Genomic DNA, 57,022 nt, shown 5'->3' on the forward strand with positions numbered 1-57,022 from the left:
GGTGGGCGGGCACCACCTGGCCGTCACGGTGACCGTCGTCGATGGACGGGTGGTGGGGACTCCGCAGTTCTTCGGCGCCAACCCGGCCACCGTTCCCGACGGCTACCCGGGCGCCGGACGGCGGACGCTCGCGGCCGAGCAGGATCTCGCCCGGGCGCTGGTGACGTCGCTGCCGCCGGCGGAGCGGGCCGCCGCCGTCACGTCACCGGAGGCACCACGCGACATCCTGACCCGCGACGACCCCGTCGCCGACGCGGGCCGGATCGCGCCGGGGCTGGCCTACGGCGACATGCCCCCGGACGGGCGCGAGCTGCTGGAGCGGCTGGTCCGGCAGTACCTCGGCCGGGTGACGGCGGCCGCCGCGGAGCCGGCCTGGGCCGAGATCGCCGACGCCGGGCTGGAGCGCGTCACGTTCCGTTGGGCCGGCCCGGTCGAGCCCGGCCATGGCCACTACTACGCCGTCCTGGGCCCGACGTTCCTGCTCGAGTACGACAACACCCAGCACGACGCGAACCACGTCCACTCGGTCTGGCGCGACCTGCGCCACGACTGGGGCGACGACCTGCTGGCCGCCCACCACGCGGCCCACCACATCTGAGCGGCGCTAGCGCATCAGCACCCGCGCGACCAGGAAGTCGCGGACCACCTGCTGGAACCGCTCCGGTTCCTCCATCGGCGGCGAGTGGCCGGACTTCTCGAACACCACCAGCTCCGCGTCCCGGATCAGCGACGCGATCGTCTCGCTGCACTCCACCGGCGTGATCCAGTCGCTGCGGCCCACCGTCACCAGCGTCGGGCAGGCCACCGACGGCAGGCCCGGCTTGACGTCGTAGCTCAGCTGGTTCACCGAGAAGGCGTGGTTGTGCGTGGCGTAGTGGTAATCGACGGAGTCGACGCGCGCCGCGATGGACGCCGGGTCGTACTCGTGGTCGTAGAGCGGCAGGATCGACGCCCAGCAGTCGCGGAAGTCGTCGTTGTCGCGAATCCGGCCTTCCATGATGCGGGTGAGCTTGTCCTCGTCGACCTCGATGCGCGACGAGGCGCGGGCGTTCGCCATCGCGGCCTCCTCGTGCGAGTGGTCCGGCGCGGTGTCGCGCAGGACCAGGGCCAGCACGCGATCCGGGTGGGCGATCGCGTACTCCATCGCGAGGAAGCCGCCGTACGACCCGCCGGCCATGACCAGCGACTCCGCGCCGGCCCAGGCCCGCAGCGCGTCGATGTCGGCGACCCACTGCTCGTGCGTGAACGGCGGGACGTCGCCGCTCTTGCCGCTGCCACGCGCGTCGAAGACCAGCACCCGGAACAGGTCGGACAGGTGGCCGAACGCCGCCGTCGGCTCCTTCCGGGACCCGAGGCCGGGCGCGCCGTGGTGCGCGATGAGCAGCGGCTTGCCCGGGTCGTCGCCGCCGAGCAGCTCGACGTCGAGCGGGTTGCCGTTGATCTCCACGATCATGAAATGCGCTCCTGCCCTTCAGTCAGAGGTCGATGACGACGTCGTCGAGGTCGCGGGGGAAGGCGGTCAGCCGCTCCGGTCCCTGCTCGGTGACGAGCACGGTGTCCGAGATCCGGTAGCCGGCGTGGCCGGGCACGTAGATCCCGGGCTCGCTGGACACGACCATGCCGGGCGCCAGCTCCGTGTCGTCGCCGTCGGACAGCCACGGCGGCTCGTGGAAGTCCAGGCCGATCCCGTGTCCCTGCCGGTGCCGCAGGTAGCCGCCGTAGCCGGCCTCGCGGATGACGTCGAGGCAGGCCCGGTTGACGTCCTGGCAGCGCGCCCCTGCCCGCAGCGCCCGGGTGCCGACCCCCTGCGCCCGGTGGTCGGCGGCGAAGTAGGCCGCCTGCTCCTCGGTCGGCTCGCCGAGGAAGAAGGTCCGCTCGCTCTCGGCGTACCGCCCCCCGACGGCGCCGCCCAGCGACAGGATGAACGTGTCGCCGGGGCGCAGCCGGTACGACGACGGCAGCCCGTGCGGATACGCGGAGTTGGCGCCGCCGTACACGAGCCCGCCGGTGAGCATCGGCACCACGACGACGTCGGAGTGCGTCCCGTACATCCACCGGGACCCGGCGCGGACGACGTGATCGGCCAGCTCCGCCTCGGTGGGCAGTTCGCCACCGGCGGCGGCGGCCGCGATCAGCTCGACGCCGGCGGCCAGCATGACGTCGCCGAGCCGGCCGGCCTGCCGGTGCAGCTCGACCTCCGCCGGCTGCTTCACCAGCCGCAGCTCGTCGACCAGCGCCGACATCCGCCACGTCACGCCGCCGAACACCGTCTCCAGCTGGGCCAGCCGGCCCGTCGACAGCGCCGGCGAGTGCCCCCACTCGCCGCTCGACGGCACCGCCTTCGCCAGCGCGGCGAACGGGCTGTCGACACCGGGGAACTCCTCGAACGCCACCAGCTCGTCCACGACCGCGCCCTGATACTCCGGCAACTGGGACATGGAGAACTGGACCTCGGCGTGCTCGCGCTCCAGCTCGGGCACCAGCAGGACGACGCGGTCCGGGCCGATCCAGACCACGGCCGGCCGCTCGTTCGGGTGGTGGAAGAAGCCGGTCAGGTAAGCGACGTCGTGCCAGTCGTCGACGACGACGGCGTCGAGCCCGGCGGTCTCCATGCGCGCCCGCAGCCGGGCGTGGACGTCGCGGTAGAACGAAGCGGGCAGCCGCTGGGAGAAGGTCATCGGGTGCCGTCCTGTCGGGTTCGCGGGTTGCGGGCGTCGTTGTAGGCCAGCGCGACCAGGGTGGCCGCGACGACCAGCAGCAGGATGGCCAGGGACGGGAAGAACGCCGTCCACCACGAGGAGCTGAGCGCGCCGGAGCGCTGGGCGTTGTAGAGGATGGTCCCCCACGACCAGCTGGACGGGTCGCCCAGACCCAGGAACGCCAGGCCGGCCTCGCTGAGCACCGCGCGCGACGCCGTCACCACCACCGACACCGCGATCACCGGTGACACCGCCGGCAGCACGTGCCGCACCAGCACCCAGCGGTTCGGCGCCCCCATCACGTGCGCGGCGTCCACGTAGGACAGCGTCACGATCGGCAGCGCCTGCGAGCGGACCACCCGGGCCACCTCGGGCCAGGAGAACACCGCGATGACGACGACCAGGGTCGAGACGCTGGGCCCGGCCAGTGCCGCCACCAGAATCATCAGCGGCAGCACCGGCAGCGACAGCATCACGTCGACGAACAGCCCGAGCACGCCGTCCAGTCGCTTGAAGTACGCGCCGCCGACGCCGACCGCCACGCCGACCACGATGGCCAGCGCCGAGGCGCCGAGGCCCACCGCCATGCTCGTCCGCGTCCCCCAGACGACCTGGGCGAAGATGTCGCGGCCGAGGTGGTCGGTGCCGAACCAGTGCGCCGCCGACGGCCCGACGAGCACGTCCTCGCCGTACCCGCGCGGGTAGTCGGCGATCAGCGGGGCGGCCAGCGCGACCAGAACCAGCAGCACCAGCAGCCCGGCCGCGACCAGGCCGAGCGGATTGCGCCGGAACGCCCGCCACGTGCGGCTGGCCGGCGTCGGCTCTGCCGCGACCGCCGTCAGTTCCTCGCTGAGTCCGCTCATGCCGCACGCACCCGCGGGTCGAGGAGGCCGTAGGCGAGGTCGGTCAGCAGGTTCGCCACCACGACCGCGGCCGCCAGGAGCACGAACGCTCCCTGCAGGACCGGGAAGTCGAGCTGCCCGACGGACTCGTAGATCGCCCGCCCGACGCCAGGGTAGGCGAAGATCGTCTCGGTCAGGACCGCGCCGCCCACCAGGAAGCCGAGCTGCAGCCCGACCAACGTCGTGGTGGGCAGCAGCGCGTTGCGCAGCGCGTGCTTCCAGACCACCCGCCGCTCCGGTGCGCCCTTGGCCCGCGCCACCGTGCAGTACTCCTCGCCGAGCGCGTCGATGAGGTTCGTCCGCAGCGTGAGCACGTAGGCGCCGATCTGCAGCACGACCAAGCTCAGGCACGGCAGCACGAGGTGCCGCAGCATGCTCGCGTACGCCTCCAGCCCGTACACGTCGTCGTCGATGGCGCCGCCGATCGGGAACCAGCCGAGCCAGAGCCCGAACGTGTAGAGCAGCGCGATGCCCACCGTCGGGACGAACAGCGACTGCCCGACCACGCCGCCGACCTGGATGAAGCGGTCGAGGGCGCCGCCGCGGTGGGTCGCCGCCAGCACCCCCAGCGGCAGCCCGATGAGGAGCGTCACCACCAGCGCGCTGCCGGTGAGGATGAGCGTCCAGGGCAGCCGTTCCAGCAGCACGTCCGCGACCGGGATCGACTGCCGGAACGACACGCCGAGGTTGCCCTGCAGCAGCTCACCGAGGTAGGCCACGTACTGCACCGCGAGTGGCCGGTCGAGCCCGAAGTCGGCGAGGATCTGCTCGCGCTGGTCCTCGCCCATGGTCGGGCTCGCGATGGCCAGCGCCGGGTCGCCCGGCAGCAGCCGCACGAGGAAGAACGTGACGCTGACCGCGAACCAGAGCGTGAGCAGGCCGCGGAGCAGCCGCAGTGAAGCGAACCGGAGCAGGGCCATGAGCGCTCAGTCCGCCGCCCGCACCGACGCCAGGGACTGCGGGTTGACCACCGAGAGCAGCTCGCTGGGCTTGGGCTGGAAGCCGGTCCACTCGCTCGAGGCCGCGAAGGTGAACTGCTCGACGTACATCACGTTGTCGTAGACCTGGTCGGTGACGATGCGGGCCAGTTCCTGCAGTGGCCCGCGCGCGTCCTCGACGGTCAGCGCCGACGACGCCTCCGCCAGCAGCCGGTCGATCTCGGGGTCGTTCACGCCGGCGTAGTTGATGAAGCCGTCGGGCGAGAACAACAGGCCGAAGTTCGACTGCGGCTCGTCGATGATCGCCCAGGAGCCGGCGTAGATGTCGAAGTCGCGCTCGTTGGTGCGGGCCAGGTACGTGTTGCGCTCCAGCCCGGCCAGCGTGATGGTGATGCCGGCCTCGGCCGCCTGGTCGCGCACCAGCTCCGCCCACGAGGAGATGTTCGGGTCGCCGGCGTCGTAGATCATCTCCAGCTCGAGGTTCTCGACACCGGCCTGCGCCAGCAGGTCGCGGGAGAGCTCCGGGTCGTACTCGTACTCCTCGGCCGTCTCGTCCACCCACTGGCTGAACGTCGGCGTCAGGACGCTGGAGTTCGACGACACAGCGTTGCCGCCCAACACGACCTCGCGGATGGCCTCGTAGTCGACGGCGTGCGCGAGCGCCTGGCGGACCTCGACCCGGTCCAGCGGCGGGCGGCGCATGTTGTACTGCATGTGCGCCCAGCCCAGCGACGGGACGCTGAACGTCTGCAGCGAGTCGTCACCGGAGACGTCGCGGGCCACCGACGGCGGCAGCGCGTTCCCGATGAGGTCGATCTCGCCGGAGCGCAGCGCCAGCACCTCGGTGTTGACGTCGGGGTAGACGCGGAACACCACCCGGTCCAGCGCGGCCCGGCCGCCCTCAGCCAGGGGGTAGTCGTCCACCGCCTCCAGGACGTAGCGCTGGCCGCGTTCGACCTGGGTGAGCACGAACGGACCGGCCGACACCCAGTTGGAGTCGTTGGCGAAGTCGGCCACCGTCGGTGCCTGCCCGAACACGTGCGCCGGGACGATGGGCATCCAGAACCCGATGCTGCTGAGGAACGCGCCGTCCGGCCGGTTCAGGGTGAACTCGATCCGGGTGTCCGAGACGGCTGTCGCGGACTCGTACGCGCCGATCATGCCGGAGACGGTGCCCAGCTGCTCGGCCTTGACAGCGTCGATGGTGAAGACGACGTCCTCGGCGGTCAGCGGCTCGCCGTCGGACCACTCCATGTCGTCGCGGAGCTCGATCCACGCGCTCAGCCCGTCGTCGCCGTAGCCCCACTCCGTCGCCAGCGCCGGCACCTTCGCGCCCTCGTCGTCGATGGTCATCATCGCCGGGTATATCAGGTTCGTGACCCAGCTGTCGGTGCGGCTGTTGCCGACCAGCGGGTTGAAGTTCACGACGTCCGCGGTGGTGCCGATGGCCAGCTCGCCGCCGGCATCGCCTCCGCCGGAGGAGTCGCCGGACTCCTCGGACTCGCCGCCCGACGCACCGTCGGGCTCGGACGGGACACAGGCAACCAGAGTGAGGGCCACCGCCGCGCCCAGCGCGACGCGCCGGCCCAGACCGCGCGTAGTGCTCATCTCTCCCAGACCTCCTCGATGACACGCATGGCGTTGCCGCCGATGACGGCGCGGATCTCGTCGTCGGAGTAGTCGTGAGTGACCAGCCAGCCGACGATGTTCCAGAAGCACTCGGCCGGATTCTCCAGGCCGTCGACGTACTCGACCTCGTCGTACTCGACCGCTCCGTGGGCCTCGCCGAGCGAGAGGTGACCGGAGAAGAGGTGGTGGAGCCCGACGTGGTCGCCGAACAGCGTGTCCGGCCCGAACCCGACGTGCTCGATGCCGACCAGGTCGACGCAGTACACGAAGTGGTCCATCACCGACTCGAGGTTGTGCCGCGGGTGCTGCGGCGACAGCGTCGTGTGCGGTGCCGCCTCCAGGCCGATGACCCCGCCCCGCTCCGCGCACGCCCGGATGACCTCGTCCGGCTTCATCCGGTTGGTCGGCCATACGGCACGAGCGCCGGCATGCGTGATGATGATCGGCTTCGTCGAGTGCTCGATCACCTCCAGCGAGGTGATGTCGCCCGAGTGCGAGACGTCGACGACGATGCCCAGCTTGTTCATGCGCTCCACGGCCTTACGCCCGAACGCGGTGAGCCCGCCGTCGCGGCGCTCCTTCAACCCGCTGCCGAGGGTGTTGGCCTCGCTGTAGGCGATGCCGAGCTGGCGGATCCCGAAGCCGTAGAGGATGTCGATGCGGTCCAGCTCGTTCTCGATCGGGGTCGACGCCTCCAGCCCGGCGATGAGGGCGATGCGGCCCGTCTCGTGCGCCCGCCGGATGTCGGCCAGTGTCTCGGCCTTGATGACGAAGTCCTGGTGCGCGAGGTCGGAGAAGCGCATGCCGAGATCGGCGATGATGTCGGTCCACTTCCAGCCGGCGTGGCTGGTCACGCACGCCGTGCCGTCCATGAAGTTGTCGATGACCGCGGTGAGGCCGGACCGCGCCAGGCCCTCGTAGCCGGTGCGGTGCCGTCCGTGCCGGTTGTAGTCGATGGTCTCGGTGATGTCGTCGGGGAACATCGTCGGGTGCTCATGGGTGGACACGACGACGCTGTCCGCCAGCAGCCGGGTCACCCGCTCGCGCTGGGCGTCGGACAGGTCCAGCCCGCCGTATTCCGGCACCCGGCCCAGCTCGGGCGCCAGGTCGAACGCCTTGTAGTCGACGCCTTCACGCAAGTAGCTGTACGAGCGGTACCCGTCGTAGCGCTTCGCGGGTTCGAGCACGGCAGACCTCCCGGAATCCTTCATCAACGCCCTCGACGATGGCAGATATCGGCATCCAGAGCAAGTGTGACGACGGAGACCGGCGTAACATTCATGTTGCGCGCTGGATTTCGGCGCCACGTCCGATACGATGGCGGCCATGACGGACGTGACCGTGCTCGACGACCTCGACCGGCGCATCGTCGCCGCGCTGCAGACGCACGGCCGGGCGACATGGCAGCAGCTCGCGCGGGCCGTCGGCACGTCGGACACCACAGCCGCGCGGCGCGCGCAGCGGCTGTTCGGCTCCGGGCTCGTGCGCGTCGTCGCGTCCACGGACCCGCTGCGCAGCGTCGGCGGCTATCCGGTCCTCGTCCAGGTCACCTGCCGCGTCGGCCAGGCGCCGCGGGTCGCCGCCGAGCTGGCCGCCCGGCCGGACGTGCGGTTCGCTGCCCTCATCACCGGGACGTTCGACCTCATCGTCGAGCTGATCGTGCCCTCCCAGCGGGCGCTGGCCCGGGTGCTGTTCGAGGAGATCGAGCAGGTCGACGGCATCCTGTCGACCGTCACCGAGACCGTCATCGCCCAGCACAAGGTCGCCAACGTGTGGGCGCACGGGACGCTGTCTCCGGAGGCCATCGCGACGCTCGAGGCCGAGCGCGGGCCGATCGAGCAGCGCGACCCGAAACCGCTCGACGACCGCGACAGCGCCCTCGTCGGGCTGCTCGCCAAGGACGCCCGGCTCAGCTTCGCGGAACTGGCCGTCCGGCTCGACATGAGCGAGTCGATGGTCAAGCGCCGGCTCGACACGCTGACCCGCGACGGGCGCGTCCGCTACACGACGATCGTCCGGCCGGAGCTGCTCGGCTACGGCGTCGAGGTGTTCTACTGGCTCGCCGTCGACCTGCGCCACCTCGACGAGACCACCAAGGCGCTGGGCGGGCGCCCCGAGGTGCGCTACCTCTCCTCCACCGCCGGCTACAGCGACCTGACCTGCGAGGTCGTTCTCCGCCACCAGGACGACCTGCTGACCTTCAACACCCGCGTGCTCGGCGAGCTGCCCGGCATCCGCCGGGTCGAGATCGGCCTCGAGCTGATCACCGTCAAGCGCGCCTTCACCCTCGTCGAAGGGGGCGCCCTGTGACCACACCCGCTCTGGCGATCCACCGCCTCGGCGTCGAGTTCCGCACCGGCGACGGCACCACGACGGCCGCCCGCGACGTCAGCATCGAGGTCCGGCCCGGCGAGATCCTCGCGCTGGTCGGCGAGTCCGGCTCGGGCAAGAGCGTCAGCGCGCTCTCCGTGCTGGGGCTGCTGCCGCCGACCGCCGTCCGCACCGGGCGCATCGAGGTCGGCGGCCGCGACGTCACCACGCCGGACGGGCCGACCCTGCGGCGGCTGCGCGGCCAGGACGTCGCCATGGTGTTCCAAGACCCGATGACGGCGCTCAACCCGGTCTTCACCGTCGGCTCGCAGATCGTCGAGGCGCTCCGGCTGCACGCGGACCACCACCCGCTGCGCGCCGGTCCTGACGCCGCCGCACGCGCCTCTCTGAGCCGGCGGCAGGCCCGCGCCCGCGCCGTCGAGCTGCTCGGCTTGGTCGGACTGCCTGACCCGGAGCAGCGGTTCGGGTACTACCCGCACCAGCTCTCCGGCGGGCAACGGCAGCGAGCCATGATCGCGATGGCCATCTCGTGCGATCCGGCCGTCCTCATCGCCGACGAGCCCACGACCGCTCTCGACGTCACCGTCCAGGCGGAGATCCTCTCGCTGCTGCGCAGCCTGCGCGACCGGCTGGACTCGGCCATCCTCATCATCACGCACGACATGGGCGTGGTGGCCGACATCGCCGATCGCGTCGTCGTCATGCGGGCCGGTGAGATCGTCGAGGAGGCGCCGGTCGACCAGCTGTTCGCGCGGCCGGCCGAGTCGTACACCCGCGAGCTGCTGGCCGCCGTGCCACACCTGGGACGGCAGGAGGTCCGCCAGGTCGCCCCGCCGGCCTCGGCCGACGACGCTTCTCGTACCGCGCTCGAGCTGCACGACGTCGTCGTCGAGTATCCCGGCGGGATCGGGCGTGCGGCCTTCCGCGCCGTCGACGGGGTGTCGCTCACCATCCCGCGTGGGCAGGTCCTCGGCTTGGTCGGCGAGTCCGGATCGGGCAAGTCCACGATCGGCCGCTGCGTCGTCGGCCTGCTGCGGGCGACCGCCGGCCGGGTGGTCGTCGACGGCCAGGACGTGACGAAGGCGTCGCGCGGGCAGCTGCGCGCGCTGCGGCGCACGGTCGGCATGGTCTTCCAGGACCCCGCGTCGTCGCTGAACCCTCGCTACACCATCGGCGACAGCATCGGTGAGCCGCTGCGGCTGCACGGCCGGCCCAAGTCCGAGGTCGCGCGGCGGGTCGCCGAGCTCCTCGACAGCGTCGAACTGCCGGTGGCCTGGCGCAACCGCTACCCGCACGAGCTCTCCGGCGGCCAGCGGCAGCGGGTCGGCATCGCCCGGGCCGTGGCGCTCGACCCCGTCCTGCTGGTCGCCGACGAACCGACCAGCGCCCTGGACGTGTCCGTGCAGGCGCGCGTGCTCGAGCTGCTCATGGACCTGCAGGCGCGGCTCGGCTTCTCGTGCCTGTTCATCAGCCACGACCTCGCCGTGGTCGAGCTGCTGGCCGACAGCATCGCCGTCATGCACCAGGGCCGCATCGTCGAGCAGGGCAGCAGCGCGGACGTGCTGTCCGCTCCCCGCGACGACTACACCCGGCGGCTGCTGGCCGCCGCGCCCGTTCCGGACCCGGTGGAGCAGCGCCGGCGACGGGCCGAGCGCGAGCAGGGCGCGGCGCTCGCCTGATCGGTCAGGGGTAGTCGATGCCGGCGCGGTCGAGGATGTCGGTGAGGCCGACCCCGAGGGCGCGGGCGTAGCGGGTCAGCTCGATGACGTCGATGCGACGGTCGCCGGACTCGAACAGCGACACCTTGCGCTGCGTGAGACCGAGCCGCTCGCCGAGCTGAGTCTGCGTGAGATCGCGCTCTTCCCGCAGCTGCCGGAGCGTGGCGTACAGCCGCTGGTACTCAGGAGCCCGGCTGTCGACCACCTGCCCATCCGACCGTCGTTGATCGAATAGCCAAAGTTTAGCTGTCGATATATCGTTCGGCTGTGGCCCAGTCGAACACCCCCGCCCGGTACCGCGCGCGCTGCCCGGCCTGCCCATGGACGGGACGTGAGTTCACCCGGTACTCGCACGCCGAAGAAGCCGCCCGCGACCACGCCAAACGTCATTTCCACGACACCCACGTCATCGATCACTACGGTCTGCGGATCGCCGGATCGACCATCCGGCCGGCCGAGGCAGACTCCTGAGCGTTCCGTGTCGACCACTGCGGACCACGTCGCCACATGGCCGAGGTACGGGTGTAGCGTGTCCCCGGCAGGCGCGCGCCGCGCGAGCTCCCGGGGGGCTCCACCTGCGCATACGGTTCGCCAACGGAGGTGCCTATGCGGAGAGTGTTCTCGTCGCGCCGGAGGTGACGCTCGCGATCGGCGGCCACGGCCGCTCCCGAGATGGCGGCTGAGCGGGCACGTTCCCGCGTTCATCGGCATGAGCCGGGGTTCTCGATGCCATCGAGCGGCCACGATCACCACCGCTTCAGCGAGCCCAGCGCAAGCCGACTGCCGGCGCCCAGGACCACCTAGCGCAAGGAGCCGCCTATGACGTGACCCCTGACGCCGCGACCTCGGCGGCGAACCCACCCCGTTCCGTCCGCCGAAGTGAACCGTGCTTCTGCCCACAAGCGGAGGTTCGTCGCGGCACATGTTTCAGCCGGCCTGGCGGCAGATCGCCCGGGGGGTGGCTCGCGGTGAGCACGTCAGGCTCACCACCACTGGAGGTTTGGCATGCGAAGAGCATTCCTCCTTGTCCTCGCGGCGCTACTCGCGCTCGGAACGCTGTCCTTCCCCGCAAGCGCGTCGCACAACGCCGACCAGCACAAGAAGATGGATCTCCTGTTCACGTCCCCGAACTCCGCGATCAACTCCGATCTCGCGTTCTGGGGTGACCATGCGTTCATCGGCTACTACCGCAACGACCGCGCGGTCGGAGGCGTCCGGATCTTCGACATCTCCAACCCTGCCGGTCCGCGCCTGGTACGGGACTTCTCGTGTGACGGGCTGCAGAACGACCCCATCGTCTGGGACCGTGACGGGAACGGCGTCGCCGATCTGATGCTGTTGGCCGTGGACCGCACCATGGTGGCGCCCGAGTGCGGAGCCGCGCGGTCGGTGAACCACGGTGATCCGACGGGCTGGGAAGGCGTCCGGGTCTTCGAGATGAGCGACGACCCCGCGAACCCCTTCGCCGAGATCACACAGGTCAAGGCGGTGTACACCGACTGCGGCGCGCACACCATCACGTTGTGGCCCGGCGAGGTGGACGACACCGGCAATCTCCTCGTCTACGTCTCGTCCTACCCACTGCGAGCGGGGCCGACCTGCGGTGACACCGAGTTCCTGAACGCGGCGAACCCGTACGACGAGGACCCGGGAAGCCCGGCCAACCCGCTCCACGGCGTGATCCAGGTCATCGAGGTGCCGCTCGACGATCCGTCGGCGGCCAACGAGCTGCCGGTCCAGCCGGCGATCAGCTACCCCGGTGACCCGGACGGGATCAACGACTGGTGCGAGCGGTCGGTCACCGGCCCTGGCCAGCCGTGCCCCGGTCCGTTCGAGCCGGCCGCGGTGGCCTGCCACGACATCGTCGTTCATGTCGAGACTCGCCTGGCCGGAGGCGCTTGCGCCGAACAGGGCCAGGTGTGGGAGATCGACGACAACGGGATTCCCGACACGGCCAACCCGGTCCTCGTCAGCGACGACGAGCTCAGCTCGGGCGGCACTGGCAACATCCCCGGAGCGATCGACTTCTTCCACTCCGCCATGTTCGACAACGACGCGACGGTCGTGAACTGGGTCGACGAGTCCTTCGGCAGCGGCTGCCCGCCGATGACGACGTGGCAGGCGCGGCCGTGGCACCCGGCAGGAGAGCACAAGACCGGGAAGATGTTCTTCTCCGACGTCGCCACAGGTGCCTTCCTCAGCGAGTTCCAGGTCGGTGATCTGCGGCCCGACCCGGCACCGACCGCCTACTGCTCGGCCCACATGGGCATGTCCGTCAAGGGCATCCAGCGGGACCTGCTGGTCAACGCCTGGTACACCGGCGGGGTCGACGTGATCGACTTCAGCAAGCCGACAAGACTGAAGGAGATCGCGTACTACGACATCGCCGGCCCAGGCCCGCAGGGCTCGGACAACTGGTCGGCCTACCCCTACACCGGACCGCTGTTCGAGCGTGGGCCCGGGATCCCCGTCTACGCCTCGGACGGCGTGCACACGCCTGACTCCGCAAGGGGCATGGTGGTGTTCCGCACGATCATCGAGAAGCCCGGTCAGGCAGGCATCGTGGACCACTTGAACCCGCAGACGATGGACTAGCGGTGCACGGCGTACCGCAGACGCCCGGAGAGCCGGGGCACCTCGCGGTGCTCCGGCCCTCGTCCGTCCAGACCCGGTGACAACAGCTGGGCTGCAGCTTCACGGTCGGAGCCGCGCATCGACGTCGAGTATCGACCTATTTACGAGATTGAGGATGTTCACAGCGATTTCGTATGTGATATACCTCCTGCAGCAGTTTGCACCATTCCATAGTCCAATGCAGGAACTGCCCCCTCCAGATGCCGGGGGGTAGTATGTCCAACCGCCACCGTCCGCGGCGCGTACGCCGCGGACGTGACGTCCCACACTTCCGGCCCCGCCCCGCGGTGGCCATCCTCGCGAGTCACGCCTGTGCCGGATCCGGGACGGCCCGATGATCCGCCGTCGCGCCCTTCTGACGGCGGGCGTCGCCATCGCGGCGGGCGCGGCGTGGCCGTCGGAACCGGCGACCGCCCAAACGACACGGACCGTGGTCGCGGTGCCGCCGCCGACCGGTCGGCCGGTGATCTTCTACACTCCGCACCAGGACGACGAGACCCTCTTCATGGGTCAGATCATCGCCAGGCACGCACTCGCCGGGCGCGAGGTCCACGTCGTCCTCGTCACCGATGGCCGCGCGTCCACCGCCCGCAACGCGATCAACGGGCTGACGAGCAACGGCTGGTGGCAGGACCACCACCAGCCCGAGCGCGAGGGCTACGCGCCACTCACGCAGCAGCAGCTCTCCGAGGCGCGGAACCGTGAGTTCGTCTCCGCGTGCGGACAGCTCGGCGTCTGGCCGGCGAACATCCACCTCGAGGGCTTCAGGGACGGCACGCTCACTCTGACCCAGGCGACCGGCGTGTTGGAGAAGTACGACGCCCTCTTCCCGACGGCCGGCCACTACACCATGTCGTGGGACGATGCCACGTCCGACCACTCGATACTCGGTCAGGCACTGCGCACTCTCGCCCTCGCCGACCGGACCAAGTGGAACGACGTCCGCTGGACGATCAAGCCGGAGAACGCTCACCGAGTGCCCGGCGCCAAGGCGTACACGATGCCCCGCGATGTCCTCCCCCTGGCGCAGGAGCTGGCGCGGCGCGCTGCGCGACCGTACGCGGCGTGGTGTCCGGCGGCCGGCGCGTTCGCCGTGGGCTACCACTCGGTGGGGCCGACGTACTTCCCGCGGGTCGAGAAGGGTGAACTGAACTGGAGCCACGGGCTGTGAGCGGGGTCCACGACATCGCGAAGGGGTGGAGCCGCCTGTCGGAATCGAACCGACGACCTATTCATTACGAGTGAATCGCTCTACCGACTGAGCTAAGGCGGCGCGTGCCCGGCGAACCGGGCACGGTGCATGAGTATAGGGCGTGCAGTGCCCCGGAACCCAATCGGGCCGGAGGCGCCCGCAACGTCAGAGCGCGTCGGTGGTGATGGACGCGCCGAGGGCGGAGCCGGCCACGTACTGGTCCCAGCCGAGGTTCCAGTCGGCCATGCCGGGGTCGCCGCGCTGGATGAGGTCTTCGGGGCCGCGGGTGGAGTTGGCGACGGTGACGATGTCGCCGTACTGGGCCAGCTGGAAGAACGTGGCGCCGTTGGCCGCGCTGAGGTTGATGCACCCGTGCGACACGTTCTCCGAGCCCTGCGATCCCTCGGACCACGACGCCGAGTGGACGAACGTGCCGCTCCAGGTCAGGCGGACGGAGTTGGGCACCTCGAGGTCGTAGTAGTCGGGGCTGTTCGGGTCGCAGGTGATGTTCGCGTTGCACGACGTCATCTGCCGCGTCTCGAACTTCTCCAGCACGATGTAGGTGCCGTTGCGGGTGGCGAACTCGGGCGCGCCGAGACTGGTGTCCCACGTGGCCGCGGTGACGCCGTCGACGGTGTAGGTCACGGTGTGGCTGGCGGCGTCGACGGTGGCGATCTGCGCCTTGCCGACGGTGAAGTCGAGGTCGTAGGAGCGGCCGCCCCAGAGGTCGTCGCCGGCCTGGACGCCGTTGAGGTCGAGGTTCAGCCGCACCTGGGTGCCCGACGGCCAGTACTCCTTGGGCCGGAAGTGCACCTCCTGCGAGCTCACCCAGTGCCATGTCCCCTCGACCTGCGGGTTCGACGCGACGTGCATGGCCTGCTCGACGGTCTCGCGCTCGGTGACCTCCTGGTCGAACCGGACGGTGATCGGCGCGCCCACGCCGACGACGGCGCCATCGGTGGGCTGCATGCTCAGCGTGAGGCGGTTGCCCTCGGGCACGCCGCCGACGGCGAAGGAGTCGGTCAGCGTGTGCTCCATGCCGAGCCGGTCGGACGCGACGACGGTGACGGCGTAGGAGGCGCCGGGCTCGAGCGGCGCTGCGCTCTGCCAGCTGCTGCCGTCGTCGCCGACCTGGCCCTCGACCGGCTCGCCGCCCTCGGGCGCGACCTCGACGGAGTCGATCTGGCCGTGGGGGACGGTGAACTCCAGCGGTGTGCCGAACGCCACTTCGTCGGTGATGCCGTCGAGGCGCAACGGGACGCGCTGGGCCTTGGGGCCCTCCGCCTGCGCGGTGGGGCCGTCGGTGCCCCCGGACCCGGAGTCGTCGGAGCCGCTGCAGGAGGTCAGCAGCACCGCCGCGCTCAGGACGAGCGCGACCCGGTGGAGCGTCGGACGCAGGCGCATCGTTCCATTATCCGCATACTTCGCCCCGCTTCACGCCGCGCAGGTGCTGCCCTCGTCCGGCACCGTCCCGGCCAGCAGGTACGCGTCGACGGCGTCGTCGATGCAGCTGCTGCCCGCGAGGTAGGCCGTGTGCACCGTGGAGTCGTAGGTGAGCAGCACGCCGGACGACAGCTGCTCGCTCAGCGACTGCGCCCACTCGTACGGCGTGGCGGGGTCGCCCGTGGTGCCGACGACGAGGATCGGGTCGGCACCCGGCGCGGTGACCGGCGGGTGCGGCGCGGGGGGCGCGGTGGACGTGGCGGTGGGGTCGTCCCCGCCGACGTCGGCCTCGGCCAGGCCGTCGGCCAGCGCCGAGCAGCCGAACCCGCCCCAGGCGAGGAACGGCCCGAACACCTGGGACACCGCGGTGAACTCGGACAGCGCGGCCCGCGCCTCGTCGGCCGTGGCGGACTCCGGGTGGTCCATGCAGTTGACGAGGCTGATCACCTCGTTGGCGTTGCCGTTGTAGGTGCCGTCGCTGTTGCGTTCGAGGTAGAGGTCGGCGAACGTCATCAGCAGCGTGCCGTCGCCCTCGGTCAGCGCGAGGTCGAGCGCCTCGTTGAGCGGCTCGTAGCCCTCGTCGGCGGTGAGGTACAGCGGCAGGACGATGCCGTAGAACGCCAGCGACTCGGTGAGCGGCCGGTTCTCGTCGTCGGTGACCAGCGGCTGCTGGTCGGCCTGCTGCAGCAGCCCCGCGAGCGTGGCGCGGGCTTCGTCCTCCGACGAGCCGAGCGCGCAGTCGCCCTGGTCGAAGCACCAGGTCAGGAACGCCGACAGCGCCCGCTCGAAACCGCGCGCCTGGCCGAGGCCGAGGTCGTCGCCGGACAGCGTCGGATCGATGGCGCCGTCGAGGACCAGCCGGCCGACGCGGTCGGGGAACTGGTCGGCGTAGAGGGCGCCGATGAACGTCCCGTACGACTTGCCGAGGTAGTTGAGCTTCTCGTCGCCCAGCGCGGCGCGTAGCACGTCGAGGTCGCGGGCGACGTCGGCGGTGCCGATGTGCGGGACCAGCTCGCCGGAGTTCGTCGCGCAGCCGGCGGCGAGGTCGTGGATCGACTCCTCCATCTCGGTGATCTCGGCGTCGTCGTCAGGGGTGGCGTCGGCGGCGAGGTACTCGTCCAGCTCGGCGTCGTCGACGCAGTCGACCGGGGTGGACTCGGCGACGCCGCGCGGGTCGAAGCCGACGATGTCGTAGCGCTCACGCACCTGCTCGGTGACGACGGAGCCGGCCAGCTGGGCGTACTCGACGCCGGACGCGCCCGGCCCGCCCGGGTTGACCAGCAGCGAGCCGAGGCGCTGGTCGCCCGTCGCCGGCGCCCGCAGCAGCGCCAGCTCGAGAGTGTCGCCGCCCGGGTCGGCGTAGTCGACCGGGACGGTGGCCGTCGAGCACTGATACCCCTCGCCGCAGTCGCGCCACTCCAGCTCCTGCGTGTAGAACTGCGCGAGCTCGGGGTCGATCCCCTCGGTGGCGTCGGGCGCCGGCGTCGACCGGTCCGGCACGTCGGCCGGCTGGCCGTCGCGCGCCGGTTCGGCCGAGCAGCCCGCGGCGGCCACGACGGCGGCGACCGCCAGGCCGGCCAGGGCACGGAGTCTCACAGGTGCTCCCCGTCGTCCTCGTACACGTCGTCCTCGATGTCGGGCGTACGGCGGGCGCCCTGAGCGACCGCGCCCTCGTATGCCTGCCGGGACCCGCAGACGCTGGCCTTCGGGCAGGCGACCCGGCGGCCGGTATCGCGGTCGCGGATGTACACCGTCTCGGCCGGGACGTTGTAGGCGACGACGGTGCCCTCGACGCCGTCATCGGTGGTGACGTCGCAGCCGACGGTCGGCACGCTGCGCTTGAAGTCCTGGTAGAGCGGGTGCTCGTACTTCAGGCAGCACATCAGCCGCCCGCACGCCCCGGAGATCTTCAGCGGGTTGAGCGGGAGATCCTGGTCCTTCGCCATGCGCACGCTGACCGGCTCGAAGTCGGTGAGGAACGTCGAGCAGCAGGTGTCGCGGCCGCACGGCCCGATGCCGCCCTGCACGCGGGCTTCGTCGCGGGCGCCGAGCTGGCGCAGGTCGATGCGAGCCCGCAGGGTACGGGCGAGGTCGCGCACCAGCTCGCGGAAGTCGACCCGGTGTGGCGCACTGAAGTAGATGGTGACCAGCTGGTCGACGTCGGGACGGGTGTCGACGTAGTCGACGCCGACGATCTTCATCGGGAGGTCGTGGTGGCGGATTAGCCGGCGCGCGGCCACCCGGATCTCGGCCCGGCGGCGGCGGTTGCGCTCCTCGCGCTGCAGGTGCTTCTCGGTGGCCGGCCCCTCGCATACCGGCAGGCCACCGATGTCTTCGCTGACCCACTGCGGCGCCCAGACGCACTCGGCGACCTCGGGGCCGTCGTCTGTGGGGACGAGGACCTTGTCGCCGACGCGTGGACTGTGCTCACCCGGGTCGAGGTAGTAGAGCCTCCCGTACCGGGTGAAGGCCACTGCCATCACCATGCCCACGCGTCCACCCTAAGGTGTCGGGCCGCCGGGAACGGCATCGCCGCGACGCGGACGACGGTGTGAGGTCGCTGCGGGCCGACAGTGTGGACGATGGCGGGCGGTCCAATGGCGCCCTGGGCCGACTGATCCGCCCGTCATCAGGTCTATGACGCGGGTGTCCGGAAGGCGTCCGGACGGTGTACGGCGTCAGGCCGCGGCGAGCCGGCGCAGCGCCTCGGCCCGGACGCCGTCGACGGCGTGCGGCGCGGCCAGCGGCTCCAGCACGTCGCCGAGCGCCCGCGCCGCGGCGAGGACGGCGGCCGGCTCGGCGGCGGCCGGCAGCGTCGCGGCCAGCCCGGCCGGCTCGGGCAGGTCGGCGTTCTGCACGCTGACCGCGCCGAACACCGGGTAGTCGACGCCCAGCTCGGCCGCATGCAGCCGCCAGACGAACGTCCGCACCTCGTGCAGCGACTCCAGCGCCCGCCAGACCCGGCCGCGCGCGGCGTGCTTGGCGACGTCGGCCAGGCCCCACCAGCCGAGGAACGCCCACTCGCGCCGCAGCTCGGCGGTGGCGTGCAGGGTGGAGGGCGCGAACGGCTCGGCCAGCCGGCCGGAGCGGTCGAACACCGGCCGCGACCCCGGCGCGAGTCCCGGCCGGCTGTCGGCCGTCATGACGACGAGGCTGAGCTGGCGGCCGTCGGCGTACTGCAGCACCAGATGATCGGCCGGCTTCTCCGGGCTGCCGAGATGCTGGATCAGCTCGTCGGCGACGACGGCGTACCCGCGCGCGGCGGCCAGCGTGGCGTCGCGGCGCTCGTCGTACGTGGCGCCGTCGAGCACGACGCCCAGGCCGGCGTCGACGTCGGAGACGCGGTCACCGGCGCCGCGTCCCAGCGACCCGGCCAGTTCGATCCAGTCACACCACGGCGTGCGCTCGGCCCACGCCGTCAGCGCGTCGACGATCTCCCAGGGATCTCCGGCGGCGTCCATCCGACGACCCTAGTTCCTTCTCGCTCGTGGGACTCGCCGCCATCAGCCCTCGCGCAGGGCCAGCGCCATGGACTCGAGCTGGAGCAGCGGCAGGGCGTTGGCCTGCAACGCCTCGCGCGCGGCGACCACGGCCTCCATGCGGCGCAACGTGGCCGCGGGAGTGCCGGAGCGGGCCAGCCGATCGATGGACGGGCGCATCTCCTCGTTGACCAGCTCGGTGCCCACGCCCAGCTGCAGCATCATGACGTCGCGGTAGAGCGCCAGGACGTCGACCAGCGCGCGGTCGATGGAGTCGCGCTGCACGCGGGTGCGGCGCAGCTTCTGCTCGCGCTCCAGTTCCTTCACCGCGGCCTCGATGTTGCGCGGCTTGCGGCCGGTGGTGCCGGCGCCGAGCGCCTTGCGCAGCTCCTCGACCTCGCGTTCGTCGAGGGCGTCGCAGTGTTTCTCGGCGTCGGCCCTGGCCGCCTCGACGAGGTTGGCGGCGGCGTCGAGGCACTGGCGGATATCGGCGAGGTCGAACGGCAGCCGCAGCACCTCGGCGCGGCGGGCACGGACCTCGGCGTCGGTGGCCAGCGCGCGGGCCCGGCCGACGTGGCCCTGCGACGCGCGGGCGGCGAACTCGCCCAGTTCCTGCTCGACGCCCTCGGTGGCGACGAGGTGCTGGGCGACGTCGGCGTACGGCGGGGTGCGCAGGTTGACGACGCGGCAGCGCGACCGGATGGTGGGCACGATGTCCTCGGCCGTGGGCGCGCACAGCATCCACACCGTCCGCTCCGGCGGCTCCTCGACCGACAGCAGCAGCGCGTCGGCGGCGTCCTCGCCGAGCCGGTCGGCGTCCTCGACGATGACGACCTGCCAGCGGCCGCGGGCCGGGCGCAGCGCCGCCCGCGGAACCAGCTCGCGGACCTGGCTGATGCGGATGTTCAAGCCCTGAGTGACCAGCGACGCGACGTCGGGATGGGTGCGGGCGCGCACGTCGGCGCACTGGGAGCACTGACCGCAGCCACGGTTGGGGCACTGCAGCGCGGCCGCGAACGCCCGGGCGACGACCGACCGGCCGGACCCGGGCGGCCCGGTGAACAGCCAGGCATGCGTCATGGCGCCGCGCGGCCCGCCGTCGAGATATGCGGCGGCGTCGGCGACGGTGCGCTGCAGGGCGGGCACGACGGTCTGCCCGACGACGGGGTCCCAGACGCTCATCCCTCGATCACCTTGTCCACGGCGACGGCGATGTCGGCGGCGATCTCCTCGGGCGTCCGGGCGGCGTCGACGACGAGATAGCGGTCGGGTGCGGCCGCGGCCAGCTCGAGGAACGCCTGCCGGACACGCTCGTGCAGGTGGTCGGGCTCGCGCTCGATGCGGTCGACGTAGCTCTGCCGGCGCACCCGCTCGGCCCGCGCCGCCTCGTCGAGGTCGAGTACGACCGTGAGGTGGGGCAGCAGGCCCTGCGTGGCGAACCGGGAGATGGCGGCGATCTGCTCGCGGCCCAGCCCGCGGCCCTCGCCCTGATACGTGACGGAGGAGTCGACGTAGCGGTCGACCAGCACCACGGCGCCGCGCTCGAGCGCCGGCCGGATGACGTGTGCGACGTGGTCGGCGCGGTCGGCGGCGAACAGCAGCGCCTCGGCGCGAGGGTCGAGCTCGCCGCCGTCGAGCACGATGGCGCGCACCTGCTGCCCGATGCGGGAGTCGCCCGGCTCGCGGGTGACGACGACGTCGCGGCCCCGGGCGCGCAGGCGTTCGGCCAGCAGCGCCTGCTGGGTGGTCTTGCCGACGCCGTCGCCGCCCTCGAAGGCGACGAACAGCCCTCGCGGTCCGGTCACGCCGTCAGCCTAGTGAATGACACCGACAACGTGGGCGTACGCCCTAAGACTGGGGTCTGCCCTACTACCGTCCCTGACTCCGTCCCTGAGAGATCCCTGAGTTCGGCTCCACACCATTGCCCCGGCACCGGTAGGAACCGAGTGTGGAGTCCATGGACCTGCTGTCGTTCGTGGCCGTGCCCGCGCTCGCCTACCTCGTCATCGCGGCGTTCGTGGCCATCGACGCGGTCGTGCCGGCGTTTCCCGGCGAGGTGCTCGTGGTGTCGTCCGGCGCTCTGGCGGCGGCCGGGCATCTCAACGTCGGCTGGTCGATCGCCGCGGCGACGCTCGGCGCGGTGACGGGCGACCTCGCGGTCCATGGGATGAGCCGGCGGGCGCTGCCCGGCGCGCTCGAACGCACCCGGCTCGGCCGGCGACTGAAGGCGAAGATCGCCCGCGCCCACGAACGCATGGGGTCCACCAGCGCGGCGGCCATCATCGCCGCACGGTTCGTCCCGCTCGGCCGGACGACGATCGCTGCGGCGGCGGGTGTGGCGGGCATCCCGCCGCGCCGGTTCGCGGTGTTCGCGTTCGCCGGCGGGCTGCTGTGGGCGAGCTGGACGGTCGGGCTCGGCTACGTCACGGGTACGGTCACCGACGCGCCGCTGTGGCTGCAGGTGGCGATCGGCGCGGCCGTCGGCGTCCTGGTGGGCGTCTGGGCCGGCGCCGCGCACACCGTCATCCGGACCCGGCGCCGGATGACCGACCGCGCCCGCGCCGCCGAAGCCGCGGCCACCGATTGCGACGAGCCGTCGCCGTCACGAACCCCCGAACTGGTCGCCTGAGCTCACTCGGCCGTGTGCCGCGGGAGGCGGTCGCGCATCACCCCGGGCTGCGGCCGTTCCCGCTGCGATGCCCCCGACCAGTCCTCCGGCGAGTCGACCCAGCCGGCGAAGAGCACCAGGCCGCTGTCGCGGTGCACGGCGAGGAAGCCGAACGGACGGTCGTAGCTGACGGCGACCGCGCGGGCGCGGTACACCGGCATCGACACCGCCCGCAGCCCGATGGCGGTGACGGCGGCCGCCTCGAAGCCGGTCGCGCTGAAGATCGCGACGGCGGCCTGCCGCGCCTGGTCGACGCGCAACGGCACCGGGCCGATGGCCGGGAAGTGGTCGCGATCACCCGTGCTGACCGCGCGCAGCCCGAACACGTCGGCCTGGCGGAGCAGGTCGTGCAGGGACCGGACGGTGAACCGGGCGGTCTTGAGCACCAGGCCGGGGCGCTGCGCGGACACCGTCGACACCCCAGGCCAGCGCGCGACGTCGCCACACTCCAGCAGCGCCGCCCCACCGGTCACCGCAGCGTCGTCGGCCACCAGCGGGACCGCCGCCGCGAGCACGTCGCCGGAGGCCCGGTCCTCCTCGCCGAGCACGAGGTGCACGTCGAGACCGTTGTCGCCGGCCACGCGGGTCAGCGTCAGCGGGCCGGTGGCGGAGTCGGCGACGCGCAGGTCGTCGGCGTCGGGCGTGGTGCGCTCGAGCCCGGCCAGCCGTCGTCCGGCCCAGGCGCCGCCGGAGACCGGCCACGGCTCGTCGGAGAACCTGCGCTGCCAGGTCGTGTGCAGGGCGAGCGCCGTCGCGAGGGTCAGCATCAGCTCCGGACCGGCATTGACGGGGAACCGCTCGATCAGCCCGTGGGTGCGCTCGCGCGCCCACTCGTCGAGGACCGGCTGGTCGACGGCGGCGTCGCCGGTGAGCTCGCCGAACGTGCCGGACGGCAGGGTGTCGCGCCACTCCGGGCGGACCTGCGCCGCCTGCTGCGCCCACAGCCCGAGGGCGGCGTCGACGCCGTCGAGGTCGGCCAGCGCCTTCAGCACGTCACGCGCGGCGTCCATGGACTCGTCGGCGGACAGCCCGACGGCGGCGGCCAGTTCGTCGCGCCCGGGCTCGTCGGCGGACGACGCCAGCACGGCCAGCAGCGGCCACAGGCCGGCGCCGGACAGGACGCCGGCGCCCTGCGTGCGCCGCAGCCACGCGGCGGTGAGCTGGTTGACCTCGGTGGCATGCAGGCTCATGGCACCGAGCCTAGGCGCTCGGCCGTCACCACACGACGAGCCAGGCGACACCGCCGGTGATGAGTACGGAGCCGAGCACCGTCACACCGGTCACCGCCTCTCGGATGCGCAACACGGTCAGCGCGCCGCCGACCACGACATTCGTCACCGACGAGACGAGGGAACCCGAGCCCCTGCTCCAAGCGGCGACTGACCGCGCGCACGACGAACGCGTTGGCACACGAACAGCAGGAGCGCGACGAGCGCCTGGGCCTCACCCATCCGAGCCATCGAGCACGACGAGGGTGACATCGTGGAACTGACCAAGCAGAAGATGAGTGCGGAGTTCGAGGACGAGCCGCACTCTGTCCTGACGATCAGGGACGGCGACCTCGACCCCGCCACCGACGGGGAGCTGATCGGCCCCTCGAGCCTGACAGCGTACGTCCGGCCGGAGCGCTGAGCCCCTGCGGCGACGATCAGCGGGCGCCGGCCGCCGCGGGGTCGTTCTCGGAGACCAGCTTCTGCAGCTCCTCGGACACATGCGACAGGTGGTCGCGCAGCCACGTCTTGCCGCCCTCGAGGTCGCCCTTCTCCAGGTGCGACAGCAGCCCGAGGTGGCCGCCGTGCTCCTCGGTGACCCGCAGCAGCAGGAGGTACCGGCCGACGGAGCCGCGCAGGTGCTTGGCCTCGGCGAGCGCGCGCGGCCGCTCGGCCAGCGCGTAGAGCTTCTCGTAGAAGCCCTTGCGGATCTCGAGGCCGTCGGCGAGGTCGTCGGCGGCCTCCATGGCCTCGGCGGACTTGCGCAGGTCGCGCAGAATCTCCTCGGTGAGGTGGGGCATCGCTCGCTCGAGCAGGTACGTCTCGAGCAGGATGCGCAGCTCGTAGATCTCCGCGATCTCGTCGGGCTGCAGGACGGAGACGGTGACGCCGCGATGCGCGTGGATGCGGACCAGGCCCTCACCCTCCAATTGGCGCAGGCTGGCCCGGACCGGCATGCGGCTGACACCGAGCGTCGCGGCGATGTTGTCGAGGTTCAGCCGCTGCCCAGGAGGGAAGTGTCCCTGCAGGATCGCCTCACGGATGAACGTCTGCGTCATGTCTTCGACGGTCTGGAAGGTGCCCCGCACGGACTGGGCGAGCTGGTCGAGAACCTCCTTCCCCGCCGCCGAATGACTGTTGTCCGCTGCGGCGCACTTCGCCTTCGCCATGATCGTTCCCCTGCCTCCGATATTTCTGGAAGATACATTAGTCAATCGCTGCTCATCAGGCGCCACACGCGCTCAGGAGTGAGTGGGAGACGGTCGGGCCACCGGCCGACGGCGCGCGCCACGGCCGCCGCGACCGCCCCGCCGATCGGGGTGAGCGTGCCCTCCCCAGCTCCTTTGGCGCCATACGGTCCCACACCGTCCCTGCGCTCGGCAATCACGAGGTCGATCTTGCGTGGCAGGTCGGACACGCGCGGTACGCGGTAGTCGACGACGTTCGCGTTGGCCAGCTGCGCGCCGTCGTAGACCAGCTCCTCGCGCAGCGCGCTGCCCAGGCCCTGCGTGGCCGCGCCGAGGTCCTGTCCCTCGACGGCGCGCGGGTTGATGGCGAAGCCGACGTCGGCGACGGTGACCAGCTGGTCGACGGCGACGACACCGGTCTCGGGGTCGATCTCCACCGGGACGCCGACCATGCCGACCACCCAGAACGGCGGCATCTTCTGGGTCGCACCGTCGCGGCGGAGCAGCCCGAGGCCGGTGACCTCGCCCGACGACCACCATCTCCAGATCGGCCGGGATGTCGGCGTCGATGCCGCGCTTGCCGGGCAGGATCTCCTCGCCCTTGCGCACGAGGTTGCGTCGGCGGATGTCCGCACCGTCGAGGCCCACCCGCTCGGCCGCCTGGTCGAGGTTGGTCTCACATACGCGGCACGCAGCCCGTGGCCCAGCGGGATCGGACGTCGACGAGCAGCTCGTCGGGTTCCTTCTCCGCGTACTACGGGCCCTGACGGCTCACCCGGGCGTTGCCGATGTGCTTCTCCATGCGGGCGTCGACCAGTGCGTCGGGCCGGTGCAGGCCGACCCGCATCGCAAGCAGAGCTCGGTGCCGCCGCAATACGGCACCACGTCCTCGGACAGCTCGCGCAGCGCCTCGTCGAGCGTGGTGGGTCGCAGCAGCGCGAACGACGGCAGCGTCATGCGGCGCCCAGCACCTTCCCGGCGTTGGAGAAGAACTCGGCGATGATCTTCTCCGCCTTCCTGTTGATGGTGCCGCCGCCCATGGCCGCGACCTTGCCGCTCACCTCGTACACGCCGGCGACACGCACCGTCGTCCAGCCGTCATCCGTCGGCTCGAGGTCGAGCGTCGCGTCGACGACGAGCCGGGAGCCGACCTGACGGTCCTCGCCCTCGGCGTGCACCGTCACGTGCTCCTCGATGCGCACGTCGCTCAGCGTGATGGCGAGGTCGGCGCGCAGCTTGAACGGGCCGAGCCGGTCCAGCAGCACCGCCGTGTACCGCTCCAGGTGCGCCAGTTCCTCGGCCTGTTCGAGCACGCTGATCCACGACACCAGCACCGGCACGTCGGTCAGCGTGGCCCACGCCCGCGCTGGCGGCGCGGACACCGTCAGTTCGCAGCCGAACTCGTTTCGAGGCATGCGGGTCGCCTTTCGTTTCAGCCCTTCAGCTTGGGCAGGACCTCGGTGCCGAGCAGCTCGATCTGGTCGAACCACTTGTCGAACTTGAAGCGGAAGTCGAAGACCAGGTGCTCGACGCCGGCTGCCTCGAACTTACGGCACTCCTCGACGGCGCCGTCGACGTCGCCGGCGATCAGCTGACCTTCCAGGTCCTCGACCGTCTCGAAGCTGCCCGACGGCGGCTTGACCGCCCACTTCGACTTGTTCGCCCAGGCCAGCAGGCCGGGGACGTTGACGTGCCGAACCCCCCGGTAGTCGAAGATCAGCACGCCGAACCTGATCGGACAAGACGCGCCAGGTGGCGATGGCGTCGAGGATCGGCTCCGGCTCGTCGCCGACCGCCTTGCGGTAGTTGTCGACCGAGAGCACCACAGCGCGGCGGCCGATGCCGTACGACCTGGTCGGCGGCGTCGGCCGCTCCGAGGTCCAGGGCGTCAAGTACCCGTGGGAGCAGGCGACTTCCTCTTCATCCCGACCATGCAGTGGCACACGCACGTGAACTCCGGCGACGAGCCGGTGCTCTACTTGGGGATCACGAACAAGCGCATGCTCGACCGGCTCGGCCCGGACCGCAAGATCGAGGCCGGCAAGCACGTCCCGATGGAGGAGGTCGAGCGGGAGATCGCGTCGGGGGACTTCTCGCCGTACTCCCAATACTCGATCGACCCGGAGACCGGGGTCCGCTTCGGCCCGCCCGGGTTCATCACCCGCGGCGACTGACGCCGCCGCGGGCGCCCGGCGTCAGCCGCGCGACCGGGCGCGCGTGGGCCGCTTGCGCGGCGCCGGGCCCTTGGACCGCTTCTCCGCGATCAGCTCGACCGCCCGCTCGTGCGTCAGCTGCTCGATGTCCGTCCCCCTGGGCACCGTCACGTTCGTCTCGCCGTCGGTGATGTACGGGCCGAACCGGCCGTCCTTGACGACCAGGGGCTTGCCCGACGCGGGGTCGGTACCCAGCTCGCGCAGCGGCGGGGTGGCCGCCCGGGCGCCGCGGCGGCCCTTCGGCTGCGCGAACAGCTTCTCGGCCTCCTCGACGGTGACCGTGAACAGCGACGCCTCGTCGGGCAGCGACCGGGTGTCGGAGCCCTTCTTCACGTACGGTCCGTAGCGGCCGTTGCTGGCGATGATCTCGGCGCCCTCGGCGTCGGTGCCGACCACGCGCGGCAGCGTCAGCAGCTCGAGCGCCTCGTCCAGCGTCACGGTGTCGACCGACATGCTGCTGAACAGCGACGCCGTGGGCGGCCGATCGCTCTTCGGGGCGTCGTCGGGGAGCACCTCGGTGACGTACGGGCCGTAGCGGCCGGACTTCGCGACGACGGTGCGCCCGGTGGCCGGGTTGACGCCGAGCTCGCGGTCGCCGTTGCCGCGGCTGACCAGCTCGCGCGCCTTCTCGACGTCGAGCTCGTCGGGTGGGAGGTCCTCGGGGATGCTGCCGCGGTTGCCCTCGGGGTCCTCGAGGTACGGCCCGTAGCGGCCGACCCGCACCGTGAAGCCGTCGCCGATGGGGAACGAGGAGATCTCTCGGGCGTCGATCTCGCCGAGGTTGTCGGCGAGCTTCTTCAGCCCTTCGACGCTGGAGTCGCCGTGCCAGAACTGCGCCAGCTCGGCGGCACGGTCGGCCCGGCCGGCGGCGATGTCGTCGAGGACGTCCTCCATCTTGGCAGTGAACTCGTAGTCGACCAGCCGGGTGAAGTGCTCCTCGAGCAGCCGGACCACGGCGAAGGCCAGCCAGGCCGGCACCAGCGCGGTGCCGCGCTTGAACACGTAGCCGCGGTCGAGGATGGTGCGGATGATCGACGCGTACGTGGACGGGCGGCCGATCTCGCGGTCTTCCAGCTCCTTGACCAGCGTGGCCTCGGTGTAGCGGGCCGGCGGCTTGGTGCTGTGGCCCTCGGGCTCGACGCCGGCCGCCGTCAGCCCCTGCCCCTCGGTGAGGTGCGGGAGCCGGCGCTCGCGGTCGTCGAGCTCGGCCTCGGGGTCGTCGGCGCCCTCGACGTAGGCCTTGAGGAAGCCGTGGAAGGTGATGGTGCGGCCGGACGCGGTGAGTTCGACGTCCTCACCGGTGGCGGCGGTGGCACCGACCCGGACGGTGAGCGTCTCGCCCTTGGCGTCGCGCATCTGCGAGGCGACGGTGCGCATCCAGATCAGCTCGTACAGCCGATACTCGTCGTCGCGCAGACCGGTCTCGGCCGGCGTGCGGAAGGTGTCACCGGCCGGGCGGATCGCCTCGTGCGCCTCCTGCGCGTTCTTCACCTTGCTGGTGTACTTGCGCGGCGCGTCGGGCAGGTACTCGGCGCCGTACAGCTCCGCCACCTGCGCCCGGGCCGCGTTCAGTGCGGAGTCCGACAGCGTGATGGAGTCGGTACGCATATAGGTGATGTAGCCGTTCTCGTACAGCCGCTGCGCCACCTGCATGGTGCGGGCCGCGCCGTAGCCCAGCTTGCGCGAGGCCTCCTGCTGCAGCGTGGTGGTGCGGAAGGGCGCGTACGGCTTGCGGGTGTACGGCTTGGCCTCGACCGAGCGGACGGTGTAGTCGACGTCGCCGAGCGCGGCGGCCAGGGCGCGGGCGCGCTGCTCGTCGAGCACCGCGACGTCGCGGCTCTTGACCTCGCCGCGGGCGTCGAAGTCGCGGCCGGTGGCGACCTTCGTGCCGTTCACCGTGGCCAGCCGGGCCTCGAACGCGTGCGGATCGTCGGACGTGCCGGTGTCGAGCGTCGCGGTGAGGTCCCAGTACTCCGCCGACCGGAACGCCATGCGCTCGCGCTCGCGGTCGACGACGAGGCGCGTGGCCACGCTCTGGACCCGACCAGCCGACAGGCCCTGCATGACCTTTCGCCACAGCACCGGGGAGACCTGGTAGCCGTAGAGGCGGTCGACGATGCGCCGCGTCTCCTGGGCGTCGACGAGGTCCTCGTCGATGTCGCGGGGGTTCTCGACGGCGGCCCGGATGGCGTCGCGGGTGATCTCGTGGAAGACCATGCGGCGCACCGGGACCTTCGGCTTCAGCTCCTCGCGCAAGTGCCACGCGATGGCCTCGCCCTCGCGGTCCTCATCGGTCGCGAGCAGCAGCTCGTCGGCCTCCTTGAGCATGGTCTTGAGCTTCTTCACCTGGTCCTTGGCCCGGCCCGGCGGCACGATGTACAGCGGCTCGAACCCGCCCTCGACGTCGACGCCGACGGGGTTGCCGTACCGCTCGCGCTCGGCCGCGGGGACCTCCGTCTTCTTGGACGGCAGGTCGCGGATGTGGCCGAACGACGACTCGACCATGTAACCGTCACCAAGGTAGCCGGCGATGGTCTTGGCCTTCGCCGGCGACTCCACGACGACGAGACGGCGGCGGGCCGTGCCGTTCGTGGATCGGGCCATGAATGCTCCTCACTCCCCGGGCACGGTGAACCGACCCCTTCGGTTCACGAATACTCCCTGCGACAACGCACGGTATCCGACGTTGTTCCCGAGACGCGAAGAGGATAACCGGACGGCGATCGCGGCGCCCAATGATCAACACCGTCTGTCTGCTGCGATGTCAGGCCGGCTGCGGCCGCGGGCCGAACACCGCCGAGCCGACCCGGACCATCGTCGCGCCCTCGGCGACCGCGGCCTCGAGATCGCCGCTCATCCCCATCGAGAGCACCGGCAACGCGGCGGCGTCGGCCGCACGGTCGCGCAGCTCGCGCAGAGCGCGGTAGGACGCCCGCACCGCGGCCTCGTCCGGCGACTGCAGCCCGACCGTCATCAGCCCGCGGACCCGCAGCCGGTCGCGTTCGGCCACCTCCCGGACGACGGCGACGGCCTCGTCCGGCGCGACCCCGGACTTGCTCGCCTCGCCGGAGGTGTTCACCTGCACCAGCACGTCGAGCGTGCGGTCCAGCGTCTCGAGCCGGCGCTGCAGCCGGTCGGCCAGCTCGACGCCGTCGACGGACTGCACGCAGCTCACGTAGCGGAGCACCTGGTTGACCTTGTTCGACTGGAGATGGCCGATGAAGTGCCGCTCGTACGGCAGCCCGTCCACCAGTGCCGTCAGCTCGGTGTCCTTCGCGGCCAGCTCCTGGACGCGGTTCTCCCCGATCAGCCGGGCGCCGGCGGCGACGGCCGCGGCGATGCGGCCGGCCGGCTGGGTCTTCGTGGCGAGCAGCACCTCGACCTCGTCAGAGGCCCGGCCGGCCGCCACGCACGCGGCGTGGACCCGTTCCCTCACCGCCGCCAGGTTGGCCCGGATGTCCGCGTCGGCCGGCATCGATCCCCTTCCAGGTCGGCCTTTAGAGTCCCTGTCGTGACGGTACTGGTCGGCTGGATCCTCGCGCTCGGGATGGTCGTCGTGGTGCCTCTCGGGCTGCGGCTGATCGACGATGACCGGCAACGGCTCGGGCCGGTCGGCCAGGTGTGGCCGTTCGCCGGGCTGCTCGGCGGTCTGTCGCTGCTGCTGGACCGCGGCGACGCGTTCGCCGTCATGCTGGCCTGCTGCTACGCCGCCGTGACGGCGTGGCTCGCGGTGCTGGCGCTGGTGCGGCTGCGGCGCCGCCGGTCGCTGGTCCCGGTCGAGATCGCCGTGCTGACCGCGATGGTCGCGCCGGCCATCGCGGCCAGCTCTCTGATCGCGGAGCGCGGCGGCTGGGAGCTGCTCGGCTTCGGCATGACGACGCAGTTGCTGACGGTGGCGCACTTCCACTACGCCGGCTTCGCGGCGGCGCTCGTCGCCGGGCTGACCGCGAGCCGCGCGCCGTCGCCGTCGTCGTCCATCGCGGCGCTGACCGTGCCGGGCGGCGTCGCGCTGGTGTTCCTCGGCTACTTCACCGGCGACGGCGTCGAGCTGGCCGGCGCCGTCGTGCTGACCGCCGGCATGTGGCTGCTGGGCTGGACCGTCTGGCGCGACGTCGCACCGTCGGCTCGCGGCCGGCTGACCCGGGCGCTGTTCGGCGTGAGCGCCGCGGTGCTGGCCGCGACCATGCTGCTGGCGCTGAGCTGGGCCGCGGGGCACGTCTGGGACGCCGTCCCGCACCTGTCCCTCACCTGGATGGCGGCGACCCACGGCCTGGCCAACGCGGTGGGCTTCGCGGTGTGCGGGCTGTTCGCCTGGCGCCGCCTTCAACGCACGCCGTCGCCCGTCCTCCCGGAAGGAGCCCTCGATGAGCACTGACGACCGGCCCGTGGCGGCCGAGCCCGCGGATCTCGAACGCCTCTTCGTCCAGCGCGTCAATGACCGTGACGTCGACGGCCTGGTCGCGCTGTTCGAGGACGATGCGGCGATAGCCGTCTCACCCGGGCAGACTGTCGCAGGCGGCGCCGCCATCCGCCGGTTCTTCGAGGAGTACGTGGCCTCCGGCGTCACCCTGACCCTCGGCGACCAGCAGCCCGTCCTGCGCACCGGCGACATCGCGCTGACGTCGACCCGGCTGGCCGACGGCGGCGTGACCGCCGAGGTGGCGCGCCGGCAGCCGGACGGCAGCTGGCGCTGGGCCCTCGATCAGTGGAACGTGCTGGCCTGAGCCGGCCGGGAGGATCCGCGGCGGAACCGGCGGCTCACGGAGCGGCGGTGCCGCCGTACTTCGCGATCTTGTAGTCGACGACGCCGAGGGCGACGCGCAATGCCTCCATGCGGACCCGGACGGCCTCGCGGTGCTTCACCAGCAGCGCCAGCCGGTCCGGCTCCGTCTGCGGACCGGCCGCGACCAGCTCGAAGTACCGCTGGATGTCGCGGATCGGCATGTCGAGCTGGCGCAGCCGCGTGATGAACACGACGCGGTCGACATCGTCAGGGGTGTAGTTCCGGCGCCCAGCGCTGTCGCGCGGGACGTCGAGCAGGCCGATGCGTTCGTAATAGCGCAGCGTGTGGGCCGTCACGCCGGTGCGCTCGGCCACCTCGGAGATGGTCTCGGTGGGCGGGGCCGCCGACTGGGTCGGCGGTCGGGTGATCGGGGTGTCGCGCAGATCGAGCGTCGTCACACCATTGACGGTAGGACTTCGAGCACACTCGAAGTCAAGTCATTCGTAGCCGAACATCTGTGTCCAGTACGGCCCGCCGTCGCTGTCCGCCGCGCCGACACCGATCGCCTGGAAGTCACAGTTCAGGATGTTCTCCCGGTGACCCTGACTGTCCATCCAGCCCTCGACGACGTCCTCGGCGCTCTGGTAGCCCCAGGCGATGTTCTCGCCGCCCCAGCTGTCGTAGCCGGCCCGCTCGGCCCGCTCTCCCGGTCCGACGCCCTCCGGCGTGACGTGGTCGAAGTAGTCGCGCTCGGCCATGTCCTCGCTGTGCAGGACGGCCGCCTCGTGCAGCCTGTCGTCTGCGTGCAGCGGGCCGCAGCCCTCGTCCGCCCGGATCTCGTTGGTGAGGTCGACGACCTCCTGCTCCCGCTCGGACACGCCCTCGGGATCCGGCTCGTCCGGCGGGTTCGGCGTGCCGACGTTGGTGGGCTCCGGCTCGGCCGGCTCCTCGGACTCGGGCGGCTCCTCCGTCGCGGTCGGCTCGGGCTCGGGCTCCTCCGTCGCGGTCGGCTCGTCGTCCGGCTCCGCGGTCTCCGTGGGCGTCGGCGACGCGGACGGCGTCGGGGTGGGGGTCGCGGTGGTGGCCGGGGTGGGCGGCGGCGAGGCCGACTCCAGCGGCACCAGCTCGACGCTCTCCGCCCGCGGGACGGCCACCGGGTCGTCGCCGCAGCCTGCCGTCGCGAGGACCGCGGCGACAGCCACGCAGGCAGCGGTACTCGCCCGCCTCGGCCGCATGCCGCCTCCTGTCCGCTCGACGGAGGGCATTCTTGCCCCGGCCCAGAGCGCACGAAACCTCCGGCTTCCGGATCAGAGCGTGCCGAGCCAGGCCCAGACGACGGCGCCGGCGCGGCCCAGCTGGGCCGGGTCGACGACCGCAGGCACGTCGCCCGGCGAGTGGTAGGCCTCGTACGGGATGCTGCCCAGCCGCGCCGACGGCAGGTCGCCCTTCTCGAACGACCAGTGGTCGCTGGACCGGTTCTCGCAGGTCCGCACCGGAACGGCGGCCGTCGCGGCGGCGGCCACGAGCGCGTCGCGCAGCGCCGTCGTGCCGCGGCCGCCGGTGCACACCGGCACGTGGTCGGCGGCGACGCCGACGCGGTCCAGCGACACCATGCCGGCCAGGGCCGCCGCCTGTGCCGCGGGCAGCTCGCGGACGTAGAACTGCGAGCCGAAGTGGTGCATGGAGTCGCCGTCACCGCGCGGCTCCTCGGAACCGAACGCGATGAACCGCACCGGCAGTCCCGGCGGTTGGGCGGCGGCCATCCGGGCCAGCTCGACCATGACCCCGATGCCGGACGCGTTGTCCTCGGCGCCGGGTGCCTGCGGGACGGTGTCGAGGTGCGCGCCGACGATGACGTGCGGCCGGGTGGGGTCGAACCCGGGCGGGTCGACGATGACGTTGCGCGAGGTACCCGCCTCGACGTCGACCCCCCAGGAGTTGCCGGCCGGCACCGGGAACGGCGTCGTGGTGACCTCGTACCCCAGCGCCGTCATGGTGTCGACGACGTACTGCGCGGCCTGCTGGAACCCCGGCGACGTCGCCTCGCGCGGCCCGATCGTCCCGGCCAGGTGCTCGACCACGGCGTACGCCGCGGCCGGGTCGAACGCCGGCGGCGGCATGGGAGTCGGGGTCGGGATGGTCGTCGGAGTCGCGGTGGGCGTCGGCGTCGGCGTCGGCGAGGTCGCGGTGGGTGCCGGTATCTGGCTCACCGACGGCGGCGGCGCCGACGCGGGCTCGTCAGCGCCACCGCTGCACGCCGTCGCCGTCAGGACGAGGGCAGCGGCCGCCGCGAGGCGGTGTCTGGCCACGCTGCATGGTACGTCGGCAGCTCGCGCCACTCGGCTGAGTCGGACTCTGTCGGTGGGGGTGGGTAAGATCGTTGGCATGTTCGAAGAAGCGCTGTTGACTGCTCCGCCGCCGGAGGTTGCTCCGCCGGTGGGGTGGGAGACGGAGCCGCCGTACGACGATCCGCGCGTGGACAGCATCGACGAAGACCTGTTGCGGGAGTTGTGCACCGGCGGTGAGGCCGCGCCGGCGGTCTGCGATATCGATCAGGCGCCGGTCGGGCCGGAGCTGGCCGCGCGGCTGGCCCGGCTGGATCCGGCGGTGGCCACCGCTGACGAGCTGGTCGAGGCGGTGGCCGCGTCGGCCCGGCTGGCCGCGTGGGTCGCCGGGGTCGAGGCCGGTGTGTCCGCCGAGCTGGCCTCCCGCGCCGAGATGCGGCCCGATGCGACGGGGTGTCGGTCGGTGAACCCCGTCACCAACACCGCGATGGCCGTTGCCGGACGGTGTCAGGTCACGGCCAAGCAGGCGCAGAACCAGGTCGGGCACGCCCTGCAGCTGGTGCTGGACTTCCCCGACACCCACGCCGCGTTGGCCTCGGGTGCGATTGATCTGCGGCGGGCCCGGGTGATCACCGACGAGCTCGGCGGCCAAGAACCGCACGTGCTGGTCCGCGTGGAGGCAGCGGTGCTCCCCAAGGCGCCCGGCCTGGATTCGGTCGCGCTACGGAAACTCATCAAACGGCTGCTGCACGAGCTGGCGCCGGTGGAGGCGGCGGACCGGTACGAGGCCGCCCGGGAGCGCCGCTACGTCGCGATCACCCCCGCATCGGATGGGATGGCGCACTTGGAGGCGCTGCTGCCCGCCGCGGACGCCGCCGCCATTGACACCGCGTTGAATGCCGCCGCGGCGGACGCCAAACGCGCCGACACCGCCGCCGGGCTCCCGGCGCGGACCAAGGACCAGCGCCGCGCCGACGCCCTCGCCGAGCTGGGTTGGGCCGCGCTCACCGCCTGCGCCGACGGCGCCACCGGCCCGCTGACCCGCACGGCCGGTTCTGCCGGCGGCCCTGCCCACCAGACGCCCGCCGCAATGGTCGGCGCACCGTCTGGTGCCGACACTGCTGCCGGGCAACCACCACCGACACCGTCCGGGAGTGGCGCGCCGCGGCGGCGTCCGATCAGCGTGCACATCACCGTCCCATTCGCCACCGCCGTCGGGCTCAGCGACCAGCCAGGCGAACTGGAGGGGTACGGGCCGATCCCCGCGCATGTCGCCAAGGTCCTCGCCGCCGAAGGCGTGTGGACGTGGTTGCGCACCGACGGCAGCGGACAGCTCCTCGACCTCGGCCGCACCCGATACCGCCCCACCAAGGCGCTCGCCGACTTCATCATCGCCCGCGACAAGACCTGCCGCGCACCGGGCTGCCACCGCCCGGCGATCGCCTGCGACCTGGACCACATCGTCCCGTTCGCCGCCGGCGGGACCACCAACCCCGACGACCTACAGGCGCTGTGCGCCACCCACCACAAGATCAAACACCACGGCCACTGGCGCGTCGAACGACACCCCGACGGCACCACCACCTGGACCAGCCCCAGCGGACATCGATACGAGAAACCACCCGACGGGGCCGGACCATGAGGACCGCCGCGTTCACTCCGCCGCGAGCGCCATCACCGGGAGACGTCCGGCCCGCCCGCGGTCTGCACGGTGGCGTCGTCGTTGTGACGCGGCCCTGGCCGCGTCACGCAACCGCACAGTCCGCGCCGACCAGACGGTCGTCGCGGCACGACCCCCTGCACTGCCGCAGGACCCACCGCCGGAGGCTAATCGCAGGGGCGGTCCGCCCTGACGGCGTACGTGCCGGTAGTGCCCTCCCGGACCAGCCGCTCGACCGCGGACAGCAGACGGTCGACGTCGGATGCGGTGGAGCCGAGGCCGATGCTGGCTCGCAACGCACCGTCGCCGGCGCCGAGCCGGCCGAGCAGCGGGTGCGCGCAGAACCGGCCGTCACGCACCCCGATGGCGTGCTCCGCGGACAGGTATTCCGCCACCTGCCGCGCGGAGTACCCGTCGACGGTGAACGCGACCACGCCGATCGCCGAGCCGCTGTCCGGCCACAGCCGCAGCGTGCGCACGCCGTCGATGCGGTCCAGCCCGGCCAGCAGCCGCCGGCGAAGCGCCGACTCGTGCACCTCGACGCAGCCCTCGGGCAGCGCCGCGATCGCCTCGCACGCACGCGCCAGCGCGGCCGCGCCGATGACGTTCGGCGAGCCGCCCTCGTGCCGGGCCGGCGCGGGCGCCCACCGGGTCGCCGCCGTCGTGACCTCGCGGACGGCCCCGCCGCCGGCCAGGTAGGGCGGTGCGGCGTCGAGCCAGTCGCGCCGGCCGACCAGCACGCCGGCGCCGAGCGGCGCGTAGAGCTTGTGCCCGGAGAACGCGACGTAGTCGAGCTCGCCGGCCACGACGTCGATGCGGCGGTGCGGCGCGAGCTGCGCGGCGTCGACGGCGATCCGTGCGCCATTGCGGTGCGCCAGCCCGGCCAGCGCACCGAGCGGCAACTGCTCGCCGGTCACGTTGGAGGCGCCGGTGACGGCGAGCAGCGCGGGCGGGCGCCGGGACAGCTCGACCTGGAGCCGGCTCAGGGTCTGCGCCAGCGTCGGCGCGGCCTCGACCACCCGGTGCGGCCCACGCTGCCAGGGCAGCAGGTTGGCGTGGTGCTCGAGGTCGAGGACCACCACCTCGCCGCCCTCGGGCACGCAGCCGGCCAGCAGGTTCAGCGCGTCGGTGGTGTTGCGGGCGAACACGACGACGTCGTCGGAGCGGGCGCCGACGAACCGGGCGACGGTGGCGCGGGCGTCCTCGTACCGCCGGGTCGAGAGCTGCGAGGCGTACCCGGCGCCGCGGTGCACGCTCGCGTACGTCGGCAGGATCTCGGCGACGTGGTCGGCGACGGCTCGCAGCGCCGGTGCGCTGGCGGCGTAGTCGAGGTTGACGTACCGGGCGTCGCCGCCGCCGGCGAGCGGCGCCCGCAGGTCCGCGCCGACGACCGGCAGCAACGGCTCGGTGGGCGCGGCGGGCAGTGGGGCGTGGACGCGGGGCAGATCGGTGACGGTCACAGGTCCTCCAGGTCTCCGGGACCCGGGCCACGGGTCCGCGCTTGCCGGCTCGGGGTCGAGCCGGCCAGGTCGTCACCCGGGGCACCCCACCGCGGAGGAGGGTTGCCGGCCAGCGAGCCGGGGCTTGGCACTGGCACTCATGACCTCGACGGCGAGCCTAACGGGCCGAGCGGCTGAGCGTCCACGTTTCGAGCCGGATCGTCCCGCATCGTGAGAATCACCCGGCGCGGCGGACCGGCTCGCGGCGGCCCGGCCCGGCGCGGCAGAATGCCGGAGACGTCCTGCCGAAGAGAGTGGAACCACGTGTCCAAGCCCGCCCTGCCGTCCGTCCAGCAGCGCATCACCGACGAGCTCGGCGTCCACGAGCACCAGGTCGGCGCCGCCGTCACCCTGCTCGACGAGGGCGCCACCGTCCCGTTCATCGCCCGGTACCGCAAGGAGCGCACCGGCGGGCTCGACGACACCCAGCTGCGCACGCTCGAGGAGCGGCTGCGCTACCTGCGCGAGCTGGAGGAGCGCCGGGCCGCCGTGCTCGAGTCGGTCCGCGAGCAGGGCAAGCTCGACGACGCCCTCGAGGCGCAGATCCTGCTGGCCGACACCAAGGCCCGGCTCGAGGACATCTACCTGCCGTACAAGCCCAAGCGGCGCACCAAGGCGCAGATCGCCCGCGAGGCCGGGCTGGAGCCGCTGGCCGACGGCCTGTTGTCCGACCCCACCCAGGACCCGCAGACCGTCGCAGCCGGCTACCTGAACCCGGAGGCCGGCGTCGAGGACGCCGCCGCGGCGCTGGCCGGCGCCCGGGCCATCCTGGTCGAACGTTTCACCGAGGACGCCGACCTCATCGGCACGCTGCGCGAGAGGGTGTGGACGGCCGGACGCATGACGGCGAAGGTGCGCGAGGGCAAGGAGCAGGCCGGCGCCAAGTTCGCCGACTACTTCGAGTTCGCCGAGCCACTGACGAAGCTGCCGTCGCACCGGGTGCTGGCGATGTTTCGCGGCGAGAAGGAGGAGATCCTCGACCTCACCGTCGACCCCACCGGCGACGACGGCTCCACAACGGCGTACGAGGCCGAGATCGCGCACCGGTTCGGCATCAGCGACCGGGGCCGGCCGGCCGACCCCTGGCTGGCCGAGACCGTCCGCTGGGCGTGGCGCACCCGGATCCTGCTCCGCCTCGACCTCGATCTGCGCACCCGGCTGCGCGAGGCGGCCGAGGAGGAGGCCATCCGGGTGTTCGCCACCAACCTGCGCGACCTGCTGCTGGCGGCACCCGCCGGCACCCGCGCCACACTGGGCCTCGATCCCGGGTTCCGCACCGGCGTCAAGGTCGCTGTCGTCGACGCCACCGGCAAGGTCGTCGCCACCGACACCATCTACCCGCACCAGCCGGCGAACCGGTGGAACGAGTCGCTGGCGACATTGGACCGACTCGCGCGCGAACATGATGTCGAACTGGTCGCCATCGGCAACGGCACTGCCTCCCGCGAGACCGACAAGCTGGCCGCCGACCTCGTCAAGCTGCGACCCGGGCTGACCAAGGTGATGGTCTCCGAGGCCGGCGCGTCGGTGTACTCCGCGTCGGCGTTCGCCTCCCAGGAGCTGCCCGGCCTGGACGTCTCGCTGCGCGGCGCGGTGTCCATCGCGCGACGGCTGCAGGACCCGCTGGCCGAGCTGGTGAAGATCGACCCGAAGTCCATCGGCGTCGGCCAGTACCAGCACGACCTCCCCGACTTCGCGCTGTCCCGCTCGCTCGACGCCGTCGTCGAGGACTGCGTCAACGCCGTCGGCGTCGACCTCAACACCGCGTCGACGCCGCTGCTCAGCCGGGTGTCCGGCATCACGCCCGGCCTGGCGGAGAACATCGTGACGCACCGCGAGAACCACGGCCCGTTCCGCACGCGCACCGCGCTCAAGGAGGTCGCCCGGCTCGGTCCGAAGGCGTTCGAGCAGTGCGCCGGCTTCCTGCGCATCCAGGGCGGCGACGACCCTCTCGACGCGTCCGGCGTGCATCCCGAGGCGTATCCGCTGGTCCGGCGCATCGTCGACACCTCGGGCCGCGACCTCAAAGGGCTGCTCGGCGACACCCGGACGCTGCGCGAGTTCCGCCCGGCCGACTTCGCCGACGAGGTGTTCGGCGTCCCGACGGTCACCGACGTGCTGCGCGAGCTCGAGAAGCCCGGCCGCGACCCGCGCCCGTCGTTCCAGACCGCCACGTTCAGCGACGGCGTCGAGAAGATCACCGACCTCGCGCCCGGCATGCGGCTGGAGGGCGTGGTCACCAACGTCGCGGCGTTCGGCGCGTTCGTCGACGTCGGCGTGCACCAGGACGGCCTGGTGCACGTCTCGGCGATGTCCAAGCGGTTCGTCTCCGACCCGCGCGAGGTGGTCAAGCCCGGCGACGTCGTGAAGGTCAAGGTGCTCGACGTCGACGTCGACCGCAGGCGCATCTCGCTGACGCTACGCCTGGACGACGAGCTGCCGGCGCCCGGCGCCGGTGGCCGCGGCGGGCAGTCGCGCGGCGGGCATGCCCGCAGTGGTGGGCAGCCCCGCAACGGCGGCGGCCGGCCGCAGCGCGAGCGCGACTCCGCGCCCGGCGGCGCCATCGCCGACGCGTTCCGCCGGGCCGGCTACGGCCGCTGACCCAGCCCTCAGGGGCGGGTGCCGAGCTTGGGGTCGAACCCCGTCACCCAGAACACCCCGTGCTCGGCGTCGTAGCCGTGGATCATCGCGGTGTTGCCCGGGCGCAGCTCCTCGATGCCGTCGTGGCGCACCTCGATGACGACGGGCGCGCCGTCGGCGCCGGTGATTTCGGCCTGGCCGGCGTCGGGGCCGACCTCGCCGGTGCGCACGACGCAGATGCTTCCGACCAGGCGGGCCGGATCGGCCGGCCCGGCGGGTCGCAGCGCGCGGCGGATCGGCCAGGCCAGCAGCGCGGTACCCAGCGCGGCGGCGGCCAGCGCCAGCACGACGATGACCACGGACGCCACCACGCCCGGCGGACGCACCGCGACGTCGCGGCCGTGCAGCGTGCCGGCCAGCGCCGCCAGCCAGCTGAGCAGGATGAACACCGATCCCGTCACGTTCAGCGGCACGCCGTCGCCGGCCACGGGCGAGGTACCTCCGACCATCACCAGCAGCCAGTAGGCGAGCACGGCGACGGTGAGGAACGTGAACGGCACCACCGGGAACGTCATGGCGGCGTCGAAGAGATCGTTGAGCGCCACCGTCCAGCCTTCCGAACACACAGGTGGTCGTCGTGACTATAGCGCCGCGGCCGTCCGGCACACCGGGGATTTTCCGTAGCCGTCTAGGGTCGACCCGTGGAGGGCCAGGCACACCGGCGGCGACTGGGGGCCGGAGGCTCCCACGAGTCGTCGGTCGAGGGCGTGAGGCGATCGGAGCGAGTGACGGCCGGTGCCTGGCCGGAGCATTGAGAGGTTGCCGTGCGCGCGATGGTGTACGAGAGATTTCGCGAACGGCCGGTCGTCCGCGACGTCCCCGCACCGGCCTGTCCGCCCGGCGGCGCCGTCATCCGGGTCGAGGCGACCGGCCTGTGCCGCAGCGACTGGCACGGCTGGATGGGCCACGACGACGATATCGAGGTGCCGCACGTGCCCGGGCACGAGCTGGCCGGCGTGCTGGAGGAGGTGGCGCCGGACGTCGCCGGCTGGCGGCCGGGCGAGCGGGTCACCGTCCCGTTCGTCTGCGCCTGTGGCGAGTGCGAGCAGTGCCGGGCCGGCGACCACCAGGTCTGCGAGCGCCAGACGCAGCCGGGCTTCACCCACTGGGGCTCGTTCGCCGAGTACGTGGCGATCGAGCACGCCGCGGTCAACCTGGTCCGGCTGCCCGACTCCGTCGACGCCGCCACCGCGGCCGGGCTGGGCTGCCGGTTCGCGACGGCATACCGCGCCGTCGTACAGCAGGGCCGGGTCGCCGCCGGCGAGTTCATGGCGGTGCACGGCTGCGGCGGGCTGGGGCTGTCCGCCGTCATGATCGCCGCGGCGCACGGGGCACGGGTGGTCGCGGTCGACGTGGCCGCACCGGCGCTGGAGCTGGCCCGTACCGCCGGCGCCGCGGTCACCGTCGACGCGAGCGGCGGGACCGATGTCGTGGCGGCCGTCCGCGACGCCACCGGAGGCGGAGCGCACCTCTCGCTCGACGCGCTGGGCAGCACGACGACGTTCCAGAACTCGGTGGGCGGGCTGCGCCGGCGCGGCCGGCACGTCCAGGCCGGGCTGCTGCTGGCCGAGCACGCGACCCAGGCGGTGGCGATGGGCCCGGTGGTCGGGACGGAGCTGGAGCTGCTGGGCAGCCACGGCATGGCGGCGCACCACTACCCCGCGATGCTGGCCGAGATCGCCGCCGGGACGCTCCGTCCGGAGCTGCTGCTCGGCCGCGAGCTGAGCCTGGAGCAGGGCGTGGACGCGCTGCTGGCGATGTCCGGCGGCTCGCCGACGGGCGTGACGATCCTTCGGCCGAACGGACCTGTCGCCGATTGCTGACGCAATGATATGACTGTCTCCATGACCCGGAGACGACAGTCGGTCATCACCGCCGCCTTCCTGTTCGCCGCCACCTCCGTCGCCGCCACCGCCCCGGTGAGCGCCACCGACGCGCCGCTCCCGGAATCCACCATCGCCACCGGCCTCGGCTTCGACACCTGCACCGCGCCGTCGGTCGCCGCGCTGGACGCGTGGTGGGGCACATCGCCGTACACCACGGTCAACATCTACTTCGGCGGCATCAACCGCGGCTGCCGCCAGCCGAATCTGACGCCGTCGTGGGTGCAGGCGGTGAGCGGCATGGGCTGGGGCCTGCTGCCGACGTACATGGGCCACCAGCCGAGCTGCATCCTCGGCACCAAGGAGCACCGGTTCACCGAGGCCGACGCCACCGCCGTCGGCACCGCGAACGCGCAGGACGCCATCGCGCAGGCGCGGCACCTCGGCCTGCTGCCGGGCAGCGCGCTGTACGCCGACGTCGAGCACTACGACCGCCGCGACACCTCCTGCGTCACGGCGGTCCGCCGCTACGTGTCCGCCTGGACGACGACGCTGCACGACGCCGGCTACCTGGCCGGGGTGTACGTGCATCAGGACTCGGGTCTGCGCGACCTGTCCGCCGTCTACGACTCCCCCGACTACGCCCGCCCGGACGCCGTCTGGATGGCGCGGTGGGACGGCAACCCGGCGCTCACCGGCTGGCCGACGGCGCCGGACAGCCAGTGGGCGAACCACCAGCGAGCCAAGCAGTATCTCGGCGATCACGACGAGACCCACGGCGGCGTCACATTGACCATCGACAGCGACTCCCTGGACGCTCCCGTCGCCACGGTTGCAGATCGATAACTTCGACGAAGCCCCTGTTCACAGCCGGTTTGCGGGAGCACACTCGAAGCGGAGTACAGGGGGTCACCATGAGCCGCTGGTCGGGCACAGTCAGCAGAGCGGCCGCGGTCGCCATCGGCGCGGTCCTCGTGGTCGCCACACTCACCACGCCGGCCGGCGGCTATCCGGCCACGCCGGGGAACTACCCGAGCGGGTCGTCGGCCACCATCGCCACCGGACGCGGCTTCGACACGTGCACCGCTCCGTCGCTGGCCGCCCTGCAGGCCTGGCGTGCGTCGTCGTACCGCACGGTCAACATCTACTTCGGCGGCGTGAACCGCGGCTGTACTCAACCCAACCTGACCGCCGCCTGGGTCCGCGACGCCACCGCGGCCGGCTGGAAGCTGCTCCCGACGTACTTCGGCCGCCAGCCGTTCTGCATGTTCGGCACGAAGCCGCACCGGTACACCGCGGGCACCGCGGGCTCGTACGCCGCCCAGGAAGCCCAGGACGCCGTGGCGAAGGCCCGTGCGCTGGGGGTGCTGCCCGGCAGTGCCCTCTACGCCGACGTCGAGCACTACGACCGCACCAACGCCGACTGCGTCCTCGCCGTCCGCCGCTACGTCTCGAACTGGACGGTTACGGTGCACCAGGCCGGATACCTCGCCGGCGTCTACGTTCACCAGGACTCCGGCCTGGCCGACCTGTCCGCGTCCTACAGCTCCGCCAGCTGGGCCCGGCCGGACGCCGTCTGGATGGCGCGCTGGGACGGCAATCCCGCGCTCACCGGCTGGCCGACCGCGCCGAACACCCAGTGGGCCAACCACCAGCGCGCGAAGCAGTACCGCGGCGACCACACCGAGACGTGGGGCGGCGTCACGCTGAACATCGACAGCGACGCGCTCGACGCCCCGGTGGCGACCGTCGCGCGGAACTTCCGGGTCACCAGCACGACCGCGCTCAACGCGCGTACCGGGCCGTCGACCGCCTACCCGGTGACACGCAGCATCGCCCCCGGCGCGACAGTCGCGGTGATCTGCCAGGGGCACGGCCAGCAGGTCGGCACCAGCGCGGTGTGGGATCGGCTGACCGACGGCAGCTGGGTGGCCGACTACTACATCTCGACGCCGTCGAACACCACCTTCTCCAGCATCCTGCCGCGGTGCACCTATCCCGGTCAGGTGACGAGCACGACGCCGCTGACGGCGCGCGTCGGGCCGGGCACGAACTACGCGGCCACCGGCGCACCCCTGCAGCCCGGCGCCTTGGCGTACGTCATGTGCCAGTCCCTCGGCTCGCTGGTGGGCACCAGCCGAGTCTGGAACCGGCTGCACGACGGACGCTGGGTCACGGACTACTACGTGGGCAACCAGTCCGCACACACCTGGAGCGCGCCCGTGCCGCGCTGCCCGTGAGACGAGACGGCGGCGGCTCTGCCCGGTTCGGGCGGCGGACGTCCTGCCCTGCCTCTACGCTTCTGCTGCCAGGCGTTCGTCGTCACAGGAAGGTTCATCGATGGCAGGGAAGTTCGAGCTCTACAAGGACAAGTCCGAGCAGTACCGCTTCCGCCTGAAGGCAGGCAACGGTGAGGTCATCGCCGTCGGCGAGGCATACACCAGCAAGAGCGGCGCTCTGAACGGCATCGACTCGATCCGCCGCAACGCGGCCGACGCGGTGATCGACGACCAGACCGACGACTGACGTCCGGACGTCTCGAGCGCCCCGGCCCGCCGCGTGCGGGCCGGGGCTCCGGTCGTCTAGCGTCAGGGCGCATGGCAGCGCTGAGCGAGATCGTCATCGACTGCGAACACGCGCCGAGCCTGGCCCGGTTCTGGGCCGCGGTGCTCGACGACTACGACGTCCTGCCCTACGACGCCGCCGAGATCGAACGGCTGGCGGCGCTCGGCCTCACCCCGGAGACCGACCCGACCGTGGCGGTCGGCGGTCCCGGCCCGACGCTGTACTTCCAGCAGGTGCCCGAGCGCAAGACGGTGAAGAACCGGGTGCACCTCGACGTCGAGGCGGCCGACCGGCGGGCCGAGGTGGACCGCCTGGTCGCCCTCGGGGCCAGCGTGCACAGCGTCCAGGAACGGTGGACGGTGCTGCTCGACCCCGAGGGCAACGAGTTCTGCGTCGCGCAGTCCGGCTGACAGCTCAGTCCGCCGTGGCAGCCGCCTGGGCCGCCCGCTGCCGCAGCACCTGCCAGGCCGGCAGCAGCGTCGCCGTTATCGTGAGACCCAGCGCGACGGCCACCACGCCCAGGTAGATCAGCGGCGAGCCCGACGGCGTCAGCTGGTCGGCCCGCGCGAGGCTGAACGGGACCAGCGTCGCGACCGACGCGAGCGTTCCGAGCACGATGCCGACGGCAGCCACCAGCACGCCCTCGGCGCCGACCATCCGCAGCACCTGGGCGCGGGTGGCGCCGGTCAGCCGCTGCAGCCCGAACTCGCGCCGCCGCGCGCCGGTGCTGGACGACAGCACGTTGATCACCGAGATCGCGGCGTACGCGACGATCATGATGACGACGGTGTAGTTGGCGAACGCCAGCGTGCGCTGCTGGTCGCCGTAGTCGTCGAAGAGCGCCGCGCGGTCGGCGACGGCCAGCCCGGGTGTCGCCGCGGCCAGGCCGCGCAGCTCGCCCACGACGGCGCCGGCGGTCGCGTCGTCGTCGGCCGCCACCAGGATCTCGTGCACCCCACCGGCGGTCGTGTGCGGCGCCAGCAGGTCCGCCGGGAGCAGCAGCGTGTCGTAGTCGGCGGCGGCGTCGAACGTCGCGGCCACCCGCACCGTCGCCGTCGCACCGTCGCCCAGCCGCAGCGTCAGCTCGTCGCCGATCCCGACCCCGAGCGACCGCGCGTGGTCCGCGGCCAGCGCGACGGTGTCGCCGGTGAGGTCGGTCAGCGCGCCGTCCACGGTCGTGACCGGGGTGGTCGCGGCCGCACCGGTGGCCGTGACGCCCTGCAGCGTCCAGCCCTCGTCGCTCTGGGAGTCGTCGTGCGGCGACTCGACGAAGCCGGCGCTGCGCACCAGCTCCGAGGCACCGCCCACGCCGGGGAGGGCAGCGATCCGGTCGACCAGCTCCGGGCCGGCGGGCGCGGACGACGTCACGACGGCGTCGGCGACCAGCCCGCGGGTGAACGTGTCGCGGTTGACCGCGTCCTCGGTCGCCTGCAGGTAGAGCGTGCCGGTGGCGATGCCGGTGAGCATGATGATCGGCGTGACGACGGCGGCCGTGCGGGCCGTGCGGCCGCGGGCGTTGAGCACCGCCAGGTGCCCGGAGACCCCGGCCACTGCCCGCACCGGCCACTGCAGCCCCGCGGTCATGGCGCGGGTCAGCGCGGGGCTGAGCAGCGCCAGCCCGATGGCCCACAGGAACACGGCGGGGCCGGCCGTGCTCGACGTGAGCGGTCCGCTCATCACCGTCACGGTCACCACGCCCAGCGCGATGCCGCCGCTCAGCGCCAGCAGACCGAACAGCCAGCGCCACGGGCTCATCGTCCGGGCGTCGAGGTCGGCCTCGGCCAGCGCCTGTACGGGCCGGACGGCGGCGGCCCGGCGGCCGGCGATCAGCGCCCCGCCCACCGCCGCGATGAGCGCCGCGCCCACCGCCGTCACGACCGGGATCCAGCCCTGCCGGAACTCCACCCCGGCCGGCACCACACCGGCGTCGGTCATCCGCTGGAACAGGAACTCGCCCAGGTACCGACCGGGGATCAGCGCGAGCGCGGTCGCGACCACGGACAGTGGCAGCGTCTCGCCGAGCACCATCCGCCGCAGCTGACCCGGCGTCGCGCCGGTCGCCCGCAGCAGCGCCAGCTCGCGGCCGCGCTGCTGGATGGACAGCGCCAGCATCGACGCCACGCCGAACATCGAGACCATCGTTGCCCAGCCGCCGAACACCCCGGCCAGCGAGATCAGGTCCTCGCTGCTGGCCCTGGCCTCGTGCAGCTCGGCCAGGCCGCGGTCGTCGCCGGTGAGCGTCGTCGTGGCCGTGCCGTCGAGCGCGGCGTCGATGCGCCCTCGCAGCTCGCCGGCGCTGACGCCCGGCGCGGCCGTCACCGCGATCGCGTCGACCGTTCCGGACGGCGCCGGCTCGTCCAGCACGCGTCCATCGGCCGTGGCCACGCCGTCGACGGCGGCGACCGTCGCGACCAGGTCGTCGTCGACGCGCACCCGCTCGGGCAGCACCGCCAACTCATCGGTGCGGGGAATGTCGTAGCGCTGCTCCCCCGCGACGACCACGTCCGCGCCGGCAAGCTGTTGCGGCGGCACCGCGGTACGGATGCCGGTCTCCATCAGCCCGCCGCAGGCCATCACGATCGCGGCGCCGAGCACCATCGCCACGAACGCCGCCACGAAGGCACCCTTGCGATATCGCAGGGTTCGTACCGCCAGACCGAACATCGGTTGCTCCCGAGGACACGTCGCGCCGGGTGCGCGACCTCGGAACCGACGCTACGGAGCCCACGGCGCCGCCCCCATGGCGGTGACCGGCCGCTTCAGCCGGGGGACAGCCCCACCTCAGACACCCCCTAGCCAGTCGGCGCGGAGCAGGCCCATCATGATGGTGTCGACCCGCTCACCGTCCCAGAGCAGCGACTCGCGCACCCGGCCCTCGACGACGAACCCGCACTTCTCGTACGACCGCTGCGCCCGCGGGTTGAACGCGTACACCTCGAGGCCGACCCGGTGCACGCCGACCTCCTCGAACAGGTGGCGCAGCATCAGCTCGATCGACTCCGGGCCGAGCCCGCGGCCGCGATACTTCTCGACGAGGTCGATGCGGAAGCCGGCGGTCTCGTTGTCGGCGTCGAGGTTGTTGACGGCCAACCCGCCGGCATACTCGCCCGAGGCGGCGTCCTCGATGGCCCAGTCGAGGCGGTCGTCTTGCTCCGCTCGACTGGCGCAGAACGCGTCGATGGCCTCGCGGGTGAACGTCTGGTGGGTGCCGGTGAGCCGGGCGGACTCGGGGTCGTGCAACGACTCGAACAGGGCGGCGGCGTGCTCCGGGCCGAGCGGGACCAGCCGGATGCGCTCGCCGGTCAGCGTGGGCGTGGTGGCCACGGCTGCTAGGTTGATCACGGGCTCTGTCTACCGGCCGGGCTGGACGTCCGGCAACAGGTTTTGCCGGCCAGCAAAGGCGAAGGCCCCTCGGAGTAAGGGTCCGAGGGGCCTTCTCTTTCGACCAGAACCATCACGGCCGGATGAACCGGCCGGATGCTCGCCACCTCCGATGACGGCGGCTCGAGCGGCGGAGCTCACGGTGACCCGTGGGTATCCACAGCCCTTCCGGTCTGCCGTCCGGCTCCGTCAGCCGCCCCGCCCATCGGTGTGCGGTTCGCCGGGTCACCCCGACGTGGCGAACTGCCGTTCTCCGTCCGGCCCGCCCTCGACTCCTCGGTGCCTTTGACCAGGTCACCCCGGTTTTCCGGCTCCGAACTCGTCGATGACGATGGAGCATTTCTAGTCCTGTCGCGGGGGCTGCACAAGGGGGTTCGGCGAAGATTTCCGGACCGGGCCGTCACCCACAAGGCTGTCCACAAGTGGCTGAGCGTGCGCCGCCAGTTACCCACACCCCTGTGTACAAAATTTGTGGACAACTCGGCCCACTCAGCGCCGGTTCAGCACCCGCGTGACGGCCGCGACGACCGTCGTGGCGAGCACCGCGCCGCAGAAGACGAGCCCGTACGCCACCACGAGGTCCAGCCCGCGCGGGTCCCAGGCGGAGTCCTGGCCGAGACTCAGGAGCGGGATCAGCAGGTCGAGGGCGTAGCCGAACGGGTTGAACGTCGGGTGGACGTTCACCTCGACCGGGTCCAGCTCCTTGGTCCAGAAGTACGCCGTCCCGAACGCCAGCAGGCCGACGAACCAGATCGCGGCCAGGCCGGGCCGATAGCCGAAGCCGACGGTGACGTCCTGCAGGTAGCCCCAGCCCTTCATCAGGAGCTGCCCGAACGTCGACGTGCCCAGCAGGTCGCGGCGGTGTCGCTGCCGGGCCAGCAGGACGGTGCGGGCGGCGGCGTCGTCGCCGGAGCGGCGGTAGTGGCTGGCCAGCTGCTCGTACACCTGGTGCTGGTAGCCGGTGGGGTCGCGGCGCAGCCAGGCCAGTGCGGTGTCGACGTCGGCGTCGCCGGGGTCGTCGAAGGTCAGGCCGGACAGCATGACCATCGACGTGTCGGTGGGGTCCATGACCAGGGTGCGGACCTCGGAGCCGCGCAGGTCGACGGCGATCTCGCCGGCCGGCAGCTCGACGGTGCCGGCCTGCAGCTCTGACAGGTCGATCAGCGCCCGGCCGCCGGTGGCTGTCGTGGTGGCGACACTCAGGTCGTTCATGAGGATCCGCCGGGCCACCACGGCTTCGTGCAACGAGACCAGCGGCCGCACCTGTTCGGTGCCGGCCGCGCGCGAGTCCGCGGCGTGGTCCTGGCTGATCGTCACCTCCTCGCAGGAGAGCTCGCCGATGTGCGCGCGGTCCAGCCGCACCTCGCCGACGATGGTCAGCGGGCCGTTCCCGGTCGACCGCCGCGAACCGAGCTCGACCGCCCCGGACACCTGCAGGTTCGGCGCGAACACCGCGGTCCGGCCCGGGTTCGTCAGCGTGGTGCGGCCGCGGACCAGCAGCCGGCCGGCCAGCACCGCCTCGGCCAGCGAGAACTGCCCGGTCAGCTCAACGTCGCGGCACTCCAGATTGCCCTCGACCTTGAGTCCGGAGGCCGCGACGATCTCCCCGACCGGGACGCGGCCGTCGTCCCGCTCGCCGGTCTCTCCGAGCAGCGCCGTCAGCACTACGCTGAAGCCCACCTCGGCCCGCCGCAGCGCCACGCCGCCGGTCAGCTCGGCATCGCGGACGAGGAACGACCCGCCGACCGCGACCTGGGCGGCGTCGACGGCGAACCGGCCCGGGTGGTGATAGCTGCCGCCGTCGACGACGATGTCGCCGCCCACTCGGGACCGCGCGACGATGACCGCGCCGTCGACGTCCAGCCCGGTCAGCCGGCACACGCCGCAGGTGACGTCGGGCAGCAGCAGCGCGGTCTGCCCGGGCGCGGCGAACTCGGCGTGCCGCAGGCTCAGCCCGGCCGAGAACGTCGACCCGGTGAGCCGCAGCGCACCGCGGAACACGCCGCCGTCGACCAGGAACTCGTCGGACATCGTCTGGATCGCACTGAACACGATCGGCCCGTCGGTCGACCCGATGCCGTGCCCGGCCAGCGTCGAGCCGCTGAGCACGAACCGGCGCCGCACGTGCGCCTGATCGAACGAGACGGTGCCCTCGATCTCGGCCTGCTCGAACGAGACCTTGCCGCCGACCTGCACGCCGGTGGCGTCGAGCGCCCGGTGGTCGGGTCGGTGCAGCACGGCGCCGTCGAGCACGAGGTCGCCGCCGACCTTGCCGTCGCGCATCACCACGCCGCCGTCGGCCCAGAAGCCGCCGAGGTCGGTCGAGTACGGGTCGTTGCCGACGACGAGGTCGCCACGGACCTCGATGCGCGGCGCGATGAGCGCGTTGCCGTCGGGGTTGTAGATCTGCGCGCCGGTGAGCACGACGCTGTCGGCGACCGCCGCGGTGAGCCGGACGGCGCCGTCGCAGACCAGGCCGCGGGCGGTGAACCGGCCGTCGACCCGCAGGCCGATGGCGTCGACGCCCATGCCGGACGCCTCGATGTAGGCTCCGCGCAACAGGACGTCGCTGCGGACCCGTGCCTGGAACAGCCGCAGCTGGCCCTGCACCCGCACGCCGTCCATGGCCAGGCTCTTGCCGAGGTCGGCGTGGGCGAGGTCGACGTCGCCGCGGCAGCGGAACCGGCGCCCGAGTACCAGCCGCTCGCCGATGACGGCCCGCGACGCGGCCAGCGCGCGGTAGCCGCCGTCGAGGTTGGCGCCGCTGAGGAAGACCGCCGCGCCGACGCGGATGCCCTTGATGTTCAGCCCGCCCATGGCGGACAGCCGCTCGAGGTTGAGGTCGCGCCGGACCGTCGCCGACTGCAGGCTCACCGCCCAGGAGTCGTCGGGGTTGGTGACCCGGGTGCCGACCAGCCGGACCGAGGTCGCCTCCATCTCGTCCAGCATCACCCGGCCGACCAGCCGGGCGCGGTCGGCGACCAGGGAGCCGACCGCGGCGCCGATGCCGACCATCGCGTACCCGCCGGGGTTGCTGATCTCGACGCCGCGCAGCGCGAGGGTGTCGCGGACGACGCCGCGCGGGATCAGCATGCGGCCGAGGATGCGGGTGCCGTTCTCGGCCTCCAGCCGGTCGGCCTCGATGTCGCTGGCGACGAGCGCGTCGCCGCCGGGGTTGGCCAGCACCGCGGCGTCGAACACGACGCTGCCGGCGATCGTCGCGTGGCCGAGGTCGACGGTGCCGCTGCAGCGCAGGCCGCGGCCCTGCACCCCGCCCGCCACCAGCCGGCGGGCGTCCAGCGCCACGCCGTGCCGGTTGCGCAGGACGGCGTCGGTGAGGTCGACCCGCCCGGCCACCGTCGCGCCGGACAGCACGATCGGGCCGCGGACGCGGGCACCGACCAGGCCGAGCCCGCCGTCGACCCGCAGCCGCTCGGCGTCGACGGCCTCGCCGGACGACGCGAACAGCCGCGCCCGGGTGAGCAGCAGGTCGCCGCCGACGCTGAGGTTGCGGGCGTGGAACAGCGTCGAGTGGCCGTGGAACCGGCTGTCCTCGAACGACGCCGACCGATGCACGTGGGTGTCGACCATGCTCACCGAGCCGACCAGGCACTCGCGCACGGCCAGCGCGTTCTGGACGTCGACGGACTCCGTGCGCAGGTCGGGCACCCGGCAGCGGACCAGTTCGACGCCGGCCGCGGTCAGGTCCGCGAGCACGAGGATGTCGTCGATCCAGCACATGTCCAGCCGCAGCGGCCGCTCCAGCCGCCCGTCGCGCAGCTGCAGGCCGCCGGTGATGCGCGCGCCGGTGAGCCGGACAGCGGCGCCGGGCACGCCGCCGGCGTCGCGGAGCAGCTCGTCGACGACGCGGGCGCGGACGGTGCGCGACTCGTCCCAGGCGTCGCCGGACTCGACCGAGCGGGGGTCGATGTCGCGCCCGAGGTCGGCCTCGCCGCCGCGCGCCACGGCCGACCGCAGCGCCGACTCGGCGCGGCTGAGCCTGTCGCGCACCCTGCCTCCCGGTCCGGCCATCTCACCCTCGCCGTTGTCGGTGATCAATGTAACGGCTGCGGCAAAGCGGTTGTATGCGGACAGACCAACTCGAACGGATCCCGGCGATACGCCGTGTCGTTACGCGGCGTTCATCCGCGCATGCGATAAGAATCGAGAAGACCCCTCGGGGTAAGGGTCCGAGGGGTCTTTCATCTGCGCCGACATCGACGCGGACGGGTCCATACGCACCGTGACCCACAGGTTGTGGATCAGTTGTGGAAAGCCGCGCCGAACCGTGACAAACGGCGCCGCCACTGTCAACCGGCCGACACCGCCTGCAACCCGGAACCGCTCGGCGCCTCCAGCGACAGCCGGTTGCTCGTGATGGAGAACCGGACCTCGCCGTCCAGCGCCGCCAGCACGACGTCCTCGACGTACGCCGCCGCGCCGTCGCAGGCCACCTCGGTCGTCACGAGGTCGGCGACCGTGAGGGTGTCGCCGTCGACCGTGACGATGCCGTTGATCTCATTGCAGCCGGTGTGGCCGGTGAGCGCGTCGCCGTCGATGCGCAGGAACGGCGCGATGCCGACCGGCACGGACGACGCCGTCTCGCCGTCGGTGAGCCCGTCGACGTCCCACCGCCGGCCGGTCAGGTCGACCGGCGGCTCCAGCACGTCGCGGTCGGTCAGCGACACCACCAAGTCGCCCGCGGTGAGGACGAGGGTGGCGTCATCGGCCAGCTCCCAGGCCGGTTCGGCGGCCAGCAGGTCGGTGAGCCAGGCGTCGGAGGCCATGACCTCCGGCTCGCAGCCCAGCTCCGTCAGCCCGAGGTCAGCGCCGACCAGGCGGCCACCCGACAGCTCGACCGGCCCGTTGGCGCTGTTGCAGCCCGCCGTGGCCAGCAGCCGGCCGTCGTCGGTGAAGTGGAGGTTCAGCGGCCCGCCGCCGGGGATGCCGACGTCCTCGGTGGAGACGAACGTGCGGCCGGCCAGCTCGGCGCCGTCGCCGTCAGTGTCGGTCGCATCGTCCGCGCCTGCGGCGGCATCGCCGCAGGCGGCCAGGAGCAGCACGACGCCCAGCAGGCCCAGGCCACCGGCCGGGCGTCGCATGTCAGAGGTCCGTGGACGGGGCGTCGGACATCACCATCGTCAGCGAGTTGCCGTCGGCGTTGGTCAGCGTCAGCGTGTCGCCGGACGCCTCGACCGTGACCTCGCCGCTGAGCACCTGCAGCATCGAGTTGTCGATCTGCCCGAGGTCGCCGGAGCAGCCGCGGCGGGTGGAGATGAGCGGCTGGAAGGTGATGCTGGAGTCGCCCACCTCGGCCGATCCGCTGAAGCCGTTGCATCCGGTGGAGCCGGTGACGTCGCCGTTCTCGTCGATCTCGAAGTAGGCCTCCGGGTCGGACGGGCCGGCGACCGTCGCGCCGGTGGCCTGCAGCTCCTCGAGCACCCACCGGCTGCCGACGATCGGCACGGCCGGCTCGGTGGAACCGTCGGATCCGGAGTCGCCAGGGACGGCGGTGGTGTCGTCGCCGCTGTCGTTGCCGCCGCAAGCCGCCAGCAGGGCGATGCCGGCCACCGCGGCGAGGGTTCCTAGTCGTCGCATAACCATGGGACGGGCGCGGGGCCTTCGCCGTTCCTGGGTTGCGCGAAGTTACCGACAAGTAGCACCATGGGGTTACCGGCTGGTAGCAACGGGCTGACGGAGGATGCGATGAGCCACTACAGGTCCAACCTGCGCGACATCGAGTTCGTGCTGTTCGACGTGTTCGGCAGCGACGCGCAGCTGGGCAACGGGCGCTACGAGGAGTTCGACACCGACACCGTGCGCAGCATCCTGGCCGAGGTCGACCGCATGAGCCGCGAGGACCTCGCCGCCTCGTACGCCGAATCCGACCGCACCCCGCCGGTCTACGACCCCGCCGCCCGCACCGTCACCATCCCTGAGTCGTTCAAGAAGAGCTTCGCCACGCTGATGGACTCCGAGTTGTGGCGCTTCGCGCTACCCGAGGGCCTCGGCGGCACGCCTCTGCCGCCGTCGGTGTTCTGGGGCGCCGCCGAGCTGATCCTCGGCTCCAACGCCGCCGCCTGGATGTACGCGTCCGGCCCGTCGTTCGCCAGCGTCATCTGGCGCAACGGCACCGACGCGCAGAAGCGCATCGCCGAGATCATGATCGACCGCCGGTGGGCGGCCACCATGGTGCTCACCGAGCCCGACGCCGGCTCCGACGTCGGCGCCGGCGCCACCAAGGCGCACCCGCAGCCCGACGGCACCTGGCACATCGAGGGCGTCAAGCGGTTCATCACGTCCGGCGAGCACGACATGAGCGAGAACATCGTCCACCTCGTGCTGGCCCGGCCGGTCGGCGTCGAGGGCGTCGGCGGCCCGGGCACCAAGGGGCTGTCGCTGTTCATCGTGCCGAAGTTCCGGTTCGACCCCGAGACCGGCGAGCTGGGCGGGCGCAACGGCGTCTACGCCACGAACGTCGAGAAGAAGATGGGCCTCAAGGTCTCGTCCACGTGCGAACTCACCTTCGGCGACGGCGAGCCGGCGACCGGCTGGCTGCTCGGCGACGTTCACGACGGCATCGCGCAGATGTTCCAGGTCATCGAGTACGCCCGCATGATGGTGGGCACGAAGGCCATCGCCACGCTCTCCTCCGGCTACCTCAACGCGCTCGACTACGCCAAGGAGCGGGTCCAGGGCGCCGACCTCACCCGGGCCACCGACAAGTCCGCGCCCCGGGTCACGATCACCCACCACCCAGACGTGCGCCGCTCGCTCATGACGCAGAAGGCGTACGCCGAAGGCATGCGGGCACTGGTGCTCTACACCGCCACCATGCAGGACGCCGTCGCGGCCGCGGCAGCGCGGGGCGAGACCGACGAGCATGCCGAGCGGGTCAACGACCTGCTGCTGCCGATCGTCAAGGGTTACGGGTCGGAGCGGTCCTGGGTGCTGCTCGGTTCGGAGTCGCTGCAGACCTTCGGCGGCTCGGGCTTCCTGCAGGACTACCCGCTCGAGCAGTACGTCCGCGACGCCAAGATCGACACCCTGTACGAGGGCACCACGGCCATCCAGGGCCAGGACTTCTTCTTCCGCAAGATCGTGCGCGACAACGGGCAGGCGATCGGCTGGCTGTCGCAGCAGATCCAGCAGACCGTCGACGACGAGCTCGGCGGCGGGCGGCTGAAGGTCGAGCGGGAGCAGCTGGCCAAGGCGCTCCAGGCCGTCCAGGGCATCCTCGGCACGATGGTCGGCTTCCTCATGTCGGCCGACGAGCGCGCGGAAGGCGGCGACGTCCGCAACGTCTACAAGGTCGGCCAGAACACCACCCGGCTGCTGCTCGCCGCCGGCGACCTCGTCGTCGCCTGGCTGCTGCTCCGCCAGGCGGCCGTGGCCCTGACCAAGCTGGACGGCGACGTACCGGCCAAGGACCAGGCGTTCTACGAGGGCAAGGTAGCGGCCGCGCAGTTCTTCGCCCGCCAGGTGCTGCCGCGGCTGGCGTCCGAGCGGGCCGTGGCCGAGGCCACCGACAACGCACTGATGGACCTCGACGAGGCCGCCTTCTGACCCGTCGGCCACGCGGCTGACCGCCGCCTCACTACGTCGGCCCTCGGACCGTTCCGCCCACGGTCCGGGGGCCGTCGCCGTAGCGGTTGACCGCCGCTCCGCCTCCCATTTATTCTGTTATACAGATAGCAACTTCCGAATAGTGGAAAACCAGGAGAGCGCGATGGCGGGTATCGAGGTCACCGGTCCGATGCACGAACGGTTCGACGAGGTGCTGACCCCTGCCGCGCTTGCCCTGATCGAGCGGCTGCACCGGGAGCTGAACCCGCGCCGGCTGGAGTTGCTGCGGCGGCGCGCCGAGCGGACCGCCGCCGTCGCGGCCGGCGCGGAGCTCGACTTCCTCGCCGAGACCAAGGACGTCCGCGAGGACGACACGTGGCGGGTCGCGCCGGCGGCGCCCGGCCTGGAGGACCGCCGGGTCGAGATCACCGGCCCCACCGACCGCAAGATGACCATCAACGCGCTCAACTCCGGCGCCAAGGTGTGGCTGGCCGACCAGGAGGACGCCAACACGCCGCTGTGGGAGAACGTCGTCCAGGGGCAGCTCAACCTGTTCGACGCCATCGACGGGACCATCGAGTTCACCAACCCCGACGGCAAGCACTACGCGCTGCGGACCGACCAGCCGCTGGTCACCATCGTCGTCCGGCCGCGCGGCTGGCACCTACCTGAGAAGCACATCATCGTCGACGGCGAGCCGACCTCGGGCGGCCTGGTCGACTTCGCGCTGTACCTCGCCACCAGCGGGCAGAAGCAGATCGACCGCGGCCAGGGCCCATACTTCTACCTGCCGAAGATGGAGAGCCATCTCGAGGCGCGGCTGTGGAACGACGCGTTCGTCATCGGCCAGGGGGCGCTGGGCATCCCGCGCGGCACCATCCGCGCGACCGTGCTCATCGAGACCTACCCGGCGGCCTTCGAGATGGAGGAGATCCTCTACGAGCTGCGCGAGCACTCCGCGGGCCTCAACGCCGGCCGCTGGGACTACATGTTCAGCGTCATCAAGAACTACCGCACGCGCGGCTCTGACTGGGTGCTCCCCGACCGCAACTCCGTCACCATGACGGTGCCGTTCATGCGCGCCTACACCGAGCTGCTCGTGCGCACCTGCCACAAGCGCGGCGCGCACGCCATCGGCGGCATGGCGGCGTTCATCCCCAGCCGCGACCCCGAGGTCAACGAGGCGGCGTTCGCCAAGGTCAAGGACGACAAGACACGCGAGGCCGGCGACGGCTTCGACGGCTCCTGGGTGGCGCACCCGGGCATGGTCGAGGTCTGCCGCGAGGCGTTCACCGCCGTCCTCGGCGACCGGCCGAACCAGATCGACCGCATCCGCGACGACGTCCATGTGACGGCGGCCGACCTTCTCGACGTCGCCTCGACGCCGGGCGAGGTCACCGAGACCGGCCTGCGCAGCAACATCTCGGTCGGCATCCAGTACCTCGCCGCCTGGCTGGGCGGCACCGGCGCCGTCGGCATCAACAACCTCATGGAGGACGCCGCCACCGCCGAGATCAGCCGCAGCCAGGTCTGGCAGTGGCTGCACAACGGCGTCGAACTGGCGGACGGCCAGCGGGTCACGCGCGAGCTGGTCGAGCGGCTGATCGACGAGGAGTGCGCAGCCATCGAGCAGCGCATCGGCGCCGCCGCCTTCGGCGGCGCCCACTTGGCCGAGGCCCGGGCCACCTTCACCGACCTCTCGCTCGCCGACGAGTATGTCGACTTCCTCACCCTGCCCGCCTACGAGCGCATGCCCTGACCGTCCGCCCCATGATCATAACCTTCTGTGCTGCCCTGACAGCTGTCGGAGCGACACAAGAGGTTGATGATCATGGGGCACAGCTCGGCGGTCAGCCGGCCTGGGCGGCGTGCTTGACGGCGGCGGCGACGGCCGGGGCGACCTCGGGGTCGAACACCGACGGGACGATGTAGCTGGCGTTCACCTGCTCCGGGCCGACGGCGTCGGCGATGGCGCGGGCGGCGGCGAGCATGGCGGCGTCGGTGATCTCGTGCGCTCCCGCGTCGAGCATGCCGCGGAAGAAGCCGGGGAAGGCGAGCACGTTGTTGATCTGGTTCGGGAAGTCCGATCGGCCGGTCGCGACGACGGCGGCGTGCTCGCGCGCGGCGATCGGGTGGACCTCGGGGTCGGGGTTGGCCAGCGCGAACACGATCGCGTCCGGCGCCATCGTCGCGATGTCCTCACCGGTGAGCAGGTTCGGCCCGGAGACGCCGATGAACACGTCCGCGCCGGCCAGCACCTCCTTGAGCGAGCCGGTGACGCCTCGCGGGTTGGTGTTCTGGGCGATCCAGCGGCGGAACTCGTCGCGGCCCTCGCCGTTCGGGTGGACGGCGCCGCGGCGGTCGCAGGCCACGATGTCGGTGACGCCCTGGGCGTGCAGCAGCCGGATGATCGCGTGCCCGGCCGCGCCGACGCCGCTCACGACGACGCGCACGCCGTCGAGCGGCTTCCCGACCACGCGCAGCGCGTTGTAGAGCGCGGCCAGCACCACGATCGCGGTGCCGTGCTGGTCGTCGTGGAAGACCGGGATGTCGAGCAGCTCGCGCAGCCGTGCCTCGATCTCGAAGCAGCGCGGTGCGGCGATGTCTTCGAGGTTGATGCCGCCGTACACCGGCGC

Annotated in this window: 53 protein-coding genes, 1 tRNA gene and 1 riboswitch (1 of these 55 cut by a window edge); of the genes, 20 read left to right on the top strand and 34 right to left on the bottom strand. The window is 72.1% G+C overall.

All coding sequences use genetic code 11. The features are described 5' to 3' along the window. The coding region (locus tag E1262_RS09920) for a DUF3500 domain-containing protein (protein ID WP_132102977.1) at positions 1-598 on the top strand (598 nt) is incomplete at its 5' end. 6 nt (positions 599-604) lie between these two features. Here E1262_RS09920 and E1262_RS09925 read toward each other — a convergent pair. From E1262_RS09925 to E1262_RS09950, 6 genes are read right to left on the bottom strand one after another with little or no spacing between them, the layout of a single operon-like run. After that, positions 605-1,453: an alpha/beta fold hydrolase gene (locus E1262_RS09925; protein ID WP_132102978.1), complete on the bottom strand. Its 849-nt coding sequence runs from the start codon at positions 1,451-1,453 to the stop codon at positions 605-607. Positions 1,454-1,475: 22 nt separating this feature from the next. Then, positions 1,476-2,678, bottom strand: coding sequence for a M24 family metallopeptidase (locus E1262_RS09930; protein WP_132102979.1), 1,203 nt, complete (start codon positions 2,676-2,678; stop codon positions 1,476-1,478). Next, positions 2,675-3,562, bottom strand: a complete 888-nt coding sequence (locus E1262_RS09935) for an ABC transporter permease (RefSeq protein WP_132102980.1) — start codon at positions 3,560-3,562, stop codon at positions 2,675-2,677. Before E1262_RS09935 ends, E1262_RS09930 begins: the two co-directional genes overlap by 4 nt. Beyond that, a complete protein-coding gene (locus tag E1262_RS09940; protein ID WP_132102981.1) occupies positions 3,559-4,521 on the bottom strand; it encodes an ABC transporter permease in 963 nt (320 codons plus the stop codon). Before E1262_RS09940 ends, E1262_RS09935 begins: the two co-directional genes overlap by 4 nt. Before the next feature lie 6 nt (positions 4,522-4,527). After that, positions 4,528-6,147, bottom strand: a complete 1,620-nt coding sequence (locus E1262_RS09945) for an ABC transporter substrate-binding protein (RefSeq protein WP_132102982.1) — start codon at positions 6,145-6,147, stop codon at positions 4,528-4,530. Continuing rightward, a complete protein-coding gene (locus tag E1262_RS09950; protein WP_132102983.1) occupies positions 6,144-7,355 on the bottom strand; it encodes a dipeptidase in 1,212 nt (403 codons plus the stop codon). The genes E1262_RS09945 and E1262_RS09950 overlap by 4 nt, the downstream gene beginning before the upstream one ends. A 139-nt stretch (positions 7,356-7,494) precedes the next feature. On the opposite strand from E1262_RS09950, the gene E1262_RS09955 reads away from it, so the two are divergent. Both E1262_RS09955 and E1262_RS09960 read left to right on the top strand, forming a co-directional pair. Then, a complete protein-coding gene (locus tag E1262_RS09955) occupies positions 7,495-8,478 on the top strand; it encodes an Lrp/AsnC family transcriptional regulator (RefSeq protein ID WP_162605848.1) in 984 nt (327 codons plus the stop codon). Next, positions 8,475-10,178, top strand: coding sequence for an ABC transporter ATP-binding protein (locus tag E1262_RS09960; protein WP_132102985.1), 1,704 nt, complete (start codon positions 8,475-8,477; stop codon positions 10,176-10,178). The genes E1262_RS09955 and E1262_RS09960 overlap by 4 nt, the downstream gene beginning before the upstream one ends. A 4-nt stretch (positions 10,179-10,182) precedes the next feature. Here E1262_RS09960 and E1262_RS09965 read toward each other — a convergent pair whose 3' ends face one another. Then, on the bottom strand, positions 10,183-10,422 hold the full coding sequence (locus tag E1262_RS09965; protein WP_203453725.1) for a helix-turn-helix domain-containing protein: 240 nt from the start codon (positions 10,420-10,422) through the stop codon (positions 10,183-10,185). 62 nt (positions 10,423-10,484) lie between these two features. On the opposite strand from E1262_RS09965, the gene E1262_RS30260 reads away from it, so the two are divergent. From E1262_RS30260 to E1262_RS09975, 3 genes are all read left to right on the top strand, one after another. Further along, positions 10,485-10,688, top strand: a complete 204-nt coding sequence (locus E1262_RS30260) for a DUF6349 family protein (protein ID WP_162605847.1) — start codon at positions 10,485-10,487, stop codon at positions 10,686-10,688. A gap of 534 nt (positions 10,689-11,222) precedes the next feature. Beyond that, positions 11,223-12,812, top strand: coding sequence for an LVIVD repeat-containing protein (locus E1262_RS09970; RefSeq protein WP_132102987.1), 1,590 nt, complete (start codon positions 11,223-11,225; stop codon positions 12,810-12,812). Between the two features lie 373 nt (positions 12,813-13,185). Beyond that, positions 13,186-14,022, top strand: a complete 837-nt coding sequence (locus E1262_RS09975; RefSeq protein WP_132102988.1) for a PIG-L family deacetylase — start codon at positions 13,186-13,188, stop codon at positions 14,020-14,022. Between the two features lie 26 nt (positions 14,023-14,048). Here the strand turns inward: E1262_RS09975 and E1262_RS09980 are convergent. From E1262_RS09980 to tmk, 7 genes are all read right to left on the bottom strand, one after another. Then, positions 14,049-14,124: transfer RNA gene (locus tag E1262_RS09980), tRNA-Thr, on the bottom strand. An 84-nt stretch (positions 14,125-14,208) separates the two neighbouring features. Further along, entirely contained in the window at positions 14,209-15,447 is a 1,239-nt protein-coding gene (locus E1262_RS09985) for a L,D-transpeptidase (RefSeq protein ID WP_132102989.1), read from the bottom strand. Positions 15,448-15,477: 30 nt separating this feature from the next. Next, the gene (locus E1262_RS09990; protein ID WP_132102990.1) at positions 15,478-17,082 is read right to left on the bottom strand and encodes an alpha/beta hydrolase; all 1,605 of its coding nucleotides are present in this window, start codon (positions 17,080-17,082) and stop codon (positions 15,478-15,480) included. Beyond that, on the bottom strand, positions 17,079-17,972 hold the full coding sequence (locus E1262_RS09995) for a PSP1 domain-containing protein (protein WP_132103090.1): 894 nt from the start codon (positions 17,970-17,972) through the stop codon (positions 17,079-17,081). The genes E1262_RS09990 and E1262_RS09995 overlap by 4 nt, the downstream gene beginning before the upstream one ends. 192 nt (positions 17,973-18,164) lie before the next feature. After that, entirely contained in the window at positions 18,165-18,947 is a 783-nt protein-coding gene (locus tag E1262_RS10000) for a hypothetical protein (protein WP_132102991.1), read from the bottom strand. Between the two features lie 42 nt (positions 18,948-18,989). Next, the gene (locus E1262_RS10005) at positions 18,990-20,147 is read right to left on the bottom strand and encodes a DNA polymerase III subunit delta' (RefSeq protein ID WP_132102992.1); all 1,158 of its coding nucleotides are present in this window, start codon (positions 20,145-20,147) and stop codon (positions 18,990-18,992) included. Further along, on the bottom strand, positions 20,144-20,770 hold the full coding sequence (gene tmk, locus E1262_RS10010; protein ID WP_132102993.1) for a dTMP kinase: 627 nt from the start codon (positions 20,768-20,770) through the stop codon (positions 20,144-20,146). Before tmk ends, E1262_RS10005 begins: the two co-directional genes overlap by 4 nt. Positions 20,771-20,922: 152 nt before the next feature. On the opposite strand from tmk, the gene E1262_RS10015 reads away from it, so the two are divergent. Then, the gene (locus E1262_RS10015; RefSeq protein WP_238992895.1) at positions 20,923-21,594 is read left to right on the top strand and encodes a DedA family protein; all 672 of its coding nucleotides are present in this window, start codon (positions 20,923-20,925) and stop codon (positions 21,592-21,594) included. Between the two features lie 2 nt (positions 21,595-21,596). Here the strand turns inward: E1262_RS10015 and E1262_RS10020 are convergent, their stop codons facing one another. Both E1262_RS10020 and E1262_RS31685 read right to left on the bottom strand, forming a co-directional pair. Beyond that, entirely contained in the window at positions 21,597-22,823 is a 1,227-nt protein-coding gene (locus tag E1262_RS10020) for a serpin family protein (protein WP_132102995.1), read from the bottom strand. A 25-nt stretch (positions 22,824-22,848) separates the two neighbouring features. Next, positions 22,849-22,971 carry a hypothetical protein gene (locus tag E1262_RS31685; RefSeq protein ID WP_275261689.1) on the bottom strand — a complete coding sequence of 41 codons (123 nt, stop codon included), beginning with the start codon at positions 22,969-22,971 and terminating at the stop codon, positions 22,849-22,851. Between the two features lie 144 nt (positions 22,972-23,115). Here E1262_RS31685 and E1262_RS30265 point away from each other — a divergent pair, with 144 nt between their 5' ends. Continuing rightward, the gene (locus E1262_RS30265; protein ID WP_162605849.1) at positions 23,116-23,265 is read left to right on the top strand and encodes a hypothetical protein; all 150 of its coding nucleotides are present in this window, start codon (positions 23,116-23,118) and stop codon (positions 23,263-23,265) included. Positions 23,266-23,281: 16 nt separating this feature from the next. On the opposite strand, the gene E1262_RS10025 is transcribed toward E1262_RS30265, so the two are convergent. The 5 genes from E1262_RS10025 to E1262_RS10045 form a co-directional block, all read right to left on the bottom strand. Beyond that, on the bottom strand, positions 23,282-24,013 hold the full coding sequence (locus tag E1262_RS10025; RefSeq protein WP_132102996.1) for a GntR family transcriptional regulator: 732 nt from the start codon (positions 24,011-24,013) through the stop codon (positions 23,282-23,284). 41 nt (positions 24,014-24,054) lie between these two features. Beyond that, positions 24,055-24,711, bottom strand: a complete 657-nt coding sequence (locus tag E1262_RS10030) for a molybdopterin cofactor-binding domain-containing protein (RefSeq protein ID WP_338033351.1) — start codon at positions 24,709-24,711, stop codon at positions 24,055-24,057. Between the two features lie 91 nt (positions 24,712-24,802). After that, on the bottom strand, positions 24,803-24,988 hold the full coding sequence (locus E1262_RS10035) for a hypothetical protein (RefSeq protein WP_132102998.1): 186 nt from the start codon (positions 24,986-24,988) through the stop codon (positions 24,803-24,805). Then, positions 24,985-25,446, bottom strand: coding sequence for an SRPBCC family protein (locus E1262_RS10040; RefSeq protein ID WP_132102999.1), 462 nt, complete (start codon positions 25,444-25,446; stop codon positions 24,985-24,987). Before E1262_RS10040 ends, E1262_RS10035 begins: the two co-directional genes overlap by 4 nt. Positions 25,447-25,463: 17 nt before the next feature. Then, positions 25,464-25,754, bottom strand: coding sequence for a TroA family protein (locus tag E1262_RS10045; protein WP_203453727.1), 291 nt, complete (start codon positions 25,752-25,754; stop codon positions 25,464-25,466). A gap of 10 nt (positions 25,755-25,764) precedes the next feature. On the opposite strand from E1262_RS10045, the gene E1262_RS31690 reads away from it, so the two are divergent. Continuing rightward, positions 25,765-26,205, top strand: a complete 441-nt coding sequence (locus E1262_RS31690) for a cupin domain-containing protein (RefSeq protein WP_275261697.1) — start codon at positions 25,765-25,767, stop codon at positions 26,203-26,205. A gap of 21 nt (positions 26,206-26,226) precedes the next feature. Here E1262_RS31690 and topA read toward each other — a convergent pair whose 3' ends face one another. Together topA and E1262_RS10060 are read right to left on the bottom strand one after the other, a co-directional pair. Next, positions 26,227-28,848 carry a type I DNA topoisomerase gene (gene topA / locus E1262_RS10055; protein ID WP_132103001.1) on the bottom strand — a complete coding sequence of 874 codons (2,622 nt, stop codon included), beginning with the start codon at positions 28,846-28,848 and terminating at the stop codon, positions 26,227-26,229. 160 nt (positions 28,849-29,008) lie between these two features. Beyond that, the gene (locus tag E1262_RS10060) at positions 29,009-29,719 is read right to left on the bottom strand and encodes a YggS family pyridoxal phosphate-dependent enzyme (protein WP_132103002.1); all 711 of its coding nucleotides are present in this window, start codon (positions 29,717-29,719) and stop codon (positions 29,009-29,011) included. 36 nt (positions 29,720-29,755) lie between these two features. Between E1262_RS10060 and E1262_RS10065 the strand changes: the two genes are divergently transcribed. Both E1262_RS10065 and E1262_RS10070 read left to right on the top strand, forming a co-directional pair. After that, positions 29,756-30,619: a YndJ family protein gene (locus E1262_RS10065; RefSeq protein ID WP_132103003.1), complete on the top strand. Its 864-nt coding sequence runs from the start codon at positions 29,756-29,758 to the stop codon at positions 30,617-30,619. Continuing rightward, on the top strand, positions 30,609-30,968 hold the full coding sequence (locus E1262_RS10070) for a YybH family protein (protein ID WP_203453728.1): 360 nt from the start codon (positions 30,609-30,611) through the stop codon (positions 30,966-30,968). Before E1262_RS10065 ends, E1262_RS10070 begins: the two co-directional genes overlap by 11 nt. A gap of 34 nt (positions 30,969-31,002) precedes the next feature. Here E1262_RS10070 and E1262_RS10075 read toward each other — a convergent pair whose 3' ends face one another. The 3 genes from E1262_RS10075 to E1262_RS10085 all read right to left on the bottom strand — a co-directional run bounded on the left by E1262_RS10075 (position 31,003) and on the right by E1262_RS10085 (position 33,276). Next, positions 31,003-31,425, bottom strand: a complete 423-nt coding sequence (locus E1262_RS10075) for a MerR family transcriptional regulator (protein ID WP_132103004.1) — start codon at positions 31,423-31,425, stop codon at positions 31,003-31,005. Between the two features lie 39 nt (positions 31,426-31,464). Then, the gene (locus E1262_RS10080) at positions 31,465-32,169 is read right to left on the bottom strand and encodes a CAP domain-containing protein (RefSeq protein WP_203453729.1); all 705 of its coding nucleotides are present in this window, start codon (positions 32,167-32,169) and stop codon (positions 31,465-31,467) included. A 105-nt stretch (positions 32,170-32,274) separates the two neighbouring features. Further along, a complete protein-coding gene (locus E1262_RS10085) occupies positions 32,275-33,276 on the bottom strand; it encodes a M28 family metallopeptidase (RefSeq protein ID WP_203453730.1) in 1,002 nt (333 codons plus the stop codon). A gap of 76 nt (positions 33,277-33,352) precedes the next feature. On the opposite strand from E1262_RS10085, the gene E1262_RS10090 reads away from it, so the two are divergent. Further along, positions 33,353-34,894: an HNH endonuclease signature motif containing protein gene (locus E1262_RS10090; protein WP_132103006.1), complete on the top strand. Its 1,542-nt coding sequence runs from the start codon at positions 33,353-33,355 to the stop codon at positions 34,892-34,894. A 185-nt stretch (positions 34,895-35,079) separates the two neighbouring features. Here E1262_RS10090 and E1262_RS10095 read toward each other — a convergent pair whose 3' ends face one another. Beyond that, positions 35,080-36,372 (bottom strand): aminotransferase class V-fold PLP-dependent enzyme, encoded by a 1,293-nt coding sequence (locus tag E1262_RS10095; RefSeq protein WP_203453731.1) that lies wholly within the window; start codon positions 36,370-36,372, stop codon positions 35,080-35,082. A gap of 32 nt (positions 36,373-36,404) precedes the next feature. Next, positions 36,405-36,517: riboswitch (SAM riboswitch) on the bottom strand. A gap of 158 nt (positions 36,518-36,675) precedes the next feature. Here E1262_RS10095 and E1262_RS10100 point away from each other — a divergent pair. Then, positions 36,676-39,012: a Tex family protein gene (locus E1262_RS10100; RefSeq protein ID WP_275261691.1), complete on the top strand. Its 2,337-nt coding sequence runs from the start codon at positions 36,676-36,678 to the stop codon at positions 39,010-39,012. Positions 39,013-39,020: 8 nt separating this feature from the next. Here E1262_RS10100 and E1262_RS10105 read toward each other — a convergent pair whose 3' ends face one another. Further along, on the bottom strand, positions 39,021-39,596 hold the full coding sequence (locus E1262_RS10105; RefSeq protein WP_132103007.1) for a hypothetical protein: 576 nt from the start codon (positions 39,594-39,596) through the stop codon (positions 39,021-39,023). Positions 39,597-39,815: 219 nt separating this feature from the next. Here E1262_RS10105 and E1262_RS10110 point away from each other — a divergent pair, with 219 nt between their 5' ends. The 5 genes from E1262_RS10110 to E1262_RS10130 all read left to right on the top strand — a co-directional run bounded on the left by E1262_RS10110 (position 39,816) and on the right by E1262_RS10130 (position 43,849). Next, the gene (locus tag E1262_RS10110; RefSeq protein ID WP_132103008.1) at positions 39,816-40,874 is read left to right on the top strand and encodes a zinc-dependent alcohol dehydrogenase family protein; all 1,059 of its coding nucleotides are present in this window, start codon (positions 39,816-39,818) and stop codon (positions 40,872-40,874) included. 21 nt (positions 40,875-40,895) lie between these two features. Further along, complete coding sequence (locus E1262_RS10115) at positions 40,896-41,720, top strand: glycoside hydrolase domain-containing protein (protein ID WP_203453733.1); 825 nt, start codon at positions 40,896-40,898, stop codon at positions 41,718-41,720. Positions 41,721-41,788: 68 nt separating this feature from the next. After that, positions 41,789-43,114 carry a glycoside hydrolase domain-containing protein gene (locus E1262_RS10120; protein WP_132103010.1) on the top strand — a complete coding sequence of 442 codons (1,326 nt, stop codon included), beginning with the start codon at positions 41,789-41,791 and terminating at the stop codon, positions 43,112-43,114. Positions 43,115-43,214: 100 nt separating this feature from the next. Then, positions 43,215-43,400, top strand: coding sequence for a YegP family protein (locus E1262_RS10125; RefSeq protein ID WP_132103011.1), 186 nt, complete (start codon positions 43,215-43,217; stop codon positions 43,398-43,400). A gap of 71 nt (positions 43,401-43,471) precedes the next feature. Then, entirely contained in the window at positions 43,472-43,849 is a 378-nt protein-coding gene (locus tag E1262_RS10130) for a VOC family protein (protein ID WP_132103012.1), read from the top strand. Positions 43,850-43,853: 4 nt separating this feature from the next. Here the strand turns inward: E1262_RS10130 and E1262_RS10135 are convergent, their stop codons facing one another. From E1262_RS10135 to E1262_RS10160, 5 genes are all read right to left on the bottom strand, one after another. Then, positions 43,854-46,055, bottom strand: a complete 2,202-nt coding sequence (locus E1262_RS10135) for an FtsX-like permease family protein (RefSeq protein ID WP_203453734.1) — start codon at positions 46,053-46,055, stop codon at positions 43,854-43,856. Between the two features lie 165 nt (positions 46,056-46,220). Next, positions 46,221-46,763 (bottom strand): GNAT family N-acetyltransferase, encoded by a 543-nt coding sequence (locus E1262_RS10140; protein ID WP_203453735.1) that lies wholly within the window; start codon positions 46,761-46,763, stop codon positions 46,221-46,223. 546 nt (positions 46,764-47,309) lie between these two features. Further along, positions 47,310-50,831: a hypothetical protein gene (locus tag E1262_RS30275; RefSeq protein WP_162605851.1), complete on the bottom strand. Its 3,522-nt coding sequence runs from the start codon at positions 50,829-50,831 to the stop codon at positions 47,310-47,312. A gap of 299 nt (positions 50,832-51,130) precedes the next feature. Beyond that, on the bottom strand, positions 51,131-51,922 hold the full coding sequence (locus E1262_RS10155) for an META domain-containing protein (RefSeq protein WP_132103015.1): 792 nt from the start codon (positions 51,920-51,922) through the stop codon (positions 51,131-51,133). 1 nt (position 51,923) lies between these two features. Continuing rightward, positions 51,924-52,391 carry an META domain-containing protein gene (locus E1262_RS10160; protein WP_162605852.1) on the bottom strand — a complete coding sequence of 156 codons (468 nt, stop codon included), beginning with the start codon at positions 52,389-52,391 and terminating at the stop codon, positions 51,924-51,926. Positions 52,392-52,526: 135 nt separating this feature from the next. Between E1262_RS10160 and E1262_RS10165 the strand changes: the two genes are divergently transcribed. Further along, the gene (locus tag E1262_RS10165; protein WP_132103017.1) at positions 52,527-54,386 is read left to right on the top strand and encodes an acyl-CoA dehydrogenase; all 1,860 of its coding nucleotides are present in this window, start codon (positions 52,527-52,529) and stop codon (positions 54,384-54,386) included. Between the two features lie 163 nt (positions 54,387-54,549). Continuing rightward, on the top strand, positions 54,550-56,145 hold the full coding sequence (gene aceB, locus E1262_RS10170; RefSeq protein WP_132103018.1) for a malate synthase A: 1,596 nt from the start codon (positions 54,550-54,552) through the stop codon (positions 56,143-56,145). Positions 56,146-56,236: 91 nt separating this feature from the next. Here the strand turns inward: aceB and E1262_RS10175 are convergent, their stop codons facing one another. Beyond that, positions 56,237-57,022 carry the 3' portion of an NAD-dependent malic enzyme gene (locus tag E1262_RS10175; RefSeq protein WP_132103019.1) on the bottom strand. The gene runs 600 nt beyond the window's last position, so 786 of the gene's 1,386 nt are visible here — the last part of the coding sequence; the start codon falls outside the window, past its right edge; its stop codon occupies positions 56,237-56,239.

Source organism: Jiangella aurantiaca (genome assembly GCF_004349105.1).
In the GTDB taxonomy this organism is placed as follows: Bacteria; Actinomycetota; Actinomycetes; order Jiangellales; family Jiangellaceae; genus Jiangella; species Jiangella aurantiaca.

Coding starts and splice junctions, on each gene's coding strand:
- E1262_RS10115 (WP_203453733.1), top strand. CDS start 40,896: ATGACCCGGAGACGACAGTCGGTCATCACCGCCGCCTTCCTGTTCGCC.
- E1262_RS10090 (WP_132103006.1), top strand. CDS start 33,353: ATGTTCGAAGAAGCGCTGTTGACTGCTCCGCCGCCGGAGGTTGCTCCG.
- E1262_RS09970 (WP_132102987.1), top strand. CDS start 11,223: ATGCGAAGAGCATTCCTCCTTGTCCTCGCGGCGCTACTCGCGCTCGGA.
- E1262_RS10060 (WP_132103002.1), bottom strand. CDS start 29,719: ATGCCGGCCGACGCGGACATCCGGGCCAACCTGGCGGCGGTGAGGGAA.
- E1262_RS10155 (WP_132103015.1), bottom strand. CDS start 51,922: ATGCGACGCCCGGCCGGTGGCCTGGGCCTGCTGGGCGTCGTGCTGCTC.
- aceB (WP_132103018.1), top strand. CDS start 54,550: ATGGCGGGTATCGAGGTCACCGGTCCGATGCACGAACGGTTCGACGAG.
- E1262_RS10000 (WP_132102991.1), bottom strand. CDS start 18,947: ATGGACGCCGCCGGAGATCCCTGGGAGATCGTCGACGCGCTGACGGCG.
- E1262_RS09975 (WP_132102988.1), top strand. CDS start 13,186: ATGATCCGCCGTCGCGCCCTTCTGACGGCGGGCGTCGCCATCGCGGCG.
- E1262_RS09945 (WP_132102982.1), bottom strand. CDS start 6,147: ATGAGCACTACGCGCGGTCTGGGCCGGCGCGTCGCGCTGGGCGCGGCG.
- E1262_RS09935 (WP_132102980.1), bottom strand. CDS start 3,562: ATGAGCGGACTCAGCGAGGAACTGACGGCGGTCGCGGCAGAGCCGACG.
- E1262_RS10035 (WP_132102998.1), bottom strand. CDS start 24,988: ATGACGCTGCCGTCGTTCGCGCTGCTGCGACCCACCACGCTCGACGAG.
- E1262_RS10120 (WP_132103010.1), top strand. CDS start 41,789: ATGAGCCGCTGGTCGGGCACAGTCAGCAGAGCGGCCGCGGTCGCCATC.
- E1262_RS09955 (WP_162605848.1), top strand. CDS start 7,495: ATGACGGACGTGACCGTGCTCGACGACCTCGACCGGCGCATCGTCGCC.
- E1262_RS10005 (WP_132102992.1), bottom strand. CDS start 20,147: ATGAGCGTCTGGGACCCCGTCGTCGGGCAGACCGTCGTGCCCGCCCTG.
- E1262_RS10125 (WP_132103011.1), top strand. CDS start 43,215: ATGGCAGGGAAGTTCGAGCTCTACAAGGACAAGTCCGAGCAGTACCGC.
- E1262_RS10040 (WP_132102999.1), bottom strand. CDS start 25,446: ATGCCTCGAAACGAGTTCGGCTGCGAACTGACGGTGTCCGCGCCGCCA.
- E1262_RS10165 (WP_132103017.1), top strand. CDS start 52,527: ATGAGCCACTACAGGTCCAACCTGCGCGACATCGAGTTCGTGCTGTTC.
- E1262_RS10130 (WP_132103012.1), top strand. CDS start 43,472: ATGGCAGCGCTGAGCGAGATCGTCATCGACTGCGAACACGCGCCGAGC.
- E1262_RS09940 (WP_132102981.1), bottom strand. CDS start 4,521: ATGGCCCTGCTCCGGTTCGCTTCACTGCGGCTGCTCCGCGGCCTGCTC.
- E1262_RS09930 (WP_132102979.1), bottom strand. CDS start 2,678: ATGACCTTCTCCCAGCGGCTGCCCGCTTCGTTCTACCGCGACGTCCAC.
- E1262_RS10020 (WP_132102995.1), bottom strand. CDS start 22,823: ATGAGCCTGCATGCCACCGAGGTCAACCAGCTCACCGCCGCGTGGCTG.
- E1262_RS10015 (WP_238992895.1), top strand. CDS start 20,923: ATGGACCTGCTGTCGTTCGTGGCCGTGCCCGCGCTCGCCTACCTCGTC.
- topA (WP_132103001.1), bottom strand. CDS start 28,848: ATGGCCCGATCCACGAACGGCACGGCCCGCCGCCGTCTCGTCGTCGTG.
- E1262_RS09925 (WP_132102978.1), bottom strand. CDS start 1,453: ATGATCGTGGAGATCAACGGCAACCCGCTCGACGTCGAGCTGCTCGGC.
- E1262_RS10025 (WP_132102996.1), bottom strand. CDS start 24,013: ATGGCGAAGGCGAAGTGCGCCGCAGCGGACAACAGTCATTCGGCGGCG.
- E1262_RS09985 (WP_132102989.1), bottom strand. CDS start 15,447: ATGCGCCTGCGTCCGACGCTCCACCGGGTCGCGCTCGTCCTGAGCGCG.
- E1262_RS10070 (WP_203453728.1), top strand. CDS start 30,609: ATGAGCACTGACGACCGGCCCGTGGCGGCCGAGCCCGCGGATCTCGAA.
- E1262_RS09995 (WP_132103090.1), bottom strand. CDS start 17,972: ATGGTGATGGCAGTGGCCTTCACCCGGTACGGGAGGCTCTACTACCTC.